The organism is Arcticibacterium sp. (genome assembly GCF_055134445.1).
Genome location: NZ_JBSRVI010000168.1, coordinates 1 through 57,671, shown reverse-complemented (window position 1 = coordinate 57,671; position 57,671 = coordinate 1). Strand labels below are relative to the sequence as shown.

The following is a 57,671-nucleotide window of genomic DNA, read 5'->3' as shown; positions in this document are numbered from 1 at the left end:
CCTACTTTCATTTTCCAAATGTTTGGATGGAATTCTCCCATACCCCATTTTTTGTCTTTCATCCAAAGTAAGTTTCCATTGGGAATAATCTTGTTGCCGTCCATCGCATAAAGCACCTCTGCTCCTTTTTCTCTAGGTTCAGAATTGAAGACATACCATTCTTCCTTAAGTTTTAAACTAGTAGGGAGTTTCGTTCGGCTCAAACTATCTACAGACTTTTCAAGATAAATGGTAGCATCCTGTAGTTGCGGATTTAAAGAGTGATGAGAAAATGTAGTTCCTAAAATATGATCATAATACCACTGCCAATGGTGAGAGAAATCCCCTGCTGCATGAATACCCAAAATACTTCCACCATTTTCAAGATAGCTTTGAAAAGCGACTCGCTGCTCTTCTGTTAAAACTTGGCCAGAAACATTATTCCAAATCACGACATCAAACTTGGCCAGTTGTGCTGCATTAAAAACACCGGCTTTGTCGGTTTCGTAAATAAACCAACCGTTTTTTTCTGCCATTTCATGAAACACTTTTTTGCCCGCGACAATGGCATCGCGATGAACAAAACCGTTCGTTTTCGAAAAAAGCAGAATGGACTTTTTGTCATTCATAAAAGTTATTTCTGGTATCTCAGTTTCATAAAAAGGCATGCCTTTAGTCACTCTATACATAAAGTAGCTCACAAAAAGAGCACCCCCTAAAAACAAACCGCCAATGCCTATTCCAATTCTTTTAAGCCATTTTTTCATATTCTAATAGGGGTCGTACATATTATCTTTTATAAATGAATTACGCTTTGAAACCGATTTGATTATTTCTCACTTAAACACTCAAAATATAATAAGCTAATACATAGTTTTGTGAGCCTATGTTAATGATTGCTTATTCGCCCATTTATAAATATGAACTACCAGAAGGACATCGGTTCCCGATGGAAAAGTATGAGCTCATTCCCGAGCAATTGCTCCATGAAGGTACAGTAAATCAAGAAAATTTCTTTCATCCACCTGCACTTTCGGACGAGGAAATATTACTAACTCATACTTCTGAATACCTATATAAATTAAATACCCAAACACTTTCACGAAAGGAAATACGAGCTATCGGCTTTCCAATGTCTGAAAAGTTGATACAGAGAGGCCGCCATATCTCTTATGGTACTTTAATGTGTGCTCGATTTGCTATGGTACATGGCGTCTCGATGAATATTGCTGGTGGTACACACCATAGCTTTGCCGGCCATGGTGAAGGATTTTGTATTTATAACGATATAGCCATTTCAGCCAACATTCTTCTTCATGAGGGTATTTTTAATAAAATATTGGTGGTAGACCTTGATGTACATCAAGGAAACGGCACAGCCAAAATCTTTGAAGCAGACCCCAGAGTTTTCACTTTCAGTATGCACGGTGCTAAAAACTACCCTGGCAGAAAAGAAATAAGCGATTTAGATATTGGCCTGCCAGATGGCACTGAAGATGAGCTTTACTTAAAAACTTTAAAAGAAACACTCCCAAGGCTTATAGAAAATGTGCAACCGCAGATAGTTTTTTATTTATCTGGTGTAGATATCCTAAATTCTGATAAATTAGGAAGACTATCTGTTTCTATGGCAGGTTGCAAAGAACGGGACCGTTATGTTTTACAAACTTTCAAAGACCATAATATCCCAATTTGCATCAGTATGGGTGGCGGATATTCTCCTCATATAAAAGACATCATAGAGGCACATTCAAATACTTTTAGAGTCGCTTCTGAGATATTCTTCTGATTATGACTATTCAAATAACAATAGATAGAATTTTTAAGATTGTTGTCTTTTCCATATGAAAGCATCTCTCAATAGAAGTAATTTCAAATCAAATTCCCAATGCTCATCTAGCTTTATAAAATCAGCCATGCTTAAATACATTTTTCCTTTAATCGTTCTTCTAGCCTCTTGTAAAACCTCCACTGAAGAAGAAGCAGAAAGTAAAAAGCAAGATGATAGCATCCAAGCTCTCTTAGACTCGGCCAAGGTTCAAGGCTCCATCCTAATTTTTGACACCAATGAAAATCTTTACCTTTCCAATGATTTCAAATGGGCCGAAACGGGCTTTATACCAGCTTCTACCTTCAAAATAGCCAACTCTATTAATGCTCTAGAAAATGGGATTGTGGAAGATACCAGCAGCATGTTCCAATGGGATGGAGAACCTAAATTCCTTAAATCTTGGGAGGAAGACATGAATTTCCGCCAAGCTTACCAACGCTCTTGCGTCCCTTGTTACCAGGAAATAGCTCGAAAAACGGGTGTTGACACAATGAAAATCACATTAAGCAAAATTGGTTATCCAGGAATGCTTTTCGACAGCACAAGCCTTGATAATTTCTGGCTTGAAGGAAACTCAAAAATATCGCAGTTCCAGCAGATTGATTTCCTAAAACGCCTTTATAAAAAAGAGCTATCCGTTTCTGAAAAGACCTATGATGTCATGAAACAAATCATGCTTTTAAGCAATAGCCCAGAATATAAACTATATGGAAAAACAGGTTGGGCTACACAAAAAGAATTAAACGTTGGCTGGTTTGTGGGCTACGCAATAACCGCCAACAATGTCTATTTCATCGCTACCAACATTCAACCAGCAGAAGGTTTTGACATGGATAATTTTGGCAAAATCAGAATGGGAATTAGCTTAGAAGCTTTGGATAAAACAATAAAAAGATAACTCAGCCACCATTGCTGGCTTTTACAGCTTGTAAGTCCTTTCCAAGGAAATAAGACATGTAGTGCTTTAATACCCATTTTTTACATAAAAACATGCTTTATAGGTAACCGGATAAGAAAATTGTATCTTTCAATTGAACCTCGATTTAAAAGTTGCAATTATGAAACAGACTTATAAAATAGAAAACCTGCAAAATCAATCCTCAAAAGAATTACCAATCGCATGGCACTCGTCGGATTACATAAACATCCTTGATAAGCTAGGATTTTCGGAGTCTGAGAGTCTAAAAGAATCTGAATTGGAGGAGATGACTTTAATGGCTATTGCGGACTTAGAACCAACTGAGGCTGCTATAGAATTATTAACACTTTCCTTTCCAGACCATTTGAACGAAGGTCAGATAGATCAGATTGCAAATGATATGCAAGGTGATAAGATTTTTGAAGAGTACCCAGAAATCGCACTTCATCATCGCTTATTCGCTGTGAATCAACTCTTAAGAAAAGCTTATAATGGAAAATTTCCATCTGGAGAAATCGTTAAAATTCAATTTACAATAGTTGATCACAAGAACAATTTTGACGCTGCGGAGTCAATTTCAAAAGAAATTCTATTGAAAATTCTTGCTCCGGCTATGCCGGATAACTCATTAATTAAAAGACTCTTCCCTGATGAATTAGCGGGCGAAAAAGAATTTACAGATGCAGATGCTATCGTTTGGCGTTCAGAAATCTCCAAATCAGAAAATAAATTTAACGTAGAGCTTATTAGCTCCGACTACTGGTTAGGCGACCTACGTCAGATTAGCGATAGCTATGATGTTACCGTCGAGATGGCAGAAGAAGAATAACCTCCTGAGGATTAGAGACCCTTCACAGGAAATTCCATTATTGATAAAATATACGTCGTTGAAAACACCCACTCCTAATATCATTGCTTTTACTAACGACCTTTATCAGATCATTTAAAAAGTCTATGGAAACTATGTGATTACTTTTAAGAGTTAAAACACTTTTCCCCGCCCATCTTTCCTTCGTTTAAATGCCTACTAATCGGCTTTGGGCTTAGCCCGTTTACGCTTTACTATCTAAACTCTAATTATTATTTAAATAAAAGACCTTCGGTGAATCACCAAAGGCCTATATTCTTTGTCTTAATTAAATAGTGAACCGTTATAATACGATATGACATTGCTGAATTTCCCTTCTTTGTTGACATTATGCTGATAGTGAATTGGCAATTCAATCGCCTTTTTATCAGACTTTCTGATCAGGTGCAATTTCCACCAGGAATACAATACCCCTGAGTCACCCATTTCATAATGCATATAATCAGGATAACCCACTTGCTCAAAACCCACAAGGTCATAATTTTCTAAAAAAGCCGCTTTTTGAGCCTTATCTTCTGCTAAAGAAATAGATTTAAAGCCTTCTGCATTCATATCTCTAAAAGAGGCGTTATCTGCGAAAAAACTATAATATTTCTCATAAGCCCCGTTCTCTGCTGCCGCTAACATCAATCGCAGTTTGTTGATGTTTTCGTGTTGGCTGTAAATGGTTCCATTCTTTCTTTCTGAATATGCTCTGCCAATTTCACTTCCAATTTCGGGGTTATTGTAGTTCATCACACGTCTAATTTTATTGTCTTTGGTTAGCGTAAATGACCTATGTAAATATTGATCAATTTTTACACCCGTTTTTTTATGAACGCCTTTTCTTATGTCCCAAGATTCTACTGTGACGGCATTATTGTCGCTTGGGTCTTTGGCATATTCAAAAGCATCTTTATATGATCCCCCCATAGTTTCAATTGAGAAATAATCTATATTTTCATGAATCCATGCAGTTGTTTTCAGAAAAGAAGATTTATCATTCCCTTTGCTAAACTGGGTAGAACCTACGGGACTAAAAGCTCTAAAATCATCGGTCATCATTGTTGACATTGCCGTTGTGTCACCTTTTACGATGGCTTTCGTAAAAGCCTCCACCACATTTATAGCAGGGTGCTCAATGTAGATTTTACCGTTTTCCTTTTTTTGGCCAAAGCCGATGAAAGGTAACATCATCAATAAAGCTATAATTATTTTTTTCATAGTAGTTTTATCCGTTTTTATGGTGCTGATACCGCACAGTTTTAGGTTAAATAGTAATAAAGTAAACGCTTTGTTATGCTGTATAGTAAGGACGAAGTATAGTGTGTTAAACTTCTTTTTAAGACCTATTCTTTATCATTTAGAGCCCTTAAATTGAGGCTTGTGGTGATATCTGTTTAAATTTATTCATAGGTGAACAGCTAATTCATCAACTTCGCTTTCAGTTCTTCCAGTTGAGTTCTCAAGTCATTCGTTTCCTGAAGTTCAGCTTTGAGAGCTTCAATCTGCTCCTGTTGTTCTTGAATTGCATTTACCAGCGGCATCACAAAATCAGAATAGGCTAGCGAAAGCATCCCGTCGTCAGACTTTTTAAACCACTAAAAGGAACACCTAAGGCTGTTATTAATTTTTCAATATCCTGAGCTATGAAACCGTCGTATCGAACTTTGTTTTTATCTGCGATGTAGTTGTAAGAAACTGTTTTCAGACCATTTATAAAATCTAAACCTAAGCGACTGGTGTAAAGAATACCTTCCTTTAAACGTCTGTCAGACGGATTACTCCAAGCCACTTGGCCTTCGATAACGGAGATATTGGCATTACCAATCCTTACTTTATTGGTGGCATCCACTATCGCATTTTCTCCTATAGCCGTAGCGTTTGAAATGATTTCGGAACTCGCATCAGCTCCGAAACCCAAAAAAGTATTATAACCACCTGTAGTGGTTTTTCTCCCAACATTTACACCAATGGCTGTATTATAAACGCCAGACGTGACCTCTTTAAGGGCAAATACTCCTACTGCGGTATTGCCTTCTGCATTAGCATTAATAAGTGCCCAATTACCAATGGCTGTGCTATAACTATTGGTGTCATTTTTAAATAGTGCAGAATTCCCTATCGCCGTATTTCGTATTCCAGTGGTATTATAGTAAAGTGCTAAATTCCCTATACCTGTATTGTGCGAACCTGTTGTATTCGTCGTCAAAGCGTAAGCTCCCACGGCTGTATTTGCTGGTGCTGTAGTATTGTTCTTAAGTGTCAAAACTCCAAAAGCAGTGTTTACAAAACCCGTGGTATTGGAAAACATGGAAGAATCACCAATGGCAGTGTTATTATCAGCGGTATTATTTTTAAGAGCGTTGGAGCCAACCGCTACCGATTGTTGACCAATTGTTGAATTGGATTTTCCTTCTACGCCATTAGGAGTAATGGTAATGGAGCCGTCTTCTGTGCCTTGTACCGCAATTTGTCCGTTTATAAGGAGGGAACTAAAAAGAAAAAAAAGAAAGTAGGATTTATTCATAATCATTTAATATTCAACTAGTTTATGGAAAAACATTAAGCATTAAGATAGGCCTTAAAAGCAGCCACCCGCCTGCGAGAAAGAAAAATATCTTCTGCATTTTTTCTCCTAGTATTTGGTATGTTCCTAGAAGTATAATGAACTGTGAAGAAGTCCAGATAGTCGAGATTAATGAGCGTGGAACGGCTGGTTCTAAAAAAATGAAAAGGTTTTAATCGCTTTTCTAAGGTTCCTATGTTGGTAGACGATAAAAGCTCGGTACCGTCTGTAAAATGAATTACGGTATAGTTATCTTGAGCTTCTAACTTTGAGATATAGCTTGGGCTCACGCTTCGGCGTGCACCTAAATGGACTATTTTTTTCATGATATTTACTAAGCTTTTTTGTATTCTTTAAAGTTAGAACATGACTTTCCAAGGCACTTATTACATTGTGCCAGAAACTTAGCTTATTGTGTCATGGTTTATGCCCAAATAAGGACCTCTGTCCTTTCAATCCATAAAAGAGAGCTAGATTTGTACGTTTTTTCTATATGGTTTCGCCTTAGTTTTAGGGTAGGCGTTATGAAATCATTTTCAGCGGTCCATTTATCTTCTAACACCACTATTTTCTTTATTCTCTCGTAAGGCTTTAATGCGGAATTCACTATGTCTAAGTGTTTTAGTAAATCTTGCTTGTCATGTTCATTGAGGTCTTCTTCATTTAACGTGACAAGGGCAATAGGCTGAGGAAGCCCTTCGCCTATCACACAGATATGGTCTAGGTAAGTCTTTATGGCAAACAAGTTTTCTATCCTGCTTGGCACCACATATTCTCCCTTGCTGGATTTGAATATTTCCTTTACCCTACCCGTAATTTTCAGGAACCCATCTTTATCGAGTTCTCCCATATCTCCGGTATGAAGCCAGCCATCAACATCAATAGTATCCGCCGTCAATTCTGGTTCTTTAAAATAGCCTACCATATTCCAAGGGGAGCGACTTATTATCTCACCCGTGTCGGGCAGAATTTTCATTTCTACGCCATCCCAAGGTTTACCCACGGTATCATCTTTTGTCAGCTCTTCGGGCATGATACTGCTTACACCCAAATTTTCGGTCATGCCGTAAATTTGCGTAAGGTCAATGTCTATTTTCCTAAACCACTCCACCAAGCTAATTGGAACACTTGACGCTCCAACAAGACTTATGACAGCATCCTGCAATCCCAGACCTCGTTTTATTTTTCTTTTAATGAAACCGTTCATCATCGGTATTTTCAAAAACAGGTCTAACTTCTTTTGAGAAATAGCATCTAATATCCCAGCCTGAAAGGCACTCCAAATACGGGGTACAGCTAAGAAGTGGGTAGGGCTAGCATCGGCCAAATTTCTTTTAAACGTTTCTAGTGACTCCACAAAATAGATGACTCCGCCCGCCACTATAGCGGCTCCGCCCACTGCACAGCGTTCTCCCGCATGAGCCATAGGCAAATAAGAAAAGAAACGAGCATTTGGGGTATCCCACTTTAGTCTTTCATACACAACGGGTAATACGGCTGAAGTCATCCTGTGATTAACCATCACCCCTTTGGGATTACCTGTGGTTCCAGATGTATATATGATGGTATAAATTTGATTTATTTCTGCATGAATATCTTCTTGTAGCGGCTTATTATTGGACATGATAGACACCCACTGTATATGTAAAGGGTCTGGATTATACCTTGGAAAAGAGATGCGTTTTATATCCTTGGAAATCTCTTTTTGAATACTTGATATATCATCCAATTTACCGAGGAAAAGCACTTGGCAATGGCTGTGTTCTAAAAGCTCTACTAACTGCGAGCTATTTAAGCTTGGATAAAAGGGAACGACAACATGCCCTGCCATGATGATAGCCAAGTCGGTAATTATCCATTCTGCACAGTTTTTAGATAATAAACCAATATTACTTTGAGGAGGTAAATTCAGTGAGATAAGATATGCGGCTAATTTTCTGATAGATTGACCAGCTTCTGCCCAAGTAAAATCTATATATACTCCATTAAAAGGCTGTTTAAGGAAAATCTCATTTGCTTTTTCCTGCTCCCATTTATAGAAATGCCACATGACACCCTTATTTTCCTCTTTCATTCCCATTCTTAATAATCCAATAAAAAAGTATGCTTCCATCCCATTGGAGTAACTCACTTTCCCTACATGATGGATTCTTGCAATTGTTCGATAGTGTCAAAAAAACGCTTGAATTCTGGACTTGTCTTAAAATAACGAGCCCTTCTAAAGGCCTGATGAATCATCAGCATACGCCCTTCATGCTGTTCTTCTGCCTTTTCAAAACATTTATAAGCTTTCATAAACTCTCCAGTGGCCACATATAATTGAGCCAAATCGTAATTACATGTTAATCCAGAATTGACTCTTTCCTCTACTTCTTTAATAAGATTTTGTGCATCTTTTTGTTCTCCTAAAAAAACATAAACGAGGGCTAAAAGTCCTTTAGAATTAGCACTGGGATACATTTTACTAGCATTCAAAGCATAAGGTAAAGCCTCTTTGTACTTCTGTTGCTCTAGTAAAACCAAACCCTTCATAAAGTAGCCCGTCCAGTGGTCTGTGTTTTTAGAAATAGTTTTGCCTGCCAACTTTAGACTTTCCTGTAAGTCGCCCTCCATCCACTTCATTAGACTCCAATTAGAATAATAGAGGCTATTAAATGGGTCTAACTGAATGGCCTGAGAAAAGAACTGATCGCATTTATCATGCTGACCAATAAATCCGTAAAACATGCCATATTGCATGTGAATTTCAGGTGAATTTGGGTTTAATGCATAAGCCTTTTCAAAGGCCGTTTTAGCGGCTTCAAAATCCCAGTTATACCAAAACTTCATTTCGCCATCGGCATTATGACTATCGGCATTTTGAGGCTCTAATTCCAAAGCCCTATTAACAGCATTTTTGGCTAAAAGAATACTTTCGGCAGGAGGTAATTCCGAGAAAAACCAAAGATGAATATAGCAGTGGGCTATCCCAGCGTAAGCATTTGCATAGCCTGGTTCTAGCTTAATAGCCGCTTTATAAAAATCGATAGCTTTGAAAAAATTGTCGTTATTATTGAATTTATAATGAAAGAAACGACCTTGAAGGTATAATTGATAGGCTGCCGTGTTATTGGTTGAGCGTTTCAGCATACTTTCCTTTTGCTCCCCCAAGAGTTTGATTTTTATCTGTTCTAATATGGCCACTGAGATTTCGTCTTGTATATCAAAGACATCTATCAATTGCCTATCATAAGTTTCAGACCAGAGATGAAACCCATCTTCTACCTTTATTAACTGAGCTGTTATCCTAAGTTTATCTTTTGATCGCCTTACACTACCCTCTAAGATATAATTGACGTTCAACAATTTTCCTAGCTGTCGCAAATCAGGCGTTTTCCCTTTAAACCTAAAAGAAGAAGTGCGTCCCGCTACTTTAATTTGAGGCACTTTGGCTAGCACGTTTATGACTTCTTCTGTTATACCGTCACTAAAGTATTCTTCCTCTTGTTCGCTCATATTTACAAAAGGAAGTACCGCAACGGAGTTATCACATTGATTCTCAAATGTATGAGAAAACGACTCCCTTCTAAATTCTGAAGGATTAATAGAAAACGCTTTAGTGAAATACTTGCTAAAGTTCTGTGGAATGTCAATCCCCACTTGATAGGCTACTTCTGAGATACGTAAATCCGTAGTTTCTAATAGGTATTTAGCCTTAATAAGTCTTCTTTGACGAACGTATAAACTGGTAGATTGAAAAGTATTTTCCTTCACAAGCCTGTGCAATTGCGAACGACTAAGACCTAGGTTTTGAGAAAGTAAATCAATGGTAAAAGAGGAATCTGTTAAGTTTTCGTCAATTACCTTGTTCAATTTTTCAAGTAATCTATTTTCTGAGTTTACCATTAGCTATGGCTCATTATTTCTTTCTTCAGCTATGATGTACGCCCTAAGTTAAGGTTTTCCAGCTTATTACCCTCTTTTAATGGATATCAATTGAATGATTTTTAGGCTTTTAAGACCTTTAGAATAAAGCTTAAAAAAAAGGCCACTTTTGTAAAAAAAAGTGACCTCCCCAAAAAACTAGATGATACTAAGTAAAATTATCGTTTTATAAGTCGCTTATACACTACCCCTGTTTCTGCTTTTATCATTAAGAAATGTAAACCCGCAGGAAGATTTTCTAAATTCATTTTGGCAAGTCCATTGGTCACAATCGTTACATTTGGTCTAAGAACCACTCTGCCTGTTAAATCTACAATCTCCACACTTTCTTCCTTTAAAACGGCACCAGGAAACCTTAAGTTGACCCTAGTACTGAATGGGTTTGGATAGATATGATAAGCGTCTTTAGCATCGAACTCTATCACCGAAAGTGTGCCTTCTTCCACCGTAGTTACTTTTAATGCTGTCGATTTCTCAGAGGCATTTCCTGCCGCATCTTTGGCCACAACTTGAATGCTATATGCCGTTAATTTGGTAAGGTTGCTCACTATAAAACTCGTTTCTGAAGAACTACCAACTAATGTTCCATCAACATATATGTCATATTGGGTAATTCCCACATTATCTGTAGATGCCGTCCAAGACAATAAAACACCCGTGTCCGTCACCTCATTGGCTACTACATTTGATGGGGCACTTGGGGCTTGAACATCCACTACCGCTCCTGTAGATGTGGTAACCTTTAGGGCTGTAGAGGCCGTTGATGTATTTCCAGCGGCATCTGTGGCTGTTACATAAATAGAATAGGCTGTACCTGCCGTTAGTCCAGAAAGAGAGAAAGTGGTACCCGTGACGGTGGCTGTTAAACTTCCATCTACGTAAACTTTATACTCTTTCACGCCTACATTATCTGTAGCTGCTGCCCATGAGATATCTATACCTGTGGTTCTTATCTCTGTGGCTGTTAGGCCTGTTGGAGATGAAGGAGCTTGAGCATCCGAGGCGGTTTTTGTGGTTACACTCACACTCGTAGACGCACTTGACTTATTCCCTGCAGCATCTAAGGCTACAATGGTTACGGCATAAGTTTTAGAACCCGCCAATCCGGTAATAGTGAAACTAGTTTCTGATGTTTTTCCTTTTGATTCACCATCAACAAATACCTCATATTCTGCAACGCCTACATTATCACTAGCAGCGGTCCAAGAAACTTCCGCAGTAGTCTCAGTAATAGTTCCTGCTGTAGGAGAGGTAGGTGCTGTAGGTGCTTTGACGTCGGCTACACCCGTTAATGAAATAGAAAATGCTCCGTTATCACCATCAAACCCGTCCACCATGATATAGTAAGTCTCACCGGCTGTTAAGCCTGTAACCGGTAAATAACTGTCAAAAAAAGTAGAGCAATCTTCAGGTCCTGCATCATTGGCTGCTTTTAGACTAAATGTACTAAAGTCTGAAACGCTCGTTGCGGTATACAGTGCCAGTTGTGTATCAAAATCAGCTAAATCACAGGTACTGATATTAACTTTACCGTCTGCAGGGGCTATAAATTTAAACCAGACAGAATTGTCCACTTGTTTATCACACCAGCCGGTGGTACAGTCCTGATTATTGGCAGGAACGGGTCTAATATCTTGTTCCTTATCTCTAACTGTAGCAAACGAATTTGAATAACCAGATTTCACTTCTCCATCTACAGGCAGTTCTATGGCATTGACCACATCATCATTGGCAGGGCCAGGAGTGATACTATTTCTAACTATAATACCAAAACTTCCCCTATTCCCTCCGTAGCCATCTACCACAATATAATACTTTTTCCCTGCGGTAAGGTTTTTCAAAGGAAGATAGCTGTCTCCATTAGTAGCACAACTTTTAGGTCCATCTTCGTTGGCTGCAACAAGCACAAAGTTTGTATCAACCTTACAATCCTCCACTTCAAACACGGCAATCTGGGTATCAAAATTCGCCAAGTCGCAAAGCGAAATTTCAGCCTCCCCACTTTCCGAGGCTACAAATGTAAACCAGACTGTTCCGCCTATACTTTTATCAAGCCATTCTGCAGGAAGGATTTTCCTTTCTGTGCTTGACACCGTGGCTGCAAAATTGTTAAATCCCTTTTGAACATTACCGTCTGTTTTTAGAGCAATCGCATCACACGCGTCGTCATTGGCCGGTATTTCGGTGATTTTCTGAGTTATTAAATCAATCGAAAATTGCCCAAATGAATTAAGAGAGCCATCCACTACCAAATAATAGGTTTCTCCTCCTTCAAGACCCGTTACATCCAAGATGCTTCCACGAACACTTGTTCCATTTGGGTATTGACTGCTAGGAGGAAGACGGCATAGATGACCACCGTCATCAGCACCAAGATACTCATAGGTGCTAAAATCTTCTAGGTCTCCTACCTTATAAAGAGCTAATTGAACAAAAAAGCTCGCTTGATTACAGGTACTAATCTGCACTGCCCCTTCGTTCGGTGCTACAAATTTAAACCAGACAGAACGTTCAATTTGCCTCGCTCGGCTATCGCCTGGCTTGTCTGACCAACCATTTGGTTTGTTCAGCTCAGAAACTGGTGGAGCTATTACCTGCTCTTCATCGGATGCCGTGGCACCACCATTATTAAAGACCCCTTGCCCAACGGCATCTAATTCTAAGGTAATGGCGTTTTCAATTAAATCATTATCTGGCAAATCCAATTTAACTTGTAAATCGAACGTTCCCATTGCACCTTGGTATCCATCTACCAGAATATAATAATAAATACGGTTTTGAGTGGTTTCGTAAGGCAATCCTTTTAGTATTAACTTGCTACCAAATCCGCCATCCAGACCCACATCATCGTTCGCTTTATATAATTCAAACTTGTCGTAATTTTCACCTCCACAATAGGTTCTTAAACCATAAACAGCGAGCTGTGTATCAAAAGTGGCATTCAACACTTCGATGGAAACTGCCCCCTCTTTAGGTGCACTAAATCTGAACCAAACCGAATGCTGAATTTCATCCTCTTTCCACCCAAACACCGGATTGGTAGCTTGTGGAATTAACATACTTTCGTTTATTTCTGAAGTGGAGTTATAATTTGATAAACCAGTTATGATGGTTCCATTCCTGATATAGCTGTTTAAATCCAAGTTAATCGCTTCGCAATTCTCATCGTTTTTCGGCGGTAAACTTTCAATGGTTATTCCAAAGTCACTTTGAGCACCTTTAAAACCATCTACCAAAACGTAGAGTGTATCTCCTAAAGTGAGGTTTTCCATTTGCACACCAGCAGATTCATTTGTTTTATTTCCTGTGCGGCAGAGTCCCCTATCATTAGAATTAAGTATGTTATAGGTGCTCATATCATTAATGTCACCCACCTTATAAACCGCAATTTGTGAATCAAAACCATCATTTATTGGATCGCAGAGCCTGACTTCAGTTGTGGGGCTACTCACCACAAATTTGAACCAAACCGAATTGGTTATTTCTGGGCCAGAATCATTTTCTTTATTCCAGTTGACGGGTACTATAGCTGCCTCTTCTTCTGCTGAATTGGCATTGATATTGGTAAATTTGGCTTCCTTATTAAACTTATTGATATAGGTGGTCTGCAAACTTCCGTCTGTGGTAAGCAAAAGTGCATTCGTAGACAAATTATTGTCAGGTGCCCTGTTTTCATCACTATCTCCATAGAAGGCAGAGATTAATACGGTGTCCGCCACGGAGTTATCAAATTCGGAACTACATTTTGAGCCAAAAATCACTTGAATGTCTTCGTAAGCTACATCTGTTTTCTTACCCGATCTGTCAACGTCTATTATGAGTAGAACTGAATCATTAGGTGCCATTAGAAAATCTTTATCAGCAGGGTCGAAACTTAGGCTAGCTCTGTTATAGTTTCTTTGTAAATACGCTATAGCATAGGTTCTTTCAAACTTGCTATTGTTCTTAAGCACTATTTCAAAAGAAGCCGTTTCTTCCGGTCCTAAATCAGAAATCTTTGCCTTTTTGGCTTTCTTGCCGGTAACAGGATCTATGACCACAATACCAGGGTCGTCTACTTTTACACCTCCTTCATACGGGCAGCTCGTTTCACTTACCGGTAATAATTCAAATATTGGTGTACCAAAAACCGGATCTGTATGTACCTTATACTCAATTCTATCTCCATCATTATCGTCAATATGATAAGATACAGCAGTGGCATCTTCATCCACATTGGTGTTCCCATTGGCAGCCGACGTAGTGACGCTAATGGTGTTTTTCTTTGAGTAAGACCCACCAGCACTAATTGGCCCTGCTTTAATCCCAACAGACCCTTTTATTTCCAACGAGGTCGTAGAATTGAAAGATACCTCCTGACTAAAAGATGAGGCACGAGATTGGGTAGTGGCAAACCTTTTATCAAAATTCAACGAGTTATAAACCTCCTCATTCCTAAAGGCAGCGTTTTTTATTTTGGCATTGAAACGCATCGCTTCTTCCCAAAAATCAGCTTCTTCTTGTTTACCTCTTTGTCTTAATTTGATAATTTCACCATCATCTCCTTGAAGCTGTTGTTCGGTATATTCTCTTGTCCAATTGTATTTTGTGGGATATAAGATAACATCTGTATTAGACTGAAAATCAACACGATCATTGCTAGGACTCGTAGTGGCAATTACCCACGTTTGTAGAATAAAGTCGACATAAGGCTGTCTGGCTACAATCTTATCACTTTTAGACGTATTGGTATACGTAGTCTCTAGATCATATCTAATGGAATTTGCTCCCCCTTGGGATTTGGCTTTGGTATACTCTTTTGAGCTTGTGGACGTAACTTCTCCACCTGCCGAAATAGGCCCTAGTTCCAGCCCTACGCTTGCCGTAGCCGACTCCTCCACGGTCTTGCTATTTACTTTTGAGGAAGACCAATTGAATTCTTTTGAATAACTCTTTCCTTGTGTTAAAGAAATCGAACTCTTATCACCTGGAGGTGCTCTTAAGATGGTAATAATATCTACCGGTCCATTACCCTCTCCAATTTTTTCATAATTGTTCCCTATAACTCCAATGGGTAGAATGACCGTTTTGACATGGGTACTACCAGTATAAAGTCTATAAATCAACAATTTAGTATGGTCGTATTGACTATTCATCACAACGTGCCGTCTGTCAAAATTGAATGTAAAACCCTCTGAAATGGGTATGTTCGTAAATCTCGTTCCTAGCCACAGAAAATCTGGGATAGTGATATATCTTACCGTTCTTGCAACAACTAGAGGCCTTGTTTCATTACCAAGTTCACCATACGACACGCTTACTTTGTCAAAAATCTTATCTCTTGAAAAGAGGGGATTTAAGACTCCAAAATTTAAATCAAAAGCAATAGGAGAAGTATTTCTATACGTTGTAAAGAAATGTCCTCTATCTGGCCCATTGTATATCTTTTCTTCTATTTGTGCCGTAGTAGGTTCTCCATCAAAGACATAAATCTGTCCCCGCTTGGTCACATCCGCATCCTTAGCTGATATACTGATATAAATTTGAGAATCGAAAGGCAGGCCAGAACTGTTGTTGTACACTACAGCACTTTCAAACCGTTCTGCTTGTGCAATAACTTCAAGACTAGAAATAAGCCCTAAAAACAGCAGTGGCAGTATTTGTATAATTCTTTTCATGATTAAACTGTTTTAATAGGTTTATTGGTTTGTCATTTCATACTCGGTTTTAGAGGCTCCAGTTTTTTTATCCACGGAGTTTCTAGTCAACTTCAAGCTTGTATCGGTGAGGTTATCAATGGTATAAGCTATGGTACCGCCTGTTCCAGTAGGTTCTGGACTAAGACCTAAAAGCGTTAAAGTTTTCCCATCTGCAGAAATAGACCAGGTACCAGTAAAAGTATGGCCATCTACAGCCGTAAACTTAGCAGAAGAAAGGCTACTTAGGTTTAGTTTAAAGTCCGCATAACCCAGACGCAAGCTTGAGGTATTTCCTTTTGTATACACCACAGCAGCATCTTCTTTGACAGAGCTTACAGACCATGTTTTATTCATTCGTTCTGTTATCGTCGGCGTTGATGGGGTGCTAGGGTTTGAGGGCGTAGGTGCAGTGGTTGAACCACAGCCTGTAGAAATCAGAATCGCAATCAGAATACATCCTATTGCAACTCTATTTATGGTTGGTTTTAATTGTTTTTTTTTCATGTGTAATAGGTTTAGATAAAAGGAATGATTTTAATCATTTCACAGCTATTGCGTTGTCCAGCAGTTGGCTTAACTAATTTAGCTCTACACGTTTACCTATTTTTAAATGGTGGGGTGGACAAAAAGTAGACAAAAAACAAAAAGCCCATTTCAAGGCTTTAAAGGGACAATTATTTATTATCCTTAATGGGAAACAAGCAGCTTACACCTATTGATGCTCAACTATTTAGATACAAATACGTTAAAATATTGAACCTTGAAATTGGAAAGAAACCTTGAAGTTCTTCTTTTGCTCATATCTCATTTTCTTTCTGAGCGTGAATCTGGCCTTATTAATTCCATCTGTGGAATTTTGAACTTATCTAAATTTGTTAAGATTAGGATTTAATCTCAGGACGGAATAAAATCAAAAAAAAGAGGCCTTCTCATGATATAAATGAGAAGACCTTCTTTCTATTTTCTAAAGTAAACTCTTATTAGAATTATTAAGTTGAAGTGTCCACAATAACTATTTTGTGTATGTAACTAAGCAGGTCTCCATTGATGATTAAATAATAGGTTCCAGAGGCCAGATTGTTGGTAGTAATACTCGTTAAGTTTTCACCAATCTTGAAAAATTCTTCAGTCGTATAATCTTGAATTATGTTGGCGTATCCATCTATGAGTTGGATGTTTAACTGTTGTTCTAAAGGATTACTGAATTTTATACTTACAAAGCCATCTTCTTCTAATAATTCGCTATAAATTTTATTTTCATAAACTTGAGGATTGGCTTTCTGACTCTCTTTGGATGAAGAATTAGAATTTTGAATAAATACAGAAGAAGTTTCAGACGGACAGTCTTCTAAAATTGCTATAAAAACTGCTCCATTTTCTACACTAAAGCCCGGTTTAAGTAATACGGATCGTTCACCTTTAAAAACCACTGTGGTAGGAGAATCCACGTCACCATCAGATTCTAAAAGTAATTTATGGTACGTGTCTGGCGAAATAGCCCCACTGCCATTATTGGCCAGATTAAAGGCATTTCCATTATTCTCACAATCATTAAATGCGGCATCATCATTCAAAATTTGGAGTTCTATTTGGTTGTTTCCTCCTATGTTATAGTCGCCACCGTTGATTATGCTCAGCAGTATGTTTTCATCTAATTCTGGTTCTAAGTCGCTTATTGGGTCAAAGTACAGTTTCTTAGAAGTACTGCCAGTTAAAATCTTAACCACACCAGCGTTTCCGTCAAATGTATGATAACCAGATACCGTATAGTCTTCTCCAGAAATGGCTTTTCCTGCTAATAGAAAATTGATGGTAATATCATTGGTATCCGCCTGTGAGAGCGTAAAGTTTATGCTCAGCTTACCATTGGCATCTTCATTTATTTCAGTGTTTACACTAGTGATGGTATTGCCATCTTTCTCTTCTGACTTCTCCTCTTCTGCTCCCGAAATACTGATTGGGCTAGAGGCCACATTGGCCAAAAAGGCACCAATGTTTAAAACAGGAGTGCCAATTCTGAAATCCCAATCAAAGCTTTGACTGGCGGTGTTGCCAGCTGCATCTTTAATGTTTATCAAAGAAACGGCTACGCTATCTCCTATCCAGCCACTTACATCGACAGTTGGTGTCAGAATGATTTTGTTTTGATAACAACCTAAAATAGCAGGAATAGCTGAGTTATTTGAAAGTCTGGTTAATGTGAAATTTGAATTATTGAGAGCCGTACAAGCAAGGTTCTCATTGAAAGTTTGAGATATTTCATCACCCAAGGCATAGTTAAAGTCATTTGGAAGTGGAGCTCCAAAGGCGATAGGACCTTTGCGGTCAACGGTTCCTCTAATAATATCGGAGTATCTTACTTTGGAGCCTTTTTTTAGTTTTAGCCTAAATTTGTATGCACCATCTGCCAGTGAATTTGGCCAAAAGGAATCCATACTGTTAGCCGCCAAATTTACTTTTTGAATGGTTTTAGCAGTTACCCAACTATTGCCTGAGGCAGATGCATATTCAAAAGATATTTCAGACAAATTAGCCAAGTCATAACCACTCATGGAGTAATTAATATTTGGGCCGTCGATAGCGTTTACCGCAAAGTTATTTTCAGGAGCAGAAAGTATAATGGGGCTTATACCATCTTCAAACTGAGCCTTTACTATGATGTTGTCTTTGAAATTAGCACCTGATGGGTTTCCTGCATTACATTCATCAAAAACCTCAAAGAACATTTCAAAGTTGGTGATGTTAGGGTCAAACTGGCCTACACTGGCAGTGAAATCATGTGTTGCATTATTTGCCAATTGCGTGTCAAATGGACCTGCACCTAAACCTTCTATTGAAACCTGAGCTCCAGAAGTACTTTGACCGGGAACATACCTAAGGTAATAGGTTCGCTCTTCAGAGCTTTCACTTTCGTTGGCAAGGTTCAATTGAAACAATTGAGAAGAGCCTGCGGGAATACCAGTCATATTATAGTTGCTGGTCGATAAAACTACCTTGTCTCTTTTTTGTGTATTCACTTCATTTGGGCAGCTACTGGCACCCGCTATCAAGTCAAAAACTGGGGTATTGTAAACAGGGTCTGTTTTTACATCCACAGTGAAATAATCGCCATCGTTTCCATCATCAATGGTAAACCCTGTGGTAGTTTCTTTAGTGGTAGTTAGAACTTCTGAGTTACCAGTTTGCATTCTTAGTGAAATGGTACCACCTTCTGAAAGGCCACTTCCGCCTAATTCCATGCCTATCTCTACAGCTAGTGTGCTGTCCGTTTCCATTTGGAACACAATGGTAGACACCTTTGTAGCACTCGAAGTTACACTGGAAGTTCTAGGGCCATTTATGCCGTCAAAAGAAATATTATGATGATGCTTAGCTTCTCTTTTTAGCCTTTTGTTTTCAGATAAAATTTGTTGCCAAACACTAATCTGATTTTCCTTTTTACGCTTTTCGTTTGCCGTGGTGGCAGGAGCATCTCTTATGGCAATTAAATTAGGGATGACTACATTTTTGATATGATACTCAGAGTAGGCATAGTCGGTAGCGAAACCATCTGGAGCCAATATAAAATCACGGGTACTGTTAAACGTACAACTCGATGCATCAAAACTTATTTCATCTACAGGAGCATAAAGAAAGTTGACCGCTCCACCAAAATAGATATCTCCTTCCTCTCCAGGAACGGCATCATCTGCCGTGGAATACTCTTCAGAATTAGTCATGGTGATTATTTGCTCCGTAGAAGAAGTGTTTTCTGTGGTCATGGCAAATGAACCTTTAAGATTTGCCCAAAATGCCGACTCATAAGAAACTCCCAAACCAGCTTCAAATTTTACACCTAATTTGGCATCGACCCAAACGTCTTTGGAATTGGTACGTTTGGTAGAAAAACTAGTAGCAGTGCTGCTACTTGTTTGAGCTGTTCTGAAACTGAAACTTTTATCGCCTGGAGGGTCACGAAGTATCAAGAAAGGTATTTCTGGAGAAACCGTGGTAAAGGTTCCTACACCTGCTTTTATTCCGGTTACTATGGGCTTTATGTCGTTTTTACTGGCATCACCACCTTGTCTATCATATTTATCAGTAAAACCTAACTGTAATGTTTTTTCATAGTTGCCGCTTATCGTAGGTTCGCCAGGAGTTACAGTTAAGGTATCTATTCCGTTTACGGTAACATGAATTAACTCTACCGCAGCAGTTCCAGATGCTATGTTGGTGAAAATGGTAAGCGTATCGTCTTCTACAGGGCAGCCCAATACGGTCTGACTGTTATATGTTACGTACTTATTTGGGTCACCTTGGAATACGCCAATAGTTATTTTTTTAGTTTTTCCTTGTTCTAAAATAGGATTAAGGGGTTTGGTACACGGACCCGCCAAATCAAATACCTTTATTTGTGGTTTTTCATGAAAAACTAGATTGAAGACGGTGTCTTTGGTAGTGACATCCATTCGCATAGCTGATGAAGGAAAAAAGTCTGTGTTTTCAAAGAAAGCTACCATTTCATCTTTATTGTATTTGGGAACGCTGTTGCCATCTACCGGAATATCTATAAAATCTGTTACGCTCACTAAATAATGGCCTGCTGGTACTCGCTTTGAATATATCCCAGATACATTAGCGGTATCTTTTAAGATAAATTCTGCTGCATTAAATACGGCGGTGTTACCCACTTGCTTCATTTGGGTAAACTGCACCACAGCTCGACCTGCAAATTGGTCGCAATCCGCCTTAATTGTACCTGAAATAACATTGGTACTGGTATCTGTAAAGTTGACATTCGCTACTTCTATGGCTGTTCCAAAAGTAATTACAGAGTCTTTTTTGACAAAAACATGGTTTTTGAAACGTGGTGAAATTTTATAATCATTATCTTCTTCAAAAGTGATGGCATAAGAGCCATCCACGCCCGTTTTAAAGTTTGCACTGGGTATAGTGTCAGTTGGGTCTGTAGGTACAGGGAAATCTGTCAATCTGAAAGTGACGTCTTTAATAGGTGAGGAAACAGGAAGACTTTGACCACTTAGAACCACACAATCATAACAAAGCTGATTAATGTTTCCGGTAACGCTAAAAACGGTTTCGTCTATAAAATCAATGCTGTTTTGAGTTGGGGATACTTGCGTAAGTGTGGCATCATAAAATGATTCGCTCGGATTACTACCTTCTAGTGTAAAAACATGGTCTGGTTTAGAAGGTGATACTTTAAAAACAGCCGAAGCTCCTGAGCCACCAGTTTGGAGTCCGTAGTAGAGACCTTGCAAAGAAAATGAGCCGTTAGAGGTGGTAATGGCAGTATCTATTTTATTAGCCAGTCCGTTTGGTGGCGAACCAGATATACGCTGAGCTGTCACGGTAATGCCAGCTACTCCAGCACCAGATGGACTTTTTACTTTCCCGTTAATTACACCATTAGGGTCAATCACGGTAATGGTTATAGGAGCTGTATATAGCGTCGGTTGAACCGATGGGCCGCAATGGTGTATAGCCTTTCTTCTAAACTGGGTAGTTTCCGTTAGACTGCTAGGCGTATGGGTAAGAGAATTATAAATGGCCGAAGTGGCAGGTTCCCAATTCCCTGTAGTTTTTTGTTCCCAATCTAAGCTATAATAGGAGCCCGAATTGACTGTGGGACTGCTTATATTCCCAATTGCTGAAAGCGGTATCTCTTGAGGACTTGGTACTGCTGTAGTTCCTGATATACTACCTGAAGTTAAGGATAATGTTAATGGAGTTACCGTGACAATATTGCTATAAGCAGTATTTCCACATGCGGTTACAGCTCGCCTAAAGCGTACCGTGGAGTAACCCTCCATTCGCCCGTTATAAGATTGGCTACCAGCTTCATTAATATCTCCCGTGTCAAACCATGCACCTCCGTCATTGCTTCTTTTCCATACATAGCTTAAAGAGCAGCCCAATGATGAAGAGGCATCTGTCAATGAAGGAATATATTGAATATCATATGCATAAGGGTCGCTTCCGGGGCATTCTTCTCTGGTAGTTTGTAACTGGTCATAGGGAGATTGATCATATAATGTAATTACGCCAGGGTTGGGAAGAACAGTCTCCGTAGTTATTTTTATTTCAAAGTCTCCTTCATTAGTATTATAGCCCTCTACTATGGCTTGGTAGGTACCAGGGGCTAAATCCATTACAATCTGAGAAGTTCTGTAAACAGCACCCCCATCATCATTACCCTCTAAGTAATTATAATTAGCTCTGTTATTTGTTAAATTGATTAGGTGAAGATAAGTATCAAAATTAGTAGAAGCTGAAGAAGTAGTAATAGTGACCTTTTTTGCTTTTTCCAAAACAAATTCATAAAAAACATCTTTTGCATCCTGAAATTCATCAAAGCCACTCCAACCGTTAACGTAACCAAAAGACCCTCCTAAAATAGAAGGTTCAGGATTTCCTCTATTCCCGTTTTTATGACTTATGGTGGCATCAGCATTTAGTACGCCAAACTGAAGGGGATCGTTAACATGATCTCCATGAGAGGGTCTAACGAAGTATTTAAGATAGACATTACTGTCGTATTCACCGTTTATTTGCCCATCCCCAGAATTGTCCATAGCGAAATCTATATAATTAGGCAAGCCAACTTGCCCAGCTCGGTAGTCATATATTTCATTTTTTATAGCTCTTTGAGCATCACTTGTACTCCATGTAATATTATCGTTGCAACACTCATCCCAGCTCATTGCAGAGATTTCAAATTTGCCATTTCCAGTAACATAAAAGTCATATATATGAGCCCAATCTATGCCGAAAAGAGGTTTTGTGGGATCAGTATATTTGGTAGAATAATACCATTCAGCAGGGACATTATGATTATTATTCATAGATAAAAAAGGAATACCATCCGCTGAATTGTCGTATCCAGAAGTCGTATTTACTAATTGGTCGGCAATCCCATTTTGGTCAAGACTTATTTCTAAATACATACGATTGTCGGCAAGGCCATTCCCTCCATCATTATTAGTAAGCGAGGCTTTCCAGTCTCTTAGATAAACGCCCAAGTGATACTCATTCAAATTGCTCGATTGAGCAAGAAGCCCATAGGATGAGCATAAAAACAAGATTAAAAAAAGTAGATTTTTTTTCATGGCTATAAAGTGGTTTGACTTGTAATAAAAAGGTTAGGGTATTTTTCTTGTAGCATGACTTTTCTTCTTCGCGGAATCAGAATCTCTTCTTTGTTTTTAAGCTGTATATAAATACCGTGGTCGCTTAAAAAAGTCCGTTTTATGAATGAGCTATTAACGAGGTTGGCTCTGTCTATTCTTATGAAATCTTCATCGGAAAATAGAATTTCAAATGTCTTTAGATGATAAGCAGACATCAGCTTCTTTCCATTTTTCAAGGTTAAGACAGTATAATTAGAACTAGCCTGTAGATGCGATATCATACTTGGCTCTGTTTCGTTTAAGAACTTAGGTTGGTTTAAAGGGCTCATACTCAGAATAAATCTGTTGATATTCCTAATATAGTCCTACATACAAACCTTTACCTTATTCAAAGGGTGGACAAAAAGTAGACAAAACACAAAATGCGTGTTCTATGGCCTGAAATGGACAATTACTTGTCCGACCTAACTGAAAACAATTAAGGATAAGGTCTAAATAGTGTCAAAGCAAGAAGCAATAAAACCTATAAAATAGTAGCCTTTAAAACTGATAGGATATCAAAAAACCTTGGATATCTTCATCTGAACTCACCTTAAGTTTTTTCCTTAGTCTGTATCTAGCCTTCTTTATGCCATCTGGGGAAATGTTTAGGGTATCTGCTATATCTTTAGAAGAAAGGTTCATTTTCATAAGCGAAATGAGCCTTATTTCACTTTTGCTAAAGGAGCCATATTTAGCCACAAGACTATCTAAAAAACCTTGATGAAGGCTGCTAAATTCGGAGGAGAACTGTTCCCACTGTACGTCATCTGCGGCATCACGTTTTAGTAACTTGGAGATTTTTGTTGACGCCTTATTTACAGTACCGTCCACATTAGTTTTTAGTGTTTCTACTTCTTGTTCTAGTTTATTTAGAAACTCATTTTTTCTAGCCAACTGAAGCACTTTTGAGGTGAGCTCCTTTTGTTTAAATTCTAGCTCTATCTCTTTATTTTTAAGTTTCTCTTTCTGAATAGCGACGACCTGTTCTGAAATCAGCTTTTCTTTCTTTCTTTTCTGAACAAAAGACCAAAATACAATAAAGCTGATTATCAAAATCAACAATATAGAAGCAATTAAGACCCATTTCTGAAGCCTGTTTAGTTCCGCTTCCTTATTCAAGATTCCTATTTCTGCATCCTTTTTTACGGTTTCAAACTTGGCATTCATCTCCGCTATAATTCCCGTTTTCTCTATAGAAAGAAGGCTGTCTTTGACATGAACCGCCCTTTCTAAAGTTTCTACAGACTCTTTATATAAGCCGGCCCCTTTTTGTGCTACCCATAGAGAAGATAAAGCGTCTTTTAGTCGATGTGGATCTTTTACTTCCAAGGCTATTTCTACTGCTTTATTTGAATAATGTATGGCCGTGGCATATTCCTTTTTTGCCGAATAATTATATGATAGATTTCTATAAGCGTGCTCTTGACTGGTCCTGATACCATTTTTCTCATAAATGACAAGAGCCTTTTGGAGAAGGCCGATAGCTTTATCGTGCTCTTTATAGTAATCGAGATATATCTGAGAGAGATTAGCATATAAAATACCTACACTGTATGTTTCTATCCCTTGTTCTTTCGCGATTTTCAATCCTGTCAGATACGATTCTTCCGCTAATTTATACTCTTCTAAGTCTCTATGAATAATACCGATATTGGAGTAAACCCTCAAAAAGCCATCTTGGTCGTCAGCCAGTTTATAATATTCCAGTGCTTTTTTTTCGTATGCTAAAGCTTTTCTAGAAAAGGGAACGACCTGTTTTTTATCACCGCTATTTTTTTTATATGTTATACCCAAAGTATTATACGCACTGGCCAATCCTTGATTGTCATTCAGTTCTTCGTAAATTTTTATGGCTTCTTCATTTGCTACAATGCTCCTTTCAAAGTATGTAAGGTTTTGAAGGTGGTTTGCGGTTGCAAGAAGGACGCTAGCTTTTAGCTTTTTATCTTTTGACTGCTCTGCAAAGGCAGTGGCTAATGTTAAATAGACCTGTGTAGAGTCAGGATTAACTTGACTATAAAACTTGACTAGCTCTAGGGCTGTGGAAGCCTTGAGTTTTACTTCGGAAACTTTATTTAATACTAATTTTAAAGAGTCACTATTCGTAATCTTTTGGGCATAGCCCAAGGAGGTGAACAGCATCAAAACAAATGTTATTTGCTTCATGGAATCAAATAGTGGTTACTTAAATCTAGCTTTATTTTGTTGAATCTCTTGACTTAACTAGGTCTAATGTTTTTTTAAAGAGCATGTCAATTTCCTTTTTTAGCGAATCCAGCTCTTCCTCGACCTCAACAATATGTTGTTGCCTACGTTTGATTTCCTCTACTTTTTCTTTTAATGTCCTCCCATCCATCCCATGTAGAGTTTTATTGATTCTATTTATTCGAAGGTAGCAATGGAAAATCTTAGCACAGAATTTTAGAGGTAGACAAAAAGTGGACAAATCACAACTTCTTTCATTAGAGACGGTTTCAGAAGGTCAACATTATGATTTTTACATGAAGCAAGAAATCAGAATATCTAACCCACTTAAACTAGAACTATGCATTAGATAACCTATTATGATGCTCCTCTGCATAATTTGGGTTAAAACACTGAACCCTCATCATAAGATTCAAGCTAAATCATGGGCATGTAAGTGTCTCTATTTTAGCCTGAAAAATGGCTCCGACATCCACTTTAAAACCAGGATTTAGTTCTATACTGTGTGCCGCCTGATATAAAGTGTTCTTTGTATTTAAAATAACTTTATTAGCCGCCAGCACTTGATTAGAGTAAAACAAAGCGGGACTTCCTACTCCAGAGCTTAAGTTTACGCCATTCAAATCAAGCGTTGCATTAGCGTAAATCCCCTGAAACTCATACACGCCCATATCCACCGTCTGATTGGCAAATCTTCTAGCGTTATGGGCTAAATCAAAACTGGTAATCCCAGTATTATTACCTTGATTAATAACCGGTGAGCATATGGAAACATGGTAATCTCCATTAATAGTAGGAGCGGCATTAAAAGAAGGCATAGAAACAAAATTAGGATTAACCGTATTGCCGTCAAGATTACCAGTGCCAGAAGTAAGCCCCTGAACCAAGCTGTAACTTATGTTCTGAGCAATAGTCCCGTTGCTCGTGTTATCCACAACTATTCCCTGCGAATTCCCATAAATTATGGTATTCTTTAAAATAAGGTTAGTGCTTGCACTTTGCTTCACGGCAAAAAGATAAACTGCATCTCCATTATTGCTGGATATGATACAATTTTCAAGTGTCAAATTGGCCGTAGCGTTTTCAAAAGAACCCATGTCAATTATGGCCGCATTTGAAGCACTAGTGTTATTATTACCTGAAATCAGACAATTGGTAAACTTAACCGAAAGGTTATTAGTACCTGAATAAATTCGAATAGCTCCACCATCGGAGGAACTCTGGTTACCCCGAAAAATACATTTGTCAATGAGAGGATTACTATTTCCATATATGGACAAACCAGTTCCTTTATACCCCTTATTATTTTGAAAAATACAATTTGAAATTAAAGGGTTTGAATCTGATATTTCTATTGGGCTACATGAGTCAGAGTCATCGACGTTAGTGAATAGAAAGCCATCAATTACAGTTTGATTATTACAATCTCTCATATCAAAAATATCCTGGCTGTTAAAACCCTCAAAATCAAGTCCGCCGAAATCGTCATGTCCTATGTCTCCGCTAAGTGTGCTTAGGTTAGTGGTATGGATTAGTGCCATATTCCTCTGAGAAAGTGCTGTTTCCGCCCCAGAAAAACCGCCATAAATCTTAGTGCCAGATTTAATTGCAAACCTCGTAAATAAGTCTATTTGACTTGAGGTATATTCCCCTTTAGCAACCCAAGTTTCATCTAAATTAGGACATTGGAAAACGGTAGACTGAACCCAATAGAGGTCTTTTGATGCATTAGCCCAACTTAAACCATTTCGATTTCCAGACCCACTTTCTGTGACATATAATCTTGTGGCACTCCCAAGATTTCCTTGGTATTCGAAATGACCGATATCCGTAAAACCACCAAAAGTTCGTGGCTGTCCCGCAAAATCGATGGCATAAACACCGCTACTTGTTCCAGCATTAATTAGCGGCGAACATCCCACTATTCTATATCCTTCTTTAATGGCGTCTTCAGTATGAAAATCTTTGGCAAATTTTGGCTCTGTGCTACCAGCAAGATTATTATTTACTCCAGCCATAGTTATATACTCCACTAGACTGTAACTTATTGAACTCGCAGTAATTACATCGTACTGGTAAATACTACTTGAAGCCGTTCCATATTCGTAAATGGTGTTGCCCTTAATCACCGTATTTTTTATAATTAGAACAGCATCACCTGCCGTCTTTATACCTCCGCCATTAGAATTTTCGGCAGTATTTCTATTGTCAGCTATTGTGCAGTTTATAAATTCTATCTGAACTGTTGAATTATCACATTCTATTGAGACCCCTCCTCCTCCATATACAGATTTGTTACGAGCAATTAGGCAATTATAAAATTGAGAAGGACTAGTACTCGTCTCAAAGCGTTGATATACGCCAGCCCCAATCGAAGCACTATTATCTATAAACTTACAATTTATCAGTGTGGGATTTAGACTAGAACTTCCATCTATATTTAAATTGGCAAAGCCCCCTCCAGCACTCATGGCAGCATTATTATAAAAAAAGCAATTGACAATAAAAGGGCTCCCATTCTCATTAAGCCATCCTGCTCCAAATCCAAATACAGTCATATTTCCATCTGAAATTCTAAAACCATCTACCCTAGTGCTTACACCTACATGAGTTGTTTTTACGACATGATATGAATTACCACTTAACAGACCATCTTGATCTATATCCCCACTTAATATGGTCGTGTTTTTCTCAATATCTCTGAGGTCCAAATCATAGTTACTGTCTTCATTTCCAGCAAACCCCCCATACATTTTTACTTGATCAGGAATTTCAAAGGAAATGTTGACATCAGCAGTGGATGTAGGATAATATGTTCCCTTGGCCACCCAAATAGTAGAACAATTGTTTGTGGCACTTAAGGCATCTTGCAAATCATTGTATGCATTTTCCCAAGAAGTGCCATCATTAAGACCCACCGCATTGTTTTTGACATAAACCTTTGGAGCATCTGATGTAGTAACCCCTAATTCAAAATTACCATTGCTTGTATTATAACCCTCTACAACAATACCATATTTACCAGGACAAAGGATTTCGGAAAGTTGAGATTTTGTGCCGTAAGCATCATCATTACCCGAAATATAAGAAAGAAAACTGCCGTCGGGATTTAATCTAACCAGATGTATATAAGTATCATAATTTGTAAAATTGCTGATGGTACTCATGATGACTTTTTTATTATTCGTTAATTCAAAAGAATAAGTAACATCAGGAGCGTTAGTAAAAGCCGCATTATCTGCATCGTCCCAATCATTATGATAACCTAAAATACTTGTATTTGAGGCCCCAGAAGGAGCGTAGCGGTTTGAATTCTTACTGGTTTTTAAACCATTTGAAGTTAAGTCACCAAAGTTTAGCGGGGAACTGTCCCGACCATTTTCATAACGCCAAGTGTATTTTATTCTGGCCTTTGAAGGATTAGGGATGTTGGGAATAGCTATTGTGTCTGTCCTCCATTCACAAGCATTTACACTGTCGGTAGTACTTATTAATAATACCCGAAAACCTGGGCTATCATCGGTGGTGGTGTATTGGCATTCACCCACTACCACATCTTCTTCCCAACTAAATATATCAAAATCGAATTTACCGGCCGGTCCACCACCTATTAATGCCAGATTGGCATCTACTTCTGGACCCCATATATCCGTGGTAACCGCCATATTATAGCAATAACTCCCTGAATTGTTCCCTCCTGAACTATGATCTAATAAGGTATCTGCCACATTATTATAGTCATTAGAAACCGCCATCTGAAAAGTTTGTTCAGGATCATTTCCTGGAGCATCTTCACTAATAAACCCATAGCCTTGAAGAAAATGTACCTCGTAAATTATATTAGAATTTAGAACTTGAGCGTTTATGGGTTGGGCTAATACTGAGGCCAAAACACCTAAAATTATTTTTAAAAATCGTAGTTCTTTTCTCATAATATTCATAGTTAATTAGCGTTCCTCTTTCCTTAAATGAAATTTTGAAAATGCTTGAAACTCCGGTTTACTTTTTAACTTTTACCGTTAGAAATAAATAGTGTTATGACTTTTATTGTCTTTAAGATAACACTTTTAATTTTAAGTTTTACTGACTAATGGCTGACAATAAGACCTCTATCTTCTCTTTTTTTCGCCGTGGCACCTTAATAATCGTGTTATCTTTTAGAATAATACTGGTACCTTGACTACCATGGTATAGAGATTTAATAAAGGTTCTGTTCACTAAATTTGACCTATCAATTCTGATGAAATCTTGACTTTGAAAAAGGTTTTGAAAAACCTTTAAGCTATATGCGGATAAAACCTTAGTACCATCACTTGAGATGAGGTAGGTATAGTTAGCATCCGCCTTTAAATGCGTGATTTTTTTGGCATTAAACTTTAATAAAATTCGAGGCTCAGTTATGCTATCGTTTTTATGTTTTAGTGATTGTTTCATCATGTAAAGTACCCTTATTATCAAGTACTTGTCAATCACCCCATAGGGTGATTTTTGCATCAAACAGTCACCCTATAGGGTATTCTTTTGATTTAAAGGTTAAATTAGCCTTGCATTAAGGTTTGAACTGAGCTCTTGAATACTTACAGAAGTAAAATATGATTAAAACAGTCTCCATTGTAGATGACGACAAAATAGTAACTGATAGTGTCGGTGCTTTTATTAGTATCCAAGCAGAAATGGAAGTGCTTAAAGTTTATCATTCTGCCGAAGACTTCTTACGAGATATACTGGATACCGCCTTCCAAGCACCCAGTATTCTGCTGCTCGATATAGGTCTTCCAGGTATGTCTGGCACAGAAGCTATCATTCCTATTTTAGAAGCTCTACCAGACTTAGATATTATAGTGCTGACCACCTACGAAGAAGAGGACGTTATCTTAAAAGCCATAAAAAATGGAGCTTGTTCATATATCTCCAAACGAAGTGGCTTAAAGGCCATATTGGATGCTATAAATATTGTGAGCATGGGTGGGTCTTATATGTCGCCATCTATAGCCAGAGAAATAGTAAACCACCTTTCTTCTCAAAAACATAACAAAGAAGAGCAATACCTACCCAAAAGACAATTAGAGGTATTAAATCATCTGGTTGAAGGAAAAACTTATGGTGAAATAGCGGATGATATGCATATCTCTATTGAAACCGTACGTTCGCAAATAAAAAAAATGTATAAAACCATGAGCGTCAAAAACAAAGCGGAGGCCATTACCAAATTTTTGAGAAACTAGTGACCACAAGTGCTTTTGGGCAGATAAAATCACAAACCACTTCCAGAGCATTTTTTATCACCACCGTATTCTTTTAAATTTAAATCTGTGAGTTAAAACCCTATTAAAACCAAAAATTGATATTGAAACTCATTTCAAAATATCGCCACTTAACCTTTAGACTTCTTCTTTCTCTATTTTGTATTTGCTATTTTATTGCTTGCCAAAAATCCCAACCCGAAGAAGTATTCCTTATTCAAGAAAAGGATGCTGAATTTTATGAGATAGCATTGGATTCCATGCCGGTACCTTTGACTTTTGCGATGAAGGCTGGGAGCATCAAAAAGGTAAGACCACCAAAAGTTTTAACATTTATTGATGATGGACTAAAGGTTTCTGCAAAAAACACTTCTGCCGCCAAAACACAAGCCATTACCCCAGGACAAGACGGTGTGCCCCCTGCATTTAAAACAAAACTAATACCACATAAAATTAAAGGTGCTCGGCCTCAGATAAATATAGCTAAGCCACCAACCTTCCCCGATTATAATCCCTATAATTTCAATATTTACGATTTAACTTCTGGACTTATTGACAGTAAAATTCATGACATACACCAAGACCGAAAGGGTAATATTTGGTTTTCTTCTTACATCGGTGTTTCTAAATATAATGGCAGAACGTTTGAAAATTATAGTTCAAATCAAGGACTAGAAGATGGATATATTGAAGATATCTCCGAAGACAAAGCAGGTAATATTTGGCTTGGTCACAGAACAGGATTGAGCTATTTTGACGGCGAATACATGACTTCTTTTAAAACAGAAGAAGATCTTTTTGACCATGGCGTCAATCAAATTTTAGAAGACCGAAAAGGTAACTTATGGTTCTCAACCTATTCTTCTGGCATCTGTAAAAAAGAAAAAAATGATGATTTTATATCCCAATATGCCACAGAACAAAAATTATCAAATACTATTTATGGAGTTTTAGAAAGCAAGGATGGCACACTCTGGTTTGCCACGGATGATATGGGCCTGATAAAATACGATGGCAAAACTTTCCGTACTGTCTCTCTCTCTGCTGGTCTGGAAATAACCAAGGTAACCTGCCTTACCGAAGCCCGCGATGGCTCCATTTGGTTTGGAAGCGATGGAGCGATTGGGCGATTCGACGGCACCACCTTCAGTACTTACAATGTTGGTAACTCCACCGTGAGGTATCTTTTAGAGGACCCGTCTGGTACCATTTGGGCAAGCACCATGTATGATGGCGTTTTCACCCTAAAGAACCATCAATTAAAGCGGATTAATGAGCAAAACGGATTACCCGTCAATGAAGCTAGTTCTTTACTTTTAGACCGCTCTGGAAATATTTGGATCGGTACTTATGAAGGTGCGGTAAAATATAACCCGATGTTTGCGAGTATTTATGCCCAAGATGGCCTCACCAGTAAATCTGCCAGAAGTCTATTAGAAGATAGAAAAGGGAATATCTGGGTCGGTTGCGAGCTTGGAGGCGTTTCTTATATTGACCATCAGAAAAATACGATCTCCAACTATACCGAAAAAAACGGCTTAAGTGGTCAGAATATCAATTCCATATCTGAAGATCGTGAAGGCAATATTTGGTTCGGCTTCTGGGATAGCGATATCTGCAAACTCTCCCCAGACCATAAAACCATTACCCAATATAAAGATATGGGTCATAAAACGGTCTCTTTTTATACCGACCATAATGGAGACATTTGGTACAGCTCAAGAATCAAGGGTGGTGTTATTAAAATTGACAAAAACAACGACAAAACAACCCATGTTACGGTTAAACAAGGATTGGTGGATAATGAAATTATCCAAATAAATCAAGACCAAGACTCCAATTACGTTTTCACCACTTTTTCAGGTATTTCCATTCTGAATAAAGCACAAACCCATATTACGAATTATCCTCAAACTAAAAATCAAAGCTTAAGCATCATAGAAAGCTGCTTTCAAGACCACACTGGAGCATATTGGTTAAACTCGCTTGGCGGAGATGGCCTTTTTAGATTGAATAGGAAAACCAATAAAATAAGGCAATTCACGATTCAAGATGGTTTGCCGAGTAATATACTGCTATCTGCCATCCAAGATGATGATAAAAACATGTGGCTAAGCTCCCGAAATGGGCTTATTAAAATAGATAAAGAAACTTTAGAAAGCCTTGATATAACATCCATCAAAAACAAAGAAAACCTTTTCATGACCTATGGAGCTGAAAACAATTTTCCTGGAAGCGGAGACGGAAGACACCATATATTAAAGGACATGACCAACAAGATTTGGGTTCTTTTATTAGAAAGAATTTCTTTAGTGGATTTAAATAAAACCCAAAACATCGATAAGGATATTCAAGTAGAATTACTCAATGTCAAACTCTTTAATGAAGACATTGACTGGACCACAGACAGTACCTACGCCTTAAAAAATGGCCTAAAAGTAGGTAAGTTTAAGTTTGATGCACTTATTAAAAACACAGGTATTCCAGATCAACCCGCCCTTCCTTATAATAATAATTTCATCAGTTTTGAATTTATAGGAATTGATGTTAACAAACCACAATCTGTAAAATATCAACACAGACTAGAAGGTTTAGAAAACAATTGGAGCTCTATCACCACCAACCCAGAAGCTACCTATGGCAATCTAGCATCGGGAAAATATGTATTTAAGGTTAAAGCGATGAATGAGGCTGGCCTCTGGAGCAAGGAGAGTCAATATGAATTTAGCATTACTCCTCCTTGGTGGAAAACCTGGTGGGCATATTTTATCTATGGCTTACTGGCTTTACTCCTCATTTATGCTTGGACCAGATATAACGTTTATCTAACCTTAGAAAAATATAAGGCTACAGAGGCTATGAGGGTAAAAATATCTTCTGATCTACATGATGACGTTGGAAGTATACTGTCTGGCTTATCAATGAAATCGGAACTGATGTCTTACTCGGCAGAAAAAAATCAACAATTGGATTTAAACGCTATCAGCGAAATGAGCCGAGATGCCATGGAACGTATGAGAGATACCGTGTGGGCCATGGATTCTAGAAAAGATAAATACGAAAACCTGATAGACAGAATGAAGGCATTTGCCGAGACCAACTTATCAATGAAAGAAATTACGTATGATTTTAAAGTAGAAAAGCTAAAAACCAACGAGTTCATTAGCCCTGAAATACGTCAAAACCTGTACTTCATTTTTAAAGAGGCCATTACCAATATTTTAAAACACTCAAATGCCAGTCATGTGACCGTTAGTTTTAACAAAAGACGAAATAATCTAGCGTTAAGTATTCATGACAATGGTACGCAAAAAAAAGCAAAGATTGGAGATGGTCTTGGAATGAGTAATATCAAAAATAGAACGGATAAAATGAGGGGCATTTACAGCATCTCTTACACAAATGGCTTTTTAGTTGAGGTTACTGTACCCATTCATTAACTGAACCCCCATTTGGAAGTTGCTAGTTTAACCTTAGCCAATACCGTTAAACCCAACCCCAAACATGTCATTAACCTCTAATTATCAATTACTTACAAATGCGTGCCTTGAGCGTAAATTCAAAATCCCCATCTAAATACTTTTCATACTTATAAAGAATATGTATTGAACAGCTGTTCATAAGTATTATTTAGCATAACTTGGATAAGCAGTTTTTTACTCATCCCCAAGATCTAACCAAATAAAATGTCTCGAAAATTAGCTGCAATAGTACTCCTATACTGCTGTGTTGTAAACGTGTCTTTCGCTCAGCATTACAATCCAGATAGTCTACGACTTATTTTGGAGTCCGATGCTTTGCATAAAATGACATTCGACGAACATATAAAGATTCAACGCGAACTTCCAAATATTGATAAAGACTTAACCATGGCCTTCGGAAGTGCTCTAGAAAAAAGAGAAGACTTTATGGCAGTAGATAGCCTTAAGGCAAAGGCTTATTTTGAACTAGGATACAATTATAGAAACTGGGGAGATAACTCAAAGGCCATTTTTTACATCAAGGAAAGTTTACGCCTTTACAAGAAAATAAAAGACGTACCTCATCAAGTGGACCTCACAAATCTCATGGCTGTTTATTACGCCAATATAGACGAAGACAGCACCGCCATCCAGCTTTACACTGAAACCATTAGACTTGCACAGACTATTGGCGATACCCTGAGATGGATAAGCCCTTACAAGGGATTATCAAGCCTTTTTGCCAAACTTGAATTAAACGACAAGTGCATTGCTTATTGCGAAGAAGGATTGGCTTTAGCTAAAAAAATCAATCATGAAATGTCTATAGCGGCATTATATAATAACATGGCCATTGGCTATTACCAGAAAGAGGAGTTCGATAAGTGTATCGCTTACCTTATGGATGCTTTAGATATTAATAAAAAATCAAAAAACCACGAGGCCACCATTAGAAACCTATCGAATATTGGCTCTGTTTATCTGGAACAAGGGAATATTACTGCAGCCGTAAAGTATATGGAAGAAGCCGAAAGTCTACTTGTAAATATCAGTGTTCCCAGAACAAGTATTTACACTTTTGTAGAATTGGCTAAGCTAGCAAATCTTCAGAAAAACTACCCAAAGGCAATTAAGTATTCTCATAAGGCAATTCGCTTAGGAGAAGAAACTGAATTAGAGAGCATTTCAGCTGGAGCCTATATGACTTTGACAGATGCATACAAAAAACTTGGACAGCCCAACAAAGCATTGAAAGCTCTAGAGAAATATTGGGAAATTCAGCAGATATTTTTAGAAACAGAAAGAAACAAAGCCATAACAGGTGTTGAGCAAGAATTCCAACAATATAAAAAGGAAGCAGAAATATCGCTTCAAAAATCTGAAATAGAACTTTTAAAAAAGAACCAAACCCTAAATAGAACGCAAAGAAACGGGGCGATTGCCTTGGCTTTTCTTTTAGGAACGGTGGCCCTTCTTTATTTCAATAGATTCAGGCTTAAAAAGAAAGCAGCGTCACTTCTAAATAGGAAGAATGAGGAAATAGAAAAACAGAGCATGGTTATTCAAAGCTCCCTAACCGAAAAGGAAACACTCTTAAGAGAAATTCATCACCGTGTAAAAAACAACCTCCAGATCATCTCAAGTTTACTCAACATTCAATCCAGCACCATTGACGATCCTTCTGTACTTTCGTCTATTCAAGAGGGTCAGAGCAGGGTTCAGGTCATGAGTTTGATTCATCAAAACCTTTACCAGTCGGAGCATATTAATGACGTGGACATTGAAAATTATTTAAAGGAACTGGTTCACTACCTTTCCGACATGTTCACAGGAAGTGATAAAAACATAAAGGTTGATGTTAAGGCAGCAAACATCAAATTTGATATTGACACCGCTATCCCGTTAGGTTTAATAGTAAACGAACTCGTTTCTAATGCCTATAAATATGCTTTTGCTAATAAAGAAACCGGTACCATCAATATTTCCATCAAAGCCATCAATGAGGTGGACTACGAACTATACGTAAATGACGACGGCGAAGGATTACCAGACAATTTCGACCCTGCAAAAAGTAAATCGTTAGGCCTGAAGTTGGTTAAAATATTAAGCAAGCAGCTTAGAGGTAAGTTTACTTCCAAAACGGAAGGCGGTGCTAATTTTACAGTTTATTTTAAAGATATTAGAGCATATCAAAGTCAGACAGCATAATTATATGATTAAAATTTTACTTGTAGAAGACGAGGGAATCATTGCGGCAGATATGGAGAACATGCTGGAAGCAATGGGCTATGATCTCATGGAAACAGCCATGGATTACGAAGAGGCCTTAGAGCGATTAGAAGAGGAATCACCCGACCTAATCCTTTTAGATGTAAATCTGGGTGGTAAAAAAGATGGCATTGACCTAGCCGAAGTCATTAACGAACGATTCAATGTTCCGTTTATATTCACAACCTCCTACTCCGACGGCCCCACTATTCAAAGAGCCAATGCTGTAAACCCAACAAATTACCTTGTTAAACCCTTTAAGAAAGAACAACTTTTTACAGCCATAGAGCTGGCTTTATTAAAAATAGCAGGAGAGAAAACCGAAAAGTCAGAAACGGAGGGACTGGTCATAAAAGATGCCCTCTTTATCAAAGAAAAGTATCGTTATACGAAGCTTTCAATTAGTGATATCCTTTGGCTCAAAGCAGAAGGGAATTATATAGAAATTCATTTAGCAGAAAAAAAAGAACTTATAAGAATGAGCCTCAGCCATTTTCTGGAAAAAATAAATAGACCCAACTTCTTCCGAACGCATAAATCGTATGCCGTTAACCTGGATTATATGACCAAGTTTGAGCCCACTTTAGTCACCATCTTAGAATCTGAAATACCGATTACAAAAACATATGCAGAAGAATTGGTCAAAAGAATAGAGGTGATGTAGTCTAATTCTATAGGCTCTTTTTGTCTACGCCTTTTTTTCTCATCACCAGCCCAACCCGTTTCACACCAAGTGCAGGGCGTTTCAGCCCTTTTATTAGTATTAGACTAGCGATAGAACTACATTCCGTTATCATTCAGATACAGACTTAAGAGTGTGCCAGTAAATGAGCTTGTAAGGCTACTTACAAGTATTTTTAACATCCCTATTCTTAACCGCAGAAGGGCTTATAGATATTGATTAAAGAAATCAATTTAAAATCGCTAAGTATGAATTCTAACAGATACACTTTCAAGTGGGAACTAATTATCGCCTTCATTTTTCTGTTCTTAAATGTAACGGCAGGCGAGATGGAAAAAGCGAATTCCGGAAGTGTTACATCCCCAAATTCTAAATTCCTTATACATAGAGATAAACTGGAAAGCAATCTACTCGTAGACTTACCATTTATCACTCGTTGGGATTTAACCAAAAGTGCCGGATCTGGTACGAATGAAATAAGCTTTAGTGTTGCTTCATCTGGCGATATAAGTTATACCTGGCAAGACATCAATTCGGCAGCAAATGGTTCAGGGCTAATTACCGGAAACACGGCTACCATTACAGGTTTACCCACAGATGCTACTATTGACGTAAGTCTCTCACCTACTAATTTACAGCGTTTCTGGATAACGGGTATAGATAACCCACGATTAACAGATGTAAGACAATGGGGGTCTACCGCCTGGACAGGTATGGGCTCTATGTTTTACGCATGCTTAAATCTAAGCATAAATGCCATAGATGCACCCGATTTGAACGCCGTAACAGATATGTCTTTTATGTTTTCCACAGCAACTTCCTTTAATCAAGACATTAGCTCATGGGATGTTAGTAATGTTACCGATATGTCATGGATGTTTGCTACAGCGAGTGCCTTTGATCAGGATATAAGTGCTTGGGATATTACCAATGTAACTTCAATTAGCAGCATCTTCTCCAATTCAGGAATATCCGTAACTAATTACGACAAGATACTCATCGGTTGGGATGCCGCAGGATATACCAATAAAGATTTGGGTAGTGCGACAGGTTTGGAATACTGTGATGCTTTTGTGGCTCGGGTAAATCTTATCAATAAAGGCTGGTCTATTGCCGACGATGTTTTCTTAGATTGTTCTAGCACAACGCTTGTTGCAGACATTAATCCTTCTTTGCTTGGTGAAACTGTCCTATTTACTGCAACAATTTTACCTGCCGACGCCACTGGTACCATCACATTTAAAGACGGAGAAAATTTACTCAGCTCCGCTGTGATAATAGGCGGAACAGCAAGTTTGTCCACATCGGCATTATCATTAGGCACACATGCTATAACTGCCGAATACGGCGGCGACGCAACTTATTCAATGTCAACTTCGAGTGATTTAAACCATTTAGTTCGCAGTACAGAATTTATCACACGATGGGATTTGTCCAAAACAGGGCCTATAGCTACAGAAATAAGCTTCAATGTTGCTACAGTGGGTTCAGTGAGTTATACTTGGCAAGACATTAATACCCCTGGGAATACGGGTTCAGGTGCTTTTTCGGGTAGTCAAGCCACTATTTCAGGTTTGCCGGTTGGTGCCACTATTGACTTAAGTATAGATTCGACCAATTTTCGACGGTTTTATATTAGTTCGGAGCCTAATGTAGATAATCAGCGACTAATTGATGTTAGGAATTGGGGTACCACCAAATGGGAAAGTATGCAAAATGCTTTTAGCATTTGTTTCAATTTAATTATAAGTGCCAATGACATCCCTGATTTAAGTGCGGTTACTGATATGTCTGGTATGTTTGCTTATGCTACTAATTTTAATAAAGATATAGGTGCGTGGACTGTAGGTAGTACGGTAACAAACATGTCTAGTATGTTCGAAGGTGCCAGTTCATTTAATCAGAATATTGGAGCTTGGGACGTAAGTGAAGTAATCAATATGTCCAACATGTTTGGTGGTGCCTCCGCCTTTAATCAAAATATAAGTTCTTGGGATGTAAATTCGGTAACCGACATGTCTACTATGTTTTATGGAGCATCTGTTTTTAACCAAAACATAGGAGGGTGGAAAGTGAATAAGGTTACTAATATGGAGGCAATGTTTTCTGAAGCAGTTGCTTTCAATCAAGATTTAGGTGCTTGGAATGTTGATGCGGTAACTAATATGGTCGACATTTTAAAAGGTACAGATATCTCATTAAGCAATTACGATAATATACTTATTGCGTGGAACGCAGCAGGATACAGCGGTAAAGACTTAGGCGATGTAAGTCCCTTACGTTATTGTGCAGGTGAAACAGCTCGAACAAACCTTATCAATAACAAAGGTTGGACTATCACTGGAGATGTCTCAGGATGTACCACTACCCTTCTTGCGGTTGATAGCAGACTTTCCTTGGAGAACCAATCTGTGGAATTTGCCGCCACTGTTAGCCCTTTATCAGCTACGGGAACAGTGACATTTAAGAATGGAATAATTACCTTAGGTACTTCTACCGTAGCTGGCGGAACGGCAAGTTTAACAACGTCTACCTTGACATTAGGATCTCATACCATTACTGCCGAATACAATGGTGATCATCTTAATGCAAGTTCAATTTCAAATGCAATTGATCAAGTTGTCCGTACTCCAGAATTTATCACCCGATGGGATTTGTCTATAGCGGGTTCAGGAACTAATCAAATTAGTTTTGGAGTAAGCACAACTGGAGCAGTAAATTATTCTTGGGTGGACATTAACAACACTGCAAATTCCGGATCTGGAACATTCTCTAGCTCTCCTGCAACCATTACTGGCTTACCCACTGGGGCGACTGTTGACCTGATGGTTACTCCAACCAATTTCCAACAGTTCCATATAAGCCAAGGCCCAAATGTAGATAACGAACGACTAATCGATTTAAGGCAATGGGGAACAAGCAATTGGATAAGTATGCAGGATGCTTTTAGCCTTTGTTCCAATTTAATTATAAGTGCTAGAGATGCCCCTGATTTAAGTGCTGTAACGGATATATCCGGTATGTTTGCTTATGCTTCTAACTTTAATCAGGATATAGGTTTTTGGTCTACAAGTTCCATAACAAATATGTCTAGAATGCTGGAAGGTGCCAGTTCATTTAATCAGAATATTGGGGATTGGGATATAAGTGAAACGACCGATATGACTAACATATTTATAGGTTCAGGAATATCAGCAGACAATTACGACAAAATACTCATCGCTTGGGATGCAGCAGGATACGTCAATAAAAACTTGGCCGATGTAAGTCCCTTGCACTATTGTGAAGGCGAAACGGCTCGGTCAAGCCTTCTTGGCAAGGGATGGACCATTACGGGAGATGTTTTAGGTTGTACTTCTACTAACCTTGTTGCTGATATTAATCCATCTTTTGAGAATGAATCCGTGGAATTTACAGCTACCATAAACCCATTATCAGCTACGGGAACAGTGACATTTAAAGATGGTGTAAATGTACTTTGCACGGCCACCATTTCTGCCGGAGTTGCAACTTTTCCCACATCTACACTAGCCATAGGCTCACATGCTATCACCGCCGAATATACTGGTGAACAAATTAATGCAAGTTCAATTTCAAATGCGGTTAACCAAGAAGTTCAAGCCCCATTCATTACCCGCTGGGATTTGTCCAAAACAGGCTCAGGTACGAATGATGAAATAAGCTTTGAAGTTGAAACCAATGGTGCTCGTTATACCTGGCAAGACATAAATACACCTTCAAATAAAGGTTCGGGAACCTTCACTGGATCACCAGCAACAATTACAGGATTGCCTGCAAATGCAACAATTGACCTAAGCATTTCGCCGACAAATTTCAAACGTTTCTTTATAAATGACGGGGCTGATAAAGCACGACTTATTGATGTAAAACAGTGGGGTACCACAGCTTGGACAAGCATGAACAGGGCGTTTTACGGCTGTGGTAATTTAAGTATAAATGCCCTTGATAAGCCAAACCTTAGCGGCGTAAGCGATATGTCTTTTATGTTCTTTTTTGCATCATCCTTTAATCAGGATATTGGAGATTGGGATGTAAGCAACGTGACAAACATGGCTGCAATGTTCTATTCGGCAACATCCTTTAATCAAAACATTGGGGGATGGGATGTAAGTAAAGTAACAGAAATGTCTTCAATGTTCAACACCGCGATTGCTTTTAATCAAAACATTGGCCATTGGGATGTTAGTCAAGTAGCATCTATGTTTAATATGTTCGGTGTTGCCCAAGCCTTTAATCAAGACATTGGGAATTGGGATGTTAGTCAAGTGATAAATATGACTGAAATGTTCAGTAGTGCTGCTGCCTTTAATCAAAACATCGGGGATTGGAATATTACAAATGCCACGAGTATGATTAACATCTTTAAGTCTTCCGGCATATCAGCAGACAATTACGACAAAATACTCATCGCTTGGGATGCAGCAGGATACGTCAATAAAAACTTGGCCGATGTAAGTCCCTTACACTATTGTGCAGGTGAAACGGCTCGGACAAGTCTGCTTGGCAACGGATGGACAATTACGGGAGATGTTTTAGGTTGTACTACTACTACCCTTGTTGCTGATATCAATCCATCTTTTGAGAATGAATCCGTGGAATTTACCGCTACCATAAACCCATTATCAGTTACGGGAACGGTGACATTTAAAGATGGTGTAAATGTCCTTGGCACGGCCACCATTTCTGCCGGAATTGCAACTTTTCCCACATCTACACTAGCCATAGGCTCACATACTATAACCGCTGAATATACTGGTGAACAAATTAATGCAAGTTCAATTTCAAATGCGGTTAACCAAGAAGTTCAAGCCCCATTTATTACCCGCTGGGATTTGTCCAAAACAGGCTCAGGCACGAATGATCAAATAAGTTTTAACGTTGGAACCAATGGTGCTGTTCGTTATACCTGGCAAGACATAAATACACCTTCAAATAAAGGTTCGGGAACCTTTACCGGAACAACAGCAACAATTTCAGGACTGCCCACAAATGCTACCATCGACCTAAGTATTTCTCCCACAAATTTCAAACGATTCAATTCATATAATGGAGCAGATAAAATTCGACTTATTGATGTAAGACAGTGGGGCACCACGGCTTGGACGAGCATGCGACTCGCATTTCACGGCTGTACGAATTTAAGCATTACTGCCTTAGATGTTCCAAATCTTAGTAGTGTTACAGATATGGCTTACATGTTCAATGAAGCTACTGCCTTTAATCAAGATATTGGAGATTGGGATGTTAGCAACGTGACAGACATGAGTGCAATGTTCCAGTCGGCAACATCCTTTAATAAAGACATTGGAGATTGGGATGTCGGGGCTGTTATTGATATGACTTATATGTTCAGTGGGGCGTCTGCATTTAATCAAGACATAGGGGAATGGGATGTAAGTAATGTGTTTATAACATTTGGAATGTTCTTTATGGCATCCAGTTTCAATCAAGATATTGGCAATTGGGATGTAAGTGGTGTAACCGATTCGCATTCCATGTTCTTTTTGGCATCCAGTTTTAATCAATACATTGGCGAATGGGATGTTAGCAATGTGACAACCATGAGTCAAATGTTCAGTTGGGCGTCTGCATTTAATCAAGACATTCGGGAATGGGATATAAGTAGTGTAAATGATTTAAGTGGTATGTTCCAGGATGCATCTGCTTTTAATCAAAACATCGGGGATTGGGGACCGAGATTCCGTTCTAATGTTGGGTTATATAATTTATTAAGTAATAGTGGCATGTCACTTTCAAACTACCAATTAACTCTTTACGGTTTTAATAAGGGTACTGTTACAGGTATAGGTTTAGGAGCCTCGGGATTGCAATACTGTGAAACTATTGCTAGAACTAATTTGATTAATTCAATAGCTAATGGTGGCAAAGGCTGGACTATCATTGGAGATTCCTTTAGCAATGATTGCTTCTCAGAAATAGACATAAAAGGGGATAATGTTTCTATATCCAATGGCGATAATACACCAAGTTTTACCGACCTCACCGATTTTGGCTCGCAAAGTGTAGCTTCTGGTACCACGATAAGAACTTTCACCATAGCTAACACAGGATCAGAAGTTTTACACTTAACAGGATTTCCTTTGGTATACATTAGTGGTATTCATGCATCAGATTTTACAGTAACTACGCCACCTTTCAATGTAGTAGAAGCCAACACTGGCACCACCACCTTTCAAATAAGCTTTGACCCATCGGCCACAGGACTTAGAACAGCATCAGTTATAATATATAACAACGATGCAAGCGAGAATCGTTATACTTTTGCCATACAAGGGTATGGCGGAAACTCCTTTATCAGCACTTGGAAAACAGATAATCTCAGCCCAGGCTCGTCAAATAGCACTAGCATTACTATACCCGCCTCTGGCTCTGGATACTTCTATGATGTGGACTGGAACAACGATGGTACTTTTGACTCCTTTGGTCTCACAGGTATTGCCACCCATGATTATGGTGTAGCAGGTACTTACACCGTAGCCATAAAAGGAGCTTTCCCAAGAATATATTTTAATGATGGTGGCGATAAAAGTAAAATACTTTCCATAGACCAATGGGGAGATATAGCTTGGACAAGCATGTCCTTTGCATTTTTTGGTTGTAACAATCTCGACGTAATTGCCAGCGATACACCAAATTTGAGTTCTGTTTCCGATTTGTCAAATATGTTTCGGAATGCAACTACCTTTAATCAAGACATTAGTGCTTGGGATGTAAACGGTATAACCAATATAGGTGCTATGTTCTATGGAGCCTCCACATTTAATCAAAACATGGGAGCGTGGAATCTAGTCGGCATTACTAATATGGCAAACGTGTTCCAAAACACAGGAATTGATTTGACCAATTATGACAACATGCTCATTGCCTGGGATCTGGCTGCTTACACCAATAAAAACTTAGGACTTTCAAGTCCTCTAAATTATTGTGCAGGCCTTACAGCTAGAGATAACCTAATTGGAAAGGCTTGGAGGTTTTCAGGAGATACTTACACCAATAGCTGTCTCAATATAAACGTGAAAGGCAATAATACGAGTATAATCAATGGTAATACAAGCCCAAATCATGATGATCATACAGATTTTGGTAATACATCGGGAACTATCCTAACAAGAACATTTACCATTGAAAATACTGGAACTGGGGTTTTAAACTTAACTGGAAATCCAAAAGTGCTAATTGCTGGACCTGTTTCATCAGACTTTATAGTTACGCAAGAGCCCACATCTCCAATCATAGGCCCTGGAGGAAGTACTACTTTTGAAATCACCTTTAATCCTTCAAGTTTAGGATTAACTGTCCACACGGTAAACATAATGAGCGATGACTTAACAGATAGTACATTCCGTTTTGATATTCAAGGAACACGGATTTGTTCACCACTTTTTAGCACGCCTGGTGATGTTGACATTACATGGACTGGTAATGTAAGCACTGACTGGAACACAGCTTGTAACTGGGATCCTGCTTGGGTACCCGATATTAGTAATGCCAAAGTTATAATCCCAAGTAGATTCAACCAACCAGTAATAAACGGTTTGGTGCCAGACATTAAAGTGCTAGAAATTAATTATCTGGCGTCATTAACTCTTAGTTCAAGTGGTACATTGAATGTACGTGGCAATGATGGTGGGGACAAAGGAATTCTGGTATATGGTACGCTTACCAACAATGGCACTATAAACGTAGAATCAAACACCAATGCCGCCATAGATGCGTACATCTACTTACAAAGATTCAATAGTAAAGTTTATAACAATGGTACCATGAACATCAATAGCACAGATGAGGCCATAGGTGTGGGTGGTTCTACAGCTTCCGTTTTTACAAACTATGCCACCGGTATCATAAACATAAAAAATGGCATTGGAATAGAGGTAGCCCAACCAAGTGATCATTTGACTTTTGTAAACCACGGTGTTATCAATTACGATGGGGCAGGCTTGGCTCTTAGCTTACAAGGAAGTACCGCTTTATATAATGAGGGTAGTATAAATATAAACTCTGGTACGGGAGTTTCTAACGTATCACCTGCGTTTATAACGAATAGAAATTGCGGTAAAGTTATCATGAAAAGTGGTATGTACACGGGTAGTGGAACCACCACCAATTCGGGACTATTGCAAATGCCCAATACCTATGATTTTGTAAATACAGCTACGTTTACAAACAATGGAATGCTAAAAGCAAATACAGTAAGCGGCATTACCAATAATGCTCTTGTGCTTACCAATAGTTGCCCGATTTTTACTATTGGAGCTTCAAATGACATTACCATTGACGGTATTTTTACAGACGCAGCTGCCATCAACTCCGCTGGAACATATAACTTAGCGAACGGAATGTTTGCCGCAAACGGCAGCTTACCTGCTGGCAGTCAGGGTTTATTTGCCAAATTCACAAGAGCATCAGATGCTTGCACCGTGATCGTTCCGTTCGATTTTGACAATGTTTTGCCTGTATCACCTGTGGTAGATAAATCTGTTATATGTTTGGGTGCTGAAATAACTTTATCCACTACTTGTAGCTCTGGAAATCCATATTGGTACAATAGCCCAAGTGATTTGGTCATGGCTTTTGGCACAGGTAATAGTTTTAAACAAACGCCAACAATTTCCCAAAGTTATTATGTAGAATGCTATACTTCTAGTGACTGCAAAGTGCCAATCAGGAAATTTGTAGCCGAAGTAATCGTGGCAGCTCCCCCCACCATTTCTGCAAATCAAGGAAGCCTTTGCAAAGGCGAATCAGTCATTTTAACTGGTACATGCAGTGCTGGTACTGTGTTTCATTGGAGTACGCCTGCAAGTTCACCAAATACGACCTCAATAACCAATACCAGCTCCCGTACTATTTCATCGCCTGGCACTTACACGGCTTTTTGTGAGGCAAATGGTTGTACAACCAGCACCAATTCTATTACTATTTCAGAATCAGTAAATTGTGGAGGAAATGCACTAATAAGCATTACACCATCTAATCCTGTAATCTGCTCTGGAGCCAGTACCCAACTCGCCGCAAGCGGCTGTGCGGGTACATTAACTTGGCTTGGCGGCCCAGCTACACAGACAGGCACAACCGCCACTTTCGCACCTACGGTTACCACTACTTATTTCGTTCAGTGTTCTGCCGGAGGCGGTGCGTCTGTCGATATTTTAGTGGCAACGCCGAACATTACCGTAGCGAATGATTTCACCACTGGTACTCGTAAAGTAAAAGCAACGAATAGCATTATTTCTAACAAAAAAATTGGTGATCCTACTTTTACTCCTGCTCCCAACGTACTCTTTGAATCTGGCGGGTCAGTTGTCCTAAATCCAGGATTTGAAACGCTGCCATACAGTATTTTTAAAGCTGTTATAGTTAAATGTCAAAATTAAAGATGGAGCTAAACGAGCTTGTTGTTTAACTAATTTCGAATACTCAATTGAGTCAAAAACTATGGATTTTTGACTCAATTTTATTTGCCATTTTTTTACTATCATTATTTCTCACTTAATAATCGGCAGTACGAAACCCAAATATTTCCAGATTAAAATTTTCTCACCACCAGTACAGCCCGTTTCACCCCAAGTGGGAGGCGTTTCAGCCCAAAAAGTTGGCTTAACCAACTATAACGCCTTCCTTACAGTATCATATTTTTTAACTGGCTAAGAATAATCAGTTAAAAAACTTGTAAGAGCACTTACAGGTTTTTACATCCCTGTTCTCAATCGCAGAAGGGATTAGAGGTATTGATCAATTAAAATATAATTTTAATATGAAATCATATCCAAAGATACCATTTGCAAAGTTTCTAAATTTTCAAATAAGCCTAAGCCTGCTTGCTTCATTTTGCGTTTTGCTTTCTCTGATACCTTCAAGCTCCTACGCTGAAAATTTTACTTTCAGAAATGTTTACGTAATTCCAGGCACTTTGATTCCAAACCCAGGAGACTTCAAGGTATGGTCCAATCCGGTTAATTGGCTACCGTATTACCCAGGCACTGTTATTGATGCTGACGATGAAGTAACAATTATTGGCCACTGTGAGATTGATTTAAATATTACAAACAACGGAATCATAACATTTGGAGCTTTCCCTGGAACAATATATAACTCATATTTAAACGCTCAAAATATAATAGAAAATAATGGTACGCTAACCCAGGACAATCATAATTTCACAAATTTTGGAGTGGTAAACAATGCAGGTGTTTATACGCTTAGTTCCGTCTTTGGAGCTCCTTATTTTATTAATTCGAGTGGTGGTATTTTTGACAATAAGCTATCTGGAAGTTTAGCTTTAGAGTCTGGAAGTGTTTTTCATAATAATTCAAGTTTTTACAACTACGGAGGGGTAACAAACAACGGTACTATTGCCAATAATAATTGGTTTCTGGATCCTGGAACCATGAATAATACGGGGGTATTTAACCTTAATAACGGCGGAAGTTATGAATTAAGAAAAACGGCCACCAGTCTTATCAATGGTACGCTTAATTGGTATTCAGGCGGTACCGTAATTATTGGTACTGGTGGCAATGTAACGCTAGACAACCTTACAATAGCTGCCGGACAAACATTGGCCATCACGGGTAGACTCATGATGAATAATCCATTGGTCAATAATGGAACCGTTACACTGAATGGAAAATTAGTATTAAACTATCCCAATATTACATTTCCCATTTTTACAGGATTTGTTTGGAATGCATATAGTCAATTAACTATAGGTCCTGCAGGAAATATGTCTTTAAACACGCCACTTACTGTACCCTTGAATGCCGTATTGAATATTGAGGGAGTTTTAACTGCAAACCCCGGATCAACACTCCTTGACCACGATGGATGGATTGACATATCCAATGGAGGGAATTTAATAGTCAATACCGTTGATACCGTTGATTTTAATCTTACTATATATGATGGGGGGGGAGTAACCATTGGTAGCTCAGGGAGTCTTGTTGTGGCTGTTATTTTAGAAGTTCCTATAAATGGCTTCTTCGTAAATAACGGTACTCTTATAGTAAATACAAATCTCTTTGTAAATGAAGGAACTGTAACCAACAATAATTTTATCCAATGTAATAATACCATTGTAAACACAGGAACAATTAATAATACAGTAGGGGCTACAATTTTCACATTATGGGATATTAAAAGTGTTGGTACCATAAATAATAGTGGGCTTATAGAATTGAATGGTTCAAATGCTGAACTAATTAATGAAATAACAAATACGGAAGGCACCTTCACAGGCATCTTCAATATAAATACAAATGGGAACCTTTTTTATAACAAAAACAGTACGTTCACGCTAGGATTGCCAGAGGGTACAGTTAATTGGAATGGAGGTAAAGTGACCCTAGGGGCTTCATCTTATTTACGCACACAATCTCCTTTTACCATTGGTGCAAGCGGAGTTTTTGAGAACAATGGTAAAATTCTAGTTCAGTCTACTTTTACCAATAATGGCACATTTAATAATAATGCTGAATTTAAATCTTTAGTAGCAGAATTTCATAATACGGGTACTGTGGTTAATGCGGATACCATGACGATAGGCTGGCCTATGACGAATTCCGGCACTTTAACCAATAATAAATCTGTTATTATCGGTTCAGGGGCTTCTTTGACCAATTCTGGAACAATTGATGGCACAGGAAAAATAGACCTGCTTTCATATGGAGAATTAATTTTAAATTCACCCAACACAATCATTCCATACAATAATTTCATATGGAATCCTTTTGCAACAGTCTCCATTGGTTCATTGGGCAGCATGACTTTAAATAGCACATTGACTTTGGATAATAATAAAAAGTTTGAAAACCATGGTTCGCTGGATATCATAAACGCTGGTGAGATTCAGGCCGTTACAGGTACAACAATTAAGAATTATGGCAATATATCAATATCAGAAAATGGCATTCTAAATTCCTTGGGTAGTTTTGACCAATACGCCGGCAACTATAATTTGAATAATTCAACAGCCACATCTTTATCAGGTTTTGCTTTATGGGGTGGGAATTTAACAATTGGTGCTTTGGCAGATTTAACTATTCCCAGTGGGTTTACAGTTCCAGTAACTAGTAATTTAATAATAGCGGGAATATTACGAGTGGGTACAGTTGGTTTTTCAGGTGGCATAAGTAATAATGGGACTTTTGTATTAAACGCTACAGGTAGCATTTATTTTAATTCTGGGTCAGACCTAGGCCAAATGACTTGGAATAGCGGCGGGAAAATAATAGTTAATTCTGGTGTTAATTTTTCTGTCAACAATCCATTAACCATTCCTAGTGGAGGAATATTTGAAAGCAACGGAAAAGTTCAAATAAGTAGTGGATCTAGCCTAAACTTGGAACTAGGCTCCACATTTAATATTTACAATGGCAGCAAATTAGACATATCCTCCACACTTACGAATAACGGAACTATCAACTTAAAATCTGGTGGTGAGTATAGTTTAAGGTATAATACCACACTTCCTGCCCCTTCTGCAAATTTCATTTGGGAAACAGGCGGGATTTTATCCTCGGGAGGAGGAGCTTATTTGTCATTAGCCAGCCCTTACACCGTTCCTATAGGGAGAATTCTAAAAATGGATGGCGGTATTTTTTCCGTAAATAAAAAACTAACCAATGAAGGCACTATCAATTTATGGAGTCCATTAAGTATTACAGATACTTTAGTCCAAAACAAAGACTTCAACCTTGGCTCAGGTAGAATTAGTCTTCAATCTAATGGAGTATTTATATTAAATGACACCCTCACCTACTCGGTAAATGATACCATAAAAAACGATGGCTTGGTTAAAATAAATCAAGGCGGTGCCTTAATAGGCGATGGAGTAGTAAAACTAACCGCTTTTCCCAATAGCCGATTATGTCTCAACCAAACACAGGCCAATTTTGACCTTAATAAGATTGTTTGGAATGATGGTAGCAGCATTATCATTGGCGAAAACAGCAGCTATGAGGCACCCGATGGTTTTTCAATTCCTGCAAATAAGAAATTTCAAGCTGATGGTGTTTTGGATATAAATGCAGCCCGTACCTTCAATAATAATGGATTTTTGACGGTCAATGGTATTTTAAATGATAACGGAACCATTAACAATAACTCTGGAGCAACTTTTACCAATAATGGCATAAGTAATATCAATGGCATTTTTCTTAATAATGGCATTATAGCTAATACCAATACTTTAAACCTAAATACGGCGGGTAGTTTGACGCTAAATAATGGAAATATTACATTGGACGGCACATTCAATTGGCTAGCAGGTGGAGATTTAACTATCGGTCGAAATGCCAAGATGTATCTTGCAAATACGCTGACCATTCCCTCTGCTTCTACTTTAAATGTGGATGGTTTGCTTCAAATTAATGCCAATGGGAACATTGCCAATAACGGTATCCTTTCTTTAAATTCTACAGGTAGTTTTGTCATAAAAGATACTACCGACTTTATAACCAGTGCAAATTTTATATGGAATAGTGGGGCTGATGTATCTATTAAAGAAGATGGTTTAGTGGCCCTCTCTCAGCCTTTTACAATTCCTGCCTTAAGTAGCTTTATTATAGATAGAGGAACTTTAGAGCTAAACCCTGGGGCTATAGTGACAAATAATGGCACAATAGATTTAAATGCTTACGGCAATATCATATTAAACGAGAGCCCGGACTTTCTGGTCAACGGAAATTTCAACTGGAATACACAGGGTATAGTTACATTAGGAAGTGGGATAACATTTAATGTTACTGCTCCCCTCACTGTAGCATATTCAGGTGTTTTGGTGAATAATGGTAAAATTGTGATTCCGAGTAGCAGCAGTATAAATAACGGAGGAACCATCACCAATAATGATTCTTTAATTAATAATGGCACACTGGTGAATACCCAAAGTAATAACAGCTTCATTTATAATAATGGCGTTTTAGTAAATAATAGTGTGCTTACTAACGATAAATGGTTTTATAATTCAGGGGATTTAATACTCAATACATCAGGAAATACTATATCTTCATTACACTTATCTTCTAATAATTCTGGAAATCTAATTATAGGTCAAAATGGAGTCCTCGATATATCAGAAAGCGTAAATTCACTTTCTGTTCAAAATTTAATCGTTGAAGGTGTACTTAATGTAAATTCTGGAGCTTCGTATTGGCAAGGTTTAGAATTGAAAGAAGGTGGTAGAATTAAATTAAATACATTTTCTTCATACCGTAAAGGGGATGGGTTTTATCCCGTTGAGTTTGGAAGTTCTTTTCCTTTAATCAATGACTTTAATTGGAATACAGTTTCTACGCTCGAGGTTTCGTCATTGGGAGAACTCGCCCTTTCTGATACTTTAAAAATCCCTGCTAATGGTAAATTAGTTATCAATGGTGCCGTAAATATCAATTCTAGCAACAATGTTTTCAATCAAGCTTCACTGCTGGAAAATGATGGTACTATTGAACTAAATAGTGGTGGGAATTTAAATTTCAAAAACCCACTAGCTATTTTTCCTACTGGAGATTTTAGATGGAATGGTGGTGATATCACTGTTTTTTCAAATACTTCTCTGATACTAACAAGTCCGTTTTCTATTCCTATTGGAAGAACATTAAACAATAACGGTACCCTAAACATTAGTGCCAATGGGGCTCTAACTCAACACGGCACCTTAACGAATTCAGGCGACCTAAATGTGGATGCGAATGGAACGCTAACTGAAATTGGTACACTAACAAATTCAGGAACTTTCAATCTGAATACCGACGGCGAATACCGAATCAAAAAGGCAGTTGCCGTTTTACCGTCAGGCACTTTTAATTGGAATGCAGGAAGATTAGCAATAGATACTGCCAGCGTTTTTGATTTGACTAATTCATTATTGATTCCTACAGGAGGGACTTTAGGCATAGAAAAAAATGCAGCCTTTAATATTAACTCTGGAGGTGTTTTAACTGAACAAGGAACTTTAGAAATCAACGAAGGTGCTTTAAACCTTAATACTACCGGGCAACTGGTTTTGGATAAAGCAAGTGCCACCGTTCCGGGAGCTGGATTTGCATGGAATGCAGGAACCCTAAAAATAGGAACCATTGGCACGATGGGTTTAGCAAACGCCTTGACTATTCCAGCCACGGGTATCTTCGATATAGATGGGTTATTAGAAATAGATAATGGCGGTTCTGTAAATAATCTGGGGATTTTCAATTTGAATAATACGGGCCAGTTAGTTTATAAAACAACATCTGCCCTACTGCCAAATGGAACCTTCAATTGGGTTTCCGGAGGTGATATTTCAATTAATTCTGGCAGTACACTTTCTTTAACAGATTCATTAGGGATTCCTGTCACTAGTACATTGGCTAATAATGGAATTCTGAACATCAATAATCTAGGAATTCTAGCTAATGGTGGCACCTATAATGGCACTGGAATAACCAATTTAAATAATGGAGGTAAGTACCTGATAACTGATGCTACCACTGGTGTTCCTAATACAAATTTTAATTGGAATACGGGTGGCATTTTTGAGATTACCAGTACAGGAGCTCTGACACTTACTGACTCACTTACCATACCTTTCGAAAGAACCTTGACCAATAAAGGGCAACTTACTGTTAATCAAAATGGAAGTTTGACACAAATGGGAAGTTTGGACAATCAAGGTACTTTTGACCTCAATGATGCAGCTTATCTAGTCCTTAAAACTTCACCATTAGAAACCAGCCCGGGAACAGTAGCCTTCCCAAATGGAAGCTTTAACTGGAATTTAGGTGGCGTCATTAAAATTGATTCATTTACAGTTTTTGATAATGCTACACCTTTCTCGGTAGTGGCAAATAGAGAACTCGTTATCTGTGGTACTTTTAATAATACCAGCACACTCGATATTAACGGAAAAGTCTCTTTGGCTGGTAATCTAAGCAATACAGACGCCATCAACTTGAAATTTGGAGGGGAACTGAATTTCTTAACACCAACGGTTACTTTTCCATCTGGTAACTTTGATTGGCAAGAAGGTGGAGATTTAAACATTAGCCCACAAAGTACTTTGACGCTTGCTAGCTCTCTTACCATTCCTCAATTTAGCAACATTAACAATGAAGGTATTTTAACCATTAACACAAATGGTGTTTTGGTAAGCAATGGTGGGCTTGTTGGAAATGGCCTATTAAACTTGAATAATGGGGGTAAATACCTCATCAATTCAACAGTATTTCCATCACTTACTTCAATGAACTGGAACACAGGCGGAGAAATAGAAATTGGGTCTACTGGTACAATGGAAATTACAGAGCCATTTGAAATTCCCTACGGTCGTATATTCACGAATAAAGGCACTGTAAACATTGGTAATGGAGCTATCTTCAGCACGGCTAAATTAACGCAATCGGGTACATTTGATAATTCCCTTGGCAACCTGGTTTTGAAGCCATACGGAACACTTGAATATAAGACTTCACCATCAGACCCTGGACCAAGCTCATTTACTTATCCTTCTGGAAATTTCGATTGGCAAGTGAAAGGGATTGTGAAAGTTGCGGAAAATACCATATTTGATAATCAAAGCCCATTTGATGTCGTTTCTGGAAGAGAACTCATGGTGGATGGCACTTTTGAAAACAATAATATACTAGCTATCAATGGAACGCTAACCGCAAATGGTAATTTAACAAATGAAACAACAGGAGTTTTAAACTTAAATGACGGAGGCAACCTAGTTTTAAATAAAGTAGGAGTTCAAAAACCTGCCAATGTATTCAATTGGGCAAGTGGTGGAACATTGACGATTGGCGAATTAGGAGGTATGGAAGTTTCAACAGCATTTGATATTCCTTCTGGGGCAATTCTGGCAATTGAAGGGAGTTTAAAACAGCTGGGTACTAGCATATTAAACAACTTGGGTTCAATAGACCTAAATGCTGGCGGTAACTTGATTTTGGATTACGATAATGCCCCACTGCCAACTGGAACCTTCAATTGGCAAGGAAATGTAATTTTTGCTGAAAATCGCACATTTAATATTGCTGGAAATTATATGGTTACAGAAAACGGCACCTTGATTAATAAGGGTATTGTTGGGGTAAACGCAAACAGCAATTTAACCATCGAAGGTAGCTTCATAAATGATAGCCTTTTTACAAACAACGGAATAATAAATGTGGGAGACTTTGGATACCTCGCTAACAATAAAAGCTTTGTGAATAACGACACATTACATAATGATAATACCATTGAGAATTTAGGGAAATTTACCAATTCAGCCTCTGGAAACATTTTTAACCACTGGGATTTTTATAATTACGACACGCTTTACAATCAAGGTATTATTAGTGGAGACAATGGTTATTTATATACTGAATTTGGCTTGCTTTTTGAAAATTCGGCAACTGCCCAAATAGCACCTGGTGATGGTCAAAGTGTCGGATATATTTTAGTTGAAGGCGACTTTGATTTAGGTCAAGGTCAAGTAAAAATACAGCTCGATGGAGCCGCTGCTGAAGACCTTTTAGAAGTAAGAGATTTGGCTGTTTTAAGTAATGCTGTTTTAGATATTTCTTTCCTGGCCAATCCTGCAAGTACTCAAAAAGATACGTTGATGCTTTATGGAAGCAAAACAGGTGAGTTTGCACAAGTCAATCTACCAACAATCTCTGGCTATCAATTTACAGTAACTTATACGGCACATTCTGTTATTCTTGAAACAACCAAAGACTGTAATGCTTCCGAGCATATAACAACATCAATATCAGAAAACAAGATTATTTCCGCAGGCCAAACCATAACAGGAAGTGCCATTATAAAAATAAACGCTAGTGTCACCTTTTCTGCCGGAGCTGCGGTTATTTTAGAACCTGGCTTCCAAACTGAAAGTGGATCTGTCTTTCTGGCAGATATTGGGGGCTGCGTTGAGTGATGAGTGCCGTTTAAATAGTAGGGTTTAAAGTCCTTCCTTTTTTGCTATAAGTCTCGGCTTTACATGGAGTTTGTTGTGAGTATCATTTCCTATGCCTTTCGAAAAGAAACCAACTAATAATACTTTGATCACCAGCCCAGCCCGTTTCATCACAAGTGAGTGACCTTACAGCCCTATTATAAATTTAATCCTTTAGAAAAACCTACCTTTAAATATCTCCTTTTTTACTGGTTAAAGAATATTCCAGTAAATGAGCTTGTAAGTTCACTTGCAGCTATTTTTAACAACCCTATTCTTAATCGCAGAGGGGCTTAAAGGTATTGACCAGATCAGACTAAAGCGTTAAAATACCTCCTGAATGAAAAGCTACTTACAAGAAAAGACTGTCCAAACGCATTTATTTATAAAATGGATTATTTCACTTTGTGCATTTTTCATATCTATAGCCTATGTAAATGCTCATGAATCGGATCATAGAATCATTGGAAATGAACCGCCAGTAGAAGATACATTATTTATCACTCGTTGGGACTTATCCAAAGAAGTTATAGACAACCGTATAAATTTCAACATTAGAAAAAGTGGTCCCGTAAATTACACTTGGCAAGAAGTAACATCGGGTACAGGACTTTCCGGTTCTGGAACCGTTTCTGATAACATTTCTGCAGTCTCTATTAGAGACTTACCAGCTGGAGCCATCATAGATGTCAGTATCCATCCTGCTAATTTAAAACAATTTGATGTCCTTAATTTAGGTTACGACCGATTCAAAATAATAGACGTAAAGCAATGGGGTACAGCTGCTTGGACATCTATGAATTCTTCTTTTTATGGTTGTTCTAACCTTAACATAAGTGCCACTGATGTGCCTGACTTATCTGGTGTTACTGATATGAGCAGGATGTTCGCAGGCTGCTCTTCTTTGAATTCTCCTACAAATATTGGATTATGGAATGTAGCTAATGTAACCGACATGAGTGTGCTGTTTAGCAGTGCTAGTGTTTTTAATCAAAACATTGGCACATGGAATGTGGGCAATGTAACCGACATGAGTAATATGTTTAGCTCTGATACTACGTTCAACCAAAATATCGGCTCATGGAATGTGGCAAAGGTTACCGATATGAGGAGGATGTTTGATGAAGCGAGTGCCTTTAATCAAAACATCAGTTCATGGATTGTAACGAACGTAAACGATATGAATTCAATGTTTTACAAAGCCAATGCATTTAATCAGAATATTGGTTCTTGGAATGTGGGCAACGTAACCGAAATGAGTTATATGTTTTACCAAGCCAGTGCATTCAATCAAAACATTGGTTCTTGGAATGTTGTCAATGTAACTAATATGCGTTCAATGTTTTTCCTAGCCAGTGCTTTCAATCAAAACGTTGGTTCTTGGAATGTTGCAAATGTAACCGATATGTATAATATGTTTAGTCAAGCCAACCTTTTCAATCAAAGTTTGACAAGCTGGGCTCCAAAGTTTAATGTGGCAGTAAACTTGGAAGGTTTTTTAAGCAATTGTGGAATGAATATAGCCAATTACGAAGAAACTCTTCTTGGCTTCAAAACATTTGCCCCTCCAAATAGAACAATGGGTGCCTATGGTATGAAGTATTGTGTTGCCTTCGCTGAAAGAGACACGCTTGTGATGCCAATAGCTGAAGGGGGCAGAGGATGGACCATCACAGGTGATAAAAAACACTGCCCCACCTCCACCAGTCTATCCTCAGATCTTAATCCATCATTCTATTCCGACAGTGTAACTTTTTCGGCTACCGTTACTCCAAATATTGCAACGGGTTCCGTTGCTTTTTTAGACGGAACCACTAATATTATTGGTTGGGGTACTATTAGCAATGGAGTCGCTACGTATTCTATAGACATATTGACTGTTGACACCCATTCCATTACAGCCGTTTACCACGGCGATGCTATCTATACTGCCAGTACGAGTGCTCCGGTTTCACAGGTGGTAAATAAAATTAATACGACCACCGTTGTTAGCTCAGATGATAACCCTTCATTAGTGGGCAATAGTGTGACTTTTACCGCTACTATCTCCCCCGATAATATTATGTATGAGGGTTTAGCTTCTTTTACAATTGATGATGTAATAGTTCATGAAGGGATGTTGGGCTACGGGACTTATCGATATACAACCTCCACCTTATCGGCTGGACCACATACTATTTCAGCAAAATATTTAGGTAACGATTATTATGTTTCCAGTAACTCAAGTGAGATTATTCAGGTAGTAAATAAAGTAACCACTACCACTACTCTAAGCTCAAACCTAAACCCTTCTTTGATAGAAGATGATGTAACTTTTACAGCCCGCATTTCTCCAAATAACGCTACAGGAACAGTTACTTTTAAAGATGGCTCTGTAATACTTGGTACAAGAAACGTGAGTGCTGGTAAAGCGACTTTCCTAACCTACTCATTATCCGGCACTACGCACTCCATTACAGCAAGCTATAATGGAGATAATAAAAATGCCACAAGTTCCAGTTCCCCTATACAACAGGTCGTAAATAAGTATGAAACCACCACTTATGTTAGTTCCAATCTAAACCCCTCCATAGTAGGCGACAACGTAACTTTTACTGCAACCGTTTCTCCCTATATTGCCACAGGGGCAGTGACATTTAAAAATGGCACAGAGATACTCGGTACCGGAACTCTAAACGGGAGCGGAATAGCAACGTTCTCTACCTCTACATTGACAGTTGCAACACATTCCATAACCGCCGTTTATGATGGCGATGCCGCTACTTTAGGAAGTACAAGTACGCAAGTTTCACAGGTAGTCAATAACATTAATACCAGATTCATCACTCGCTGGAATTTGGCAGAAGCTGGATCTGGTGCAACTCAATTGAACTTTGAAGTTAGTTCTTATGGGGAGGTAAAATATTCCTGGGAATCAGTTCCTGCAGGAAC

Annotated in this window: 24 protein-coding genes (1 of these 24 running past the window's edge); 10 read left to right on the top strand and 14 right to left on the bottom strand. The window is 38.3% G+C overall.

From position 1 onward, the window contains the following. On the bottom strand, window positions 1-746 hold the 5' portion of the coding sequence (locus ACTBZY_RS22430; RefSeq protein ID WP_463048634.1) for a ThuA domain-containing protein. Its footprint begins 76 nt before the window's first position; only the first 746 of its 822 coding nucleotides appear in the window; it begins with the start codon at window positions 744-746; its stop codon lies off the left edge, out of view. A 119-nt stretch (window positions 747-865) separates the two neighbouring features. Between ACTBZY_RS22430 and ACTBZY_RS22425 the strand changes: the two genes are divergently transcribed. The 3 genes from ACTBZY_RS22425 (at window position 866) to ACTBZY_RS22415 (ending at window position 3,558) form a co-directional block, all read left to right on the top strand. Next, window positions 866-1,768: a histone deacetylase family protein gene (locus ACTBZY_RS22425; RefSeq protein ID WP_463048633.1), complete on the top strand. Its 903-nt coding sequence runs from the start codon at window positions 866-868 to the stop codon at window positions 1,766-1,768. A gap of 127 nt (window positions 1,769-1,895) precedes the next feature. Beyond that, window positions 1,896-2,708 (top strand): class D beta-lactamase, encoded by an 813-nt coding sequence (gene blaOXA, locus ACTBZY_RS22420; protein WP_463048632.1) that lies wholly within the window; start codon window positions 1,896-1,898, stop codon window positions 2,706-2,708. 160 nt (window positions 2,709-2,868) lie between these two features. After that, window positions 2,869-3,558, top strand: coding sequence for a hypothetical protein (locus tag ACTBZY_RS22415; protein WP_463048631.1), 690 nt, complete (start codon window positions 2,869-2,871; stop codon window positions 3,556-3,558). Window positions 3,559-3,861: 303 nt separating this feature from the next. Here the strand turns inward: ACTBZY_RS22415 and ACTBZY_RS22410 are convergent, their stop codons facing one another. The 13 genes from ACTBZY_RS22410 to ACTBZY_RS22350 form a co-directional block, all read right to left on the bottom strand. Next, a complete protein-coding gene (locus ACTBZY_RS22410) occupies window positions 3,862-4,800 on the bottom strand; it encodes a nuclear transport factor 2-like protein (protein WP_463048630.1) in 939 nt (312 codons plus the stop codon). A 200-nt stretch (window positions 4,801-5,000) separates the two neighbouring features. After that, entirely contained in the window at window positions 5,001-5,153 is a 153-nt protein-coding gene (locus ACTBZY_RS22405; protein ID WP_463048629.1) for a hypothetical protein, read from the bottom strand. Further along, window positions 5,141-6,106, bottom strand: coding sequence for a tail fiber domain-containing protein (locus tag ACTBZY_RS22400; RefSeq protein ID WP_463048628.1), 966 nt, complete (start codon window positions 6,104-6,106; stop codon window positions 5,141-5,143). Before ACTBZY_RS22400 ends, ACTBZY_RS22405 begins: the two co-directional genes overlap by 13 nt. Before the next feature lie 35 nt (window positions 6,107-6,141). After that, a complete protein-coding gene (locus tag ACTBZY_RS22395) occupies window positions 6,142-6,471 on the bottom strand; it encodes a LytTR family DNA-binding domain-containing protein (RefSeq protein WP_463048627.1) in 330 nt (109 codons plus the stop codon). Window positions 6,472-6,569: 98 nt separating this feature from the next. Further along, the gene (locus tag ACTBZY_RS22390; protein ID WP_463048626.1) at window positions 6,570-8,258 is read right to left on the bottom strand and encodes an AMP-binding protein; all 1,689 of its coding nucleotides are present in this window, start codon (window positions 8,256-8,258) and stop codon (window positions 6,570-6,572) included. Between the two features lie 23 nt (window positions 8,259-8,281). Further along, on the bottom strand, window positions 8,282-10,030 hold the full coding sequence (locus tag ACTBZY_RS22385) for a helix-turn-helix domain-containing protein (protein ID WP_463048625.1): 1,749 nt from the start codon (window positions 10,028-10,030) through the stop codon (window positions 8,282-8,284). A 197-nt stretch (window positions 10,031-10,227) separates the two neighbouring features. Continuing rightward, window positions 10,228-15,726, bottom strand: a complete 5,499-nt coding sequence (locus ACTBZY_RS22380) for a fibronectin type III domain-containing protein (RefSeq protein WP_463048624.1) — start codon at window positions 15,724-15,726, stop codon at window positions 10,228-10,230. A gap of 21 nt (window positions 15,727-15,747) precedes the next feature. Then, window positions 15,748-16,251: a hypothetical protein gene (locus tag ACTBZY_RS22375; RefSeq protein ID WP_463048623.1), complete on the bottom strand. Its 504-nt coding sequence runs from the start codon at window positions 16,249-16,251 to the stop codon at window positions 15,748-15,750. 485 nt (window positions 16,252-16,736) lie between these two features. After that, window positions 16,737-22,856 (bottom strand): 3-coathanger stack domain-containing protein, encoded by a 6,120-nt coding sequence (locus tag ACTBZY_RS22370; RefSeq protein WP_463048622.1) that lies wholly within the window; start codon window positions 22,854-22,856, stop codon window positions 16,737-16,739. Window positions 22,857-22,858: 2 nt separating this feature from the next. Next, a complete protein-coding gene (locus ACTBZY_RS22365) occupies window positions 22,859-23,206 on the bottom strand; it encodes a LytTR family transcriptional regulator DNA-binding domain-containing protein (protein WP_463048621.1) in 348 nt (115 codons plus the stop codon). A gap of 211 nt (window positions 23,207-23,417) precedes the next feature. Beyond that, window positions 23,418-25,085 carry a tetratricopeptide repeat protein gene (locus ACTBZY_RS22360; protein WP_463048620.1) on the bottom strand — a complete coding sequence of 556 codons (1,668 nt, stop codon included), beginning with the start codon at window positions 25,083-25,085 and terminating at the stop codon, window positions 23,418-23,420. 461 nt (window positions 25,086-25,546) lie between these two features. Next, the gene (locus ACTBZY_RS22355; RefSeq protein WP_463048619.1) at window positions 25,547-29,056 is read right to left on the bottom strand and encodes a choice-of-anchor Q domain-containing protein; all 3,510 of its coding nucleotides are present in this window, start codon (window positions 29,054-29,056) and stop codon (window positions 25,547-25,549) included. Between the two features lie 148 nt (window positions 29,057-29,204). After that, window positions 29,205-29,618 (bottom strand): LytTR family transcriptional regulator DNA-binding domain-containing protein, encoded by a 414-nt coding sequence (locus ACTBZY_RS22350; RefSeq protein ID WP_463048618.1) that lies wholly within the window; start codon window positions 29,616-29,618, stop codon window positions 29,205-29,207. Between the two features lie 98 nt (window positions 29,619-29,716). Here ACTBZY_RS22350 and ACTBZY_RS22345 point away from each other — a divergent pair, with 98 nt between their 5' ends. The 7 genes from ACTBZY_RS22345 to ACTBZY_RS22315 all read left to right on the top strand — a co-directional run. Continuing rightward, window positions 29,717-30,349 carry a response regulator gene (locus tag ACTBZY_RS22345; RefSeq protein WP_463048616.1) on the top strand — a complete coding sequence of 211 codons (633 nt, stop codon included), beginning with the start codon at window positions 29,717-29,719 and terminating at the stop codon, window positions 30,347-30,349. A gap of 116 nt (window positions 30,350-30,465) precedes the next feature. Continuing rightward, window positions 30,466-33,807, top strand: a complete 3,342-nt coding sequence (locus ACTBZY_RS22340) for a sensor histidine kinase (RefSeq protein WP_463048615.1) — start codon at window positions 30,466-30,468, stop codon at window positions 33,805-33,807. A gap of 246 nt (window positions 33,808-34,053) precedes the next feature. Continuing rightward, entirely contained in the window at window positions 34,054-36,036 is a 1,983-nt protein-coding gene (locus tag ACTBZY_RS22335; RefSeq protein ID WP_463048614.1) for a tetratricopeptide repeat-containing sensor histidine kinase, read from the top strand. Window positions 36,037-36,040: 4 nt separating this feature from the next. Then, window positions 36,041-36,760: a LytR/AlgR family response regulator transcription factor gene (locus ACTBZY_RS22330; protein WP_463048613.1), complete on the top strand. Its 720-nt coding sequence runs from the start codon at window positions 36,041-36,043 to the stop codon at window positions 36,758-36,760. Between the two features lie 266 nt (window positions 36,761-37,026). Further along, the gene (locus ACTBZY_RS22325; protein WP_463048612.1) at window positions 37,027-46,197 is read left to right on the top strand and encodes a BspA family leucine-rich repeat surface protein; all 9,171 of its coding nucleotides are present in this window, start codon (window positions 37,027-37,029) and stop codon (window positions 46,195-46,197) included. 380 nt (window positions 46,198-46,577) lie between these two features. Next, window positions 46,578-54,722 (top strand): 3-coathanger stack domain-containing protein, encoded by an 8,145-nt coding sequence (locus ACTBZY_RS22320; RefSeq protein WP_463048611.1) that lies wholly within the window; start codon window positions 46,578-46,580, stop codon window positions 54,720-54,722. Window positions 54,723-55,080: 358 nt separating this feature from the next. Next, the coding region (locus tag ACTBZY_RS22315; protein ID WP_463048610.1) for a BspA family leucine-rich repeat surface protein at window positions 55,081-57,671 on the top strand (2,591 nt) is incomplete at its 3' end.

What these genes read in the sequence shown, in the direction of transcription:
- ACTBZY_RS22395 (WP_463048627.1), bottom strand. Translation starts at nt 6,471, where the DNA reads ATGAAAAAAATAGTCCATTTAGGTGCACGCCGAAGCGTGAGCCCAAGC.
- ACTBZY_RS22335 (WP_463048614.1), top strand. Translation starts at nt 34,054, where the DNA reads ATGTCTCGAAAATTAGCTGCAATAGTACTCCTATACTGCTGTGTTGTA.
- ACTBZY_RS22360 (WP_463048620.1), bottom strand. Translation starts at nt 25,085, where the DNA reads ATGAAGCAAATAACATTTGTTTTGATGCTGTTCACCTCCTTGGGCTAT.
- ACTBZY_RS22380 (WP_463048624.1), bottom strand. Translation starts at nt 15,726, where the DNA reads ATGAAAAGAATTATACAAATACTGCCACTGCTGTTTTTAGGGCTTATT.
- ACTBZY_RS22355 (WP_463048619.1), bottom strand. Translation starts at nt 29,056, where the DNA reads ATGAGAAAAGAACTACGATTTTTAAAAATAATTTTAGGTGTTTTGGCC.
- ACTBZY_RS22375 (WP_463048623.1), bottom strand. Translation starts at nt 16,251, where the DNA reads ATGAAAAAAAAACAATTAAAACCAACCATAAATAGAGTTGCAATAGGA.
- ACTBZY_RS22325 (WP_463048612.1), top strand. Translation starts at nt 37,027, where the DNA reads ATGAATTCTAACAGATACACTTTCAAGTGGGAACTAATTATCGCCTTC.
- ACTBZY_RS22385 (WP_463048625.1), bottom strand. Translation starts at nt 10,030, where the DNA reads ATGGTAAACTCAGAAAATAGATTACTTGAAAAATTGAACAAGGTAATT.
- ACTBZY_RS22390 (WP_463048626.1), bottom strand. Translation starts at nt 8,258, where the DNA reads ATGGAAGCATACTTTTTTATTGGATTATTAAGAATGGGAATGAAAGAG.
- ACTBZY_RS22350 (WP_463048618.1), bottom strand. Translation starts at nt 29,618, where the DNA reads ATGCAAAAATCACCCTATGGGGTGATTGACAAGTACTTGATAATAAGG.
- blaOXA (WP_463048632.1), top strand. Translation starts at nt 1,896, where the DNA reads ATGCTTAAATACATTTTTCCTTTAATCGTTCTTCTAGCCTCTTGTAAA.
- ACTBZY_RS22425 (WP_463048633.1), top strand. Translation starts at nt 866, where the DNA reads ATGTTAATGATTGCTTATTCGCCCATTTATAAATATGAACTACCAGAA.
- ACTBZY_RS22320 (WP_463048611.1), top strand. Translation starts at nt 46,578, where the DNA reads ATGAAATCATATCCAAAGATACCATTTGCAAAGTTTCTAAATTTTCAA.
- ACTBZY_RS22405 (WP_463048629.1), bottom strand. Translation starts at nt 5,153, where the DNA reads ATGCTTTCGCTAGCCTATTCTGATTTTGTGATGCCGCTGGTAAATGCA.
- ACTBZY_RS22400 (WP_463048628.1), bottom strand. Translation starts at nt 6,106, where the DNA reads ATGAATAAATCCTACTTTCTTTTTTTTCTTTTTAGTTCCCTCCTTATA.
- ACTBZY_RS22330 (WP_463048613.1), top strand. Translation starts at nt 36,041, where the DNA reads ATGATTAAAATTTTACTTGTAGAAGACGAGGGAATCATTGCGGCAGAT.
- ACTBZY_RS22370 (WP_463048622.1), bottom strand. Translation starts at nt 22,856, where the DNA reads ATGAAAAAAAATCTACTTTTTTTAATCTTGTTTTTATGCTCATCCTAT.
- ACTBZY_RS22345 (WP_463048616.1), top strand. Translation starts at nt 29,717, where the DNA reads ATGATTAAAACAGTCTCCATTGTAGATGACGACAAAATAGTAACTGAT.
- ACTBZY_RS22365 (WP_463048621.1), bottom strand. Translation starts at nt 23,206, where the DNA reads ATGAGCCCTTTAAACCAACCTAAGTTCTTAAACGAAACAGAGCCAAGT.
- ACTBZY_RS22415 (WP_463048631.1), top strand. Translation starts at nt 2,869, where the DNA reads ATGAAACAGACTTATAAAATAGAAAACCTGCAAAATCAATCCTCAAAA.
- ACTBZY_RS22410 (WP_463048630.1), bottom strand. Translation starts at nt 4,800, where the DNA reads ATGAAAAAAATAATTATAGCTTTATTGATGATGTTACCTTTCATCGGC.